Genomic DNA, 57,671 nt, shown 5'->3' with positions numbered 1-57,671 from the left:
GTACGTGGTGTCGATGTTGTCCGAGCTGCCGCCGGTGCCGTACGACTTGAGCGTGTAGGCGCTGCCGTCGGGGGCGATCAGCTGGATCTGGAGGTCGCCGATGTAGGTGTGCACGATGTGCACCTCGACGGCCAGCGAGGCGGGCGCGTTGCCGGAGACCCCGGAGACGGTGATCGGCGACTCGACGGTGGAGTGGTCGCTGATCGTGTAGTCACCGGTGTTCTCGAAGCGCGGCCCGGGCGGCGTGGTGGTGCCGCCGCCGACGTGGAGGAGCCGGTTCGGTGAGCCGCTGCCGGGGCCGGAGACCACGTTCGGGGTCGCGGCGTTCACCAGGGCGGTGCTCACCTGCGAGGGCGTCGACGAGGGGTTGTCGGCGAGGTACAGGGCCGCCGCTCCGGCGACGTGCGGGGTCGCCATCGACGTACCGGAGATCGTGTTGGTGGCGCTGTCGCTGCTGTTCCACGCCGAGGTGATCGACGAGCCCGGCGCGAACAGGTCCAGCGACGAGCCGTAGTTGGAGTAGCTGGCCCGGGAGTCGGAGCTGGTGGTGGCGCCGACGGTGATGGCCTCGGACACCCGTGCGGGCGAGCGGGTCGAGGCGTTGGTCGACTCGTTTCCGGCCGCGACGGCGAACGTGACGCCCGAGGCGATGGCGTTGCGCACGGCGTTGTCCAGCACGGTGTCGGCGCCGCCGCCGAGCGACATGTTGGCGACGGCCGGCTTCACGGCGTTCTGGGCGACCCAGTCGATGCCCGCGACGACCTGGGCGGTGGTGCCCGAACCGGAGTTGTTCAGCACGCGCACACCGACGATCTTGGCCTTCTTGGCGACGCCGTAGGAGCTGCCGGCGACCGTGCCGGCCACATGGGTGCCGTGTCCGTGGCCGTCCTGCGCGGTGTTGTCGTCGTCGATGGCGTCGTAGCCGTAGGAGGCGCGGCCGCCGAAGTCGTTGTGGGTGATGCGGACACCGGTGTCGATGATGTACGCGGTCACGCCCTGCCCGGCGGAGTCCGGGTAGGTGTACGAGTTGTTCAGCGGGAGGTTCCGCTGGTCGATGCGGTCCAGGCCCCAGGAGGGCGGGCTGGGCTGGGTCCCGTCGATGTGGAGGGTGCGGTTCTGCACCACGGAGGCGACGGCCGGGTCGGCCGCGAGCCGCTTCGCCTCGGCGGCGCTGGCCTCGACCTCGTACCCGTTGAGCGCCTTCTGGTACGTCCGCTCGATCGTGGCCCCGTACTTGGCGGCCACGGCGCGCCCCGTGGCGGTGCCGGAGCGGGCCCGGTCGGCCTTGAGCGTCACGATGTAGCTGTCGGCGACGGCGTTCGCCGCGCCCTCGTACTGGATACGGCCTTCGGACGCGGCGGGTGCCGCCCCGGCGGGCAGGGCGGAGACGAGGCCTGCGGCGAGCGCGGCTGTGGCCGCCATGCCGATCGCGGCCACTCTTCGCCGCGGGGACCGCCTGGGGATTCCGCCGGAGTTACGCATCGCTGCCATCTGAGGGGTCCTCCTCAATCGGTGGTGCGCTGCTGGTGGGGGATGGTGCGTCGAGCAGACACCGCAGAGCACGACAGGGGCATGACAATCCGCTGTGCGCTCCCATGCGTCAGCCGAAAGATTGAGGGTTCAGGAGGAATTGCACAAGGGGTCCCGCAGCGACGTAACAAGCCCGCCACACAACTGACATGACACTCCGTCACATCTGGAGCTCGTCCGGGCCGGGCGCGGGCACCTCCTCCGGCGACGACGCCCCCGCCGTCCCGGGCCCCTGTGACCGGCCCCGGGAGGCCTGCCGGCGCACCCGGGCCCCCGGAGCGGCCGGACTCCCGCGCCCCGCCCCGCCCGTCGTCCGGCGGCCTGGTCGGACGCCGCGGCGAAGACACCCCGGGCGCCGGGTCCCCCGGCGGCCTCCGGCGGGTCCGGACGAACCCTGCGGCGCCCGCACCCGCGCGGCCCCGGACCGGGGCGGCGGGCGGAGCGGGTCGGCCGGCGGGCCGTGGACCGCCGCCGCCGCGCCCCGTCAGTCCGCCGGCTGACGCACGGCCTCGGCCGCCACGCCCAGGCGGGCCTGCTCCTCCTCCACGATCCGCCGGGCCAGCTCCGTGTCCGACACGTCGACCGCGTCCGGCGTGGCCTCCGCCACGGCGCTGCGCCGGGCATAGGCGTCGAACAGGCGGGCCTTCCGCTCCAGCATCCCGACCATGCGCTCGTCCACCCCTCCCGTCGCGAGCAGCCGGTGCACCCGGACCGGCCTGACCTGCCCCATGCGGTGGGCCCGCGCCACCGCCTGGTGCTCGGCGGTCGGCTTGACCTGCGGTTCGCAGAGGACCACGACGGACGCGGCCTGCAGGTTGAGCCCGACACCCGCCGCCTGGATCTGCGCCAGCAGCACCGCCGGTCCCGCGACGGCCGCGAACTCGTCGGCGATCCGCTGCCGCCGCACGGGCGGGACACCGCCGTCGAGCGGACCGAACACCGGGGCACCGGCCAGCGCCCCGCCCACCACACCCAGCACGTCCCGGAAGGAGGAGAAGACCACCGTCTTCAGTCCGTTCTCCCCCGCCTCGCCCACGATCTCGCGGAGCCGGAGCAGTTTGGCCGATCTCTCCGGGTGCGCGTAGGCGGCTCTGCGCATCGCCATGAAGTTCCCGGCCCGTACGGCGTCCCGGTACGCCTCCTCGTCCGACGCGCTCGGCTCCTCCCACTCGTCGGTGCGCTGGAGACTGGGCAGCTCGGTGAGCACGTCCTCCTGGTTGCGGCGCAGATAGACCGGGGCGACGGCCCTGCGGAACGCGGCCGGGCCAGCCGGCGCCTCCCACGCCCCCAGCCCTTCGGCGACACCGCGGTCGAGCATCCCGACCAGGGTGCGGAACTCCCCGACCCGGTTCTCCATCGGGGTGCCGGTCATGAACAGAGCGCGCTCACAGCGCTCCACCCAGGCCGCCACCGCCTGCGACCGTTTGGTCTGCGGGTTCTTCACCGCGTGCGCCTCGTCGACCACGAGCAGGGCGACCTCGCCGCCGTCCGGCGCGGCAAACCCGCGCAGCGCGTCGAACGTGGTCACCCCGACCCCGCCCCGCTCCCTCCAGCGGGCGAACGCGTCGTGCCGCTCGGGGCCGTGCAGCACCGTCACCCGCAGCGTGCTGCGCGCCTCGATCTCCCGCGTCCAGTTCACCAGAACGCTCGCCGGGCAGACGACCAGGAACCGGACCTCCCCCGCCGCGGCCAGGTGCGCGAGGACGGCGACGGCCTGGACGGTCTTGCCGAGGCCCATCTCGTCGCCGAGGATCACCCTGCGCTGCGCGAGGGCGAACCGGGCACCGAACGCCTGGTAGCCGCGCAGCGAGACCCGCAGGTGCGCGTCGTCCAGGGGCTGCGCCCGGACCTGCTCGGCGATGCCCTCGGGCACGTGCCCCTCGGCGGCGGCGGTGTCGGGCGGCCGCCCGGAGACCTCCGCGAGCAGGCTGTAGTACTCCGCGGAACGGAGCTCGAAGTCCACCCAGGCCGCGACGTCGCCGGACGGACCGCGCAGCAGGTCCACCGAGGCCTGGGCGAGCAGCCCGGGCACACCGGTCCGCTCCGCCTCCTCCACCACCGAGCGGATCTCCGCCACCGCGGCCAGCGCGCGGGTCCTCCTCTCACCGGCCGTCAGCAGCATCCGCAGCCGGCCGGCGGCGGGCGCGGCATCCGAGAGCAGCGGGCCGAGCCGCTCCGACAGAGCGGTCGCCCGGTCCACCGCGCGCCGGGCGTCCGGGCCCGCCTCCACCAGCACGTGCAGGGCCCGGACCAGCTCGGTCGTCCCCGGGTCCGGCCGGTCGACGTCGATGTGGACGGCCACCGTCTCGTGCAGCGCCTCGGCGAGCCGGTGAGCCGCGGCCAGCAGCTGATCGACCGTGCGCCGCCCGACCCCGGCGATCTGCCGCAGCCGGTACGGCCCGGCCTCCAGCACGCCGCCCACCGTGGCCGGTCCGCCCGCCTCCACGTTCCCCAGCCGCAGCCGCCCCTCGGTGACGTCCTGCAGCCGGGCCACGGGCATCGCGTCGAGCTCCTGCTTCACCGCCGCGTCGTGCAGCGGCTTCAGTGCCGCCCGTACCGCCTCGACCGCCCGTCCGTGGTCATCCACCACGGCCCGCGCCGCCTCGTACAGTCGCGCTCCCCCCGCGACCGCGTCCCGCTCCGCACGCCCCACGCCCGCCCGCCCCTCTCTCGCCGTCCCCGCATCCTCCCAAGTCGCGGTCCGTCGCTGCAGGGCGTTGCCCTTTCACCGTGCCGCCAAAGGGAGACCACGCCGTCACGCAGCGAGCGCGCTCGCCGCGGAGTCCGGTCCTGTCGCCGGCACCACCGGTCCGGCACGGTGTGGAGTCGCCCGGCGCCCACCGCGGCGGCAGGGCAGCCGACCGCCGCGGTGTCCGCACGGGACACTCGGTACGCACGCTCGGGCGCATGACGCGGCCACGGTCCACAGAGCCGGTGCGCGAGGTGCGCACCCGTCTCGCGGGCATGCGGGGGCCCGGGACCGCCGACGCCGCGCACCGAGCGCGAGGTCGCATTTCCGCCGGTGCCGTCGGTCCCGCCCACGAGAGGGTCGGCGCAGGCTCGCGTTCCCGATCGCGGGCCCGTCCGTCCGGCACCTCGCGAAAGGCACAGCGCATGCACGTCGTCCCCGGGCTCAAGGTCCTGTACTTCGGAACTCCGGTGGTGCTGATCAGCTCACGCAACGAGGACGGCACGGCGAACCTCGCGCCGATGTCCTCGGCGTGGTGGCTGGGCCAGTCCTGCATGCTCGGTCTCGGCAACAGCGCCCAGACCACCGCGAACCTGCTGCGGGAGGGCGAGTGCGTGCTCAACCTGCCCTCGTCGGCGATGGTCGACTCCGTCGACCGGATCGCGCTCACCACCGGGAAGCCGGCCGTGCCGGACCACAAGAAGAGGCAGGGCTACCGGTACGAGCCGGACAAGTTCTCGGCGGCCCACCTGACCGAGCAGGCATCGGATCTGGTCCGGGCCCCCCGGGCCGCGGAATGTCCGGTCCAGCTGGAGTGCCGGGTCGTCTCGGCCCATCCCTTCGGCGGCCCTCAGTCGCACGCCACCGCCTTCGAGGTCGAGGTGCTGCGCGCCCATGTCGCGGAAGACCTGGTCATCCCGGGGACGCACCACGTGGACCCGCTCGGCTGGGACCCGCTGATCATGAAGTTCTGCGAGTTCTTCGGCGGCGGCCGCAACGTTCACCCGTCGAGGCTCGCCGAGGGCTGGAACATGCCGCACCAGCTCCGGCCGACGGCCGCCTGAGCAGGCCTCCGGCGGCGACCCGCCCCGTCCGGGGGACGAAGCCCGGGCAGGGTCGGCGAGGTCCGCATGCTGACCAAGCCCGCCCGGCCCCCGGACCCCCGGCCCCGGGCCGACGGGTCCCGGCGGACCGGGCTGACTGGGCCGACTGGGCTGACTGGGCTGACTGGGCCGACCGGGCCGACTGGGCCGACCGGGCTGGAGACCGATCTGCTGGGACACGATCGACAACGACGAGCTGGTACTGGGGGTGGCGCACGACGGGCATCGCTCCACCGTCTGCGACACCTGAACGCCGATGACGCCGGGTCAGAACATCCGGCACCGATCCGGCACGGGATCGACGAAGGGGCCGGGCTCTCCAGTCCGGCCCCTCCCGGCCTGCATGCTGACCACCTCAGCGACGTGATGTCGCTCCATCTTCCGCCCCGAGGCGCAGGCCGAGCTCCGGAAGATCCCCCGCGACATGGCGCTGCGCATCCTGGCCAAACTGACCGAGCTGACCAAGCTGGAAAGCGATCCGCTCGGCTTCAACACCACCGCACTCGTGTCCCAGCCAGATCGCCGACGCCTACGGGTCGGCGACTACCGCGTCGTCTACACGATCGACAACGGGGAACTGCTGGTCCGGGTCGTACACGTGGGGCACCGGTCCACCGTTTACGACACCTGACCACCGCTGACCATGCGTCAGAACATCCAGCACCCATCCAGCACGGTGACGACGAAGAGGTCGGACTCGACAGAGCCCGACCCCTTCTGACCTGCGCGTCCGACTCGACGACTTAAAGTAGGTCATCGTCCCAGTACACCGGACACTGAGGTTTTCTCAGCGAAATGATCTCCGCGAAGAGGGGTGAACCGCTTGGCGTGGAATGGATCGGGCAGACAGGTCCCTGGCCGCAGACAGGCGTGAAGCCCCTGGTAGGACAGGTCTCTCTCACAAGATCGTCCGTTGAACCAGAGGCTTCACGTTGGTCACCTATGTTGCCACGCTCGACGTCCCGCGCCGCGTCGTCGAGTTCCTCGCCCGGCTGCTGGCCGCCCACCGGCGGCAGATCGGCACGCCGAAGGGCTCGCGTGCGCTCGGACCGTTCCGGCAGGCGGTGCTGGTGCTGCGCTGGTTCCGTGAGCGCGGCTGCGTGCACTGCCTGGCCCGCGATGCAGGGGTCTCGCAGGCCACCGGCTACCGCTACCTGCACGAGGGCATCGACGTCCTCGCCTACCAGGCCCCCGACCTGCACGAAGTCCTCGCCCGCTGCCGGCGCGAGGGCATGACGCACGTGGTCCTGGACGGCACGCTGATCGAATCGGACCGCCTCGCCGGCGTCCGGGACAACGGGAATGACCTGTGGTTCAGCCAGAAGCACAAGGCGTTCGGCGGCAACATCCAGTTCCTGTCGGCCCCGGACGGCACCCCGCTGTGGGCCTCCGACGTCGAGCCGGGCTCCACCCCGGACATCGCCGCCGCCCGTATTCACGCCCTGCCCGCCCTGTACAAGGCGGCGGCCGAGGGCCTGCCGACCCTGGCGGACAAGGGCTACATCGGCGCGGGCATCGGCATTCGCATCCCGGTCCGCCGCCCAAGAGGCAAGTCCGAACAGGCGCTTCACACCGATACCCGCATGCTCAACATGTGGCTGCGGCATGTCCGGGCCCTGGGCGAGCGGACCGCCGCCGAGCTCAAGCAGCGATGGCGCACCTTGCAACGTGTCACGCTCAGCCCCAGCCGGATCGGCGACATCGCCCGCGCCGCCCTCGTCCTCAACGGAATCTGGAAGTGATCACCGCTGAGAAAACCTCAGTGCCAGGAGAAAGGCGTAACCGGTAGAGAGGATGCGGCTCATCGGCATCACCTCGCGGAGCGGATCGCACTCACTTCAGTGTGCGCCGCCCGATTCAGCGGCGCCTGCGATCCCTGGTGACTCCTCCACCCCCTGAAGGGGGTGGCTTCTCGCTGAGCCGGTTGGGCTTCGCCACGGACCAGCCCGGCCCGTAGAACGTTGATCGCGCCTCCCCGCTGACTCCCTGCGGCCGGTCCGCCCATGGGACCTTTCACCCCGCGAAGGCTTACGACCACCGGTAGGATCGGCACCATGAGTAGTAGCAGGAAGTATTCGATCAGCCTGCCCGAGGACCTCGCCGAGGCCGTACGCGCTCACGTCGGACCCGGCGGTTTCTCCGCCTACGTCGCCGAGGCCCTCGAACAGCGGGTCGCCATGGACAAGCTCCGGGAGATCGTCGCCGACTTCGAGACCGACAACGACGAGCTCACCCACGAGGAGGTCGAGGCCGCCCGCGCGCTACTGCGCCACGACCACCGCCAGACCGGCGGTGCCGCCGCCTGATGCCCGGCACCCTCCTGCTCGACAGCGAAGGACTCTCCAAGCTCTACCGCAAGGACCGCACCGTCACGGCTCTGATCCAGGCGGCATCAGAGGAGGGCATCCGTGTTGCCACCAGCGCCATGACCACCCTTGAGGCCGACTACGAGCGGATCCACCCGGCCCGCATCAAGTGGGTCCTCTCCCGCGTCGACGTTCACGACGTCACCAAGGAGATCACCGACCAGGCCGCCGCGCTTCTGCGCGCCCATCACCTCCACGGCCACAAGTACGCCATCGATGCCGCCTTCGCCGTCATCGCCCGCAACGCACCCCGGCCGGTGACCGTCCTCACGTCCGACCCCGAGGACCTGACACTCCTGTGCGGCCCTTCCGTGGAGGTCGTCAAGGTCTGAGGCAGTCTCACGCCGACCAGACCTGCCGCTACCCCAGGGGCACAGGACTCCCTGCGGACAGAACTGTGCCCGACCCACCAACAAGCTTGCCGGGCACAGTTATTGACGATTCGTCAGACGTTGAAGCGGAACTCCACCACGTCGCCGTCCTGCATGATGTAGTCCTTGCCCTCCATGCGGGCCTTGCCCTTGGCCCGGGCCTCGGCGACGGAGCCGGTTTCGACGAGGTCGGGGAAGGAGATGACCTCGGCCTTGATGAAGCCCTTCTGGAAGTCGGTGTGGATGACACCGGCCGCCTCGGGGGCCGTGGCGCCCTTCTTGATGGTCCAGGCGCGGGACTCCTTGGGGCCGGCCGTGAGGTAGGTCTGCAGGCCGAGGGTGTTGAAGCCGACCCGGGCGAGGGTGGCGAGGCCCGGCTCGTGCTGGCCGACGGACTCCAGGAGCTCCAGGGCCTCCTCCTCGTCCAGCTCGGCCAGGTCGGCCTCCAGCTTGGCGTTGAGGAAGATCGCCTCGGCGGGGGCGACCAGGGCGCGCTGCTCGTCCTTGAACGCGTCGTCGGTCAGCTCGTCCTCGTCGACGTTGAAGACGTACAGGAACGGCTTCGTCGTGAGCAGGTGCAGGTCGTGCAGGAGCTCGGCCCGCTCGCTGCCCTGGACGATGCCCCGGGAGAAGAGGGTGTCGCCCGTCTCCAGGATCTCCTTCGCCTCCTCGACGGCCTTCACCTTCGGGGCCACGTCCTTCTTGATCCGCGACTCCTTCTGCAGGCGCGGCAGGACCTTCTCGATGGTCTGGAGGTCGGCGAGGATCAGCTCGGTGTTGATCGTCTCGATGTCGTCCTTCGGCGAGACCTTGCCGTCGACGTGCACGACGTTCTCGTCCTTGAAGGCGCGGATGACCTGGCAGATCGCGTCGGACTCGCGGATGTTCGCGAGGAACTTGTTGCCCAGGCCCTCGCCCTCGGAGGCGCCGCGGACGATGCCCGCGATGTCCACGAAGTCCACGGTCGCCGGCAGGATCCGCTCCGAGCCGAAGATCTCCGCCAGCTTCGCCAGACGGGTGTCGGGTACGCCCACCACGCCGACGTTCGGCTCGATCGTGGCGAACGGGTAGTTGGCCGCCAGCACGTCGTTCTTGGTCAGGGCGTTGAACAGGGTCGACTTGCCGACATTCGGCAGGCCGACGATTCCGATCGTGAGCGACACGTTGCGTCTTCCCGTACGTGAGAGGGGCCAGGGGGCGCCGTCGGGGCCTGGGGCCTTCGGGCCGGGGCCAGTCGCGAGAGCCTGGCCGATCCCCCAGTCTACGGGGTGCCCGGAACGGCTCCCCGCGTTCGGTCGAACCCTCGGGCGGGCTCGCCGCCCCGGCGTGTCTGAAGGGTCGTTCGACACATAAGCGGACCTAAGTTGGTTCAGTGGAGCAACACAGGACTCGCCCCGACCGGTCCGGTCCGCGCCGCGGCACGCCCGCGCTGCCGCCCCAGGCCGGCTCCGGCGGTCCGGGTGACCGCCCGGACCGCCTCTCCGTCCCCCCGTCGGCGCCCCGCCGGACCCGCCGGGCGTCCGCCGGGCCCCGCGCTCCGCAGGACGGCCCGGCCCCCGTGGGCGACGACTCCCCCCGAAGTGAGCGCTCTCGCCGGAGCGACGACTCCCCGCGCGACGGAGTACGGCCGCCCCGCGGCCGTCCCGGCCCCTCGGGTGGCGGTGCCGCCGGGCGGAGCGGGCGGGCGGGCGCGGCCGCCGGCCGCCCGCCCCGGTCCGCCGCCCCGCCCGGCCGGCTCCGGCGCCGGCCGCCCGGGCCGCGGCTCACCGGGCTGGGCGGCGGACTGTTCTGCTCGACCGCGACCGTCGCCGCCGGCTCCCTCGACCGGCTGCTGACCGGTGCCTCGCTCACCGTGTACGGCGTGCTGTTCCTGCTGGTGTGCGTGCCGACCGCGTGCTGGGTCCGGCGGGGCGACCTGGTGGCCGCCCCCGTCGTCGTGCCCATCGCCTTCGCGGCGGGGCTGGTGCCCCTCGCCGGCGGGGAGGGACTCACCGGGCGGCTGGTGGGCCTGTTCACGGCCCTCGCCACGCAGGCCGGATGGCTCTACGGCGGGACACTGGTGGCCGGTCTGATCGTGACCGTACGCGCACTGCGCCCCGCGCCCCGGCGCCCGGCGGTCCCCCGGGACCGTGCGGCCGGTTCCGGGAGGGACGGCGTCGGAGGCGCTCGCGCCGCAGGAGGGCGCGCCCCGGGGGGTGCCTGAGCCCCGGAAAGGCACCCTCCCGGGCCTCCCGCGGCCTCCGGGCCGCACGGAGGCCCCGGAGGGGGCCCGGCGGCGCGGCCCGGAACGGCTACGCCCCCGACTCCTCCGCCGCGCGCATCGCCGCGCCCACGATGCCCGCGTTGTTCTGCAGCTGTGCCGGGACGATCTCCGCTCTGATGCCCTCGATGTAGTGCAGGAACTTGTGGGACTTGCGGCTGACGCCGCCGCCGACGATGAAGAGCTCCGGGGAGAACAGCATCTCCACGTGGGCGAGGTACTTCCTGACCCGGTGCGCCCAGTGCTCCCAGGACAGGTCGTGGTCCTCCTTGGCCTTGCTGGAGGCCCGCTTCTCCGCGTCGTGACCGTGCAGTTCCAGGTGGCCCAGCTCGGAGTTGGGCACCAGCACGCCGTCGGTGAACACGGCGCTGCCGATGCCGGTGCCGAAGGTGAGGAGGATGACCGTGCCCTTGCGGCCGCGGCCGGCCCCGAAGTGCATCTCGGCGACGCCCGCCGCGTCCGCGTCGTTGACCACCGTCACGTGCGGGCCGCCCAGCCGCTCGCCGAGCAGGGCGCGCGCGTCGGTGTCGATCCAGCCCTTGTCGACGTTGGCCGCGGTGCGGATCGTGGAGTGGCCGGTGACGACTCCCGGGAAGGTGACGCCGACCGGACCCGTCCAGCCGAAGTGGTCCACGACCTCCTTCACCCCGTCGGCCACCGCGTCCGGGGTGGCCGGGTGCGGGGTGAGCACCTTGTGCCGCTCCTCGGCGAGGTCGCCCAGGTCGAGGTCCACTGGGGCACCCTTGATGCCCGATCCGCCGATGTCCACGCCGAAGATCTGCATGGCTCCACGTTACGACGGAGGACTGACGGTCACTTCCCGGAAGCGGAGGCGTCGGCGGCGGCCGCGGTGTCCGCTGCCGCCGGGGCGTCCCCGGCACCCGTGCCGTCGCTCTCCGCGTCGCCCTCCGCGGCCTCTTCGGGGCCGCCCGCCCCGCTGCCGCCCCGCTCGGCGACCAGGGCGGCCGCCTGGGCGCGCAGGTCCCGGCGGAGCTCCTTCGGCAGGGAGAAGGTGATGGACTCCTCGGCGGCCTTGACCAGCTCGACGTCCTCGTAGCCGCGCCGGGCGAGCCACTCCAGGACCTCCTCGACGAGCACCTCCGGCACGGACGCGCCCGAGGTGACGCCGACCGTGGTCACGCCCTCCAGCCAGGCCTCGTCGATCTCCTGCGCGAAGTCCACCAGGTGGGCGGCACGGGCCCCGGCCAGCTTGGCGACCTCGACCAGGCGCTTGGAGTTGGAGGAGTTGCGGGAGCCGACGACGACGACCAGGTCGGCGTCGGCGCCCATCTGCTTCACGGCCAGCTGCCGGTTCTGCGTGGCGTAGCAGATGTCGTCGCTCGGCGGGGACAGCAGCTGGGGGAACTTCTGCTTGAGCGCGTCCACCGTCTCCATGGTCTCGTCGACGGACAGCGTGGTCTGGGACAGCCAGACCACCTTCGACGGGTCGCGGACCTCGACCCCGGCGGCGTCGTCGGGGCCGTCGACCAGCTGGATGTGGTCGGGGGCCTCCCCGGAGGTGCCGATGACCTCCTCGTGGCCCTCGTGCCCGATCAGGAGGATGTCGTAGTCCTCGTCGGCGAAGCGGACGGCTTCCTTGTGGACCTTGGTGACCAGGGGGCAGGTGGCGTCGATGGTGGCGAGCCGGCCGCGCTCGGCCTCCTCGTGGACGACGGGGGCGACACCGTGCGCGGAGAACATCACGATGTTGCCCGGCGGCACCTCCTGCGTCTGCTCGACGAAGATCGCGCCCTTCTTCTCCAGGGTCTGCACGACGTACTTGTTGTGGACGATCTCGTGCCGGACGTACACCGGGGCCCCGTACTGCTCCAGGGCCTTCTCGACGGCGATCACGGCGCGGTCCACACCCGCGCAGTAGCCACGGGGGGCGGCGAGCAGGACACGGCGGCCAGGCGAAGCAGTCATGACACCCATCGTAAGGCCGCGTTCGGCGGCTCCGGGATCGCGTGCCCGCCCCGCCGCCCGTGAGACTGGCACGGGAAAGCCGGTCGGCGGTCAGGGAGCGACGTGCGGAGGAACCGATGTCCGACATGGGCACACAGGTTCCCGCGGCGGACGCGCGGCACCGGCTCCGGCGGAGCCTGGGGCTGCGGGACCTGGTCGTGTACGGGCTGCTGTTCATCGCCCCGATGGCGCCGGTCGGCGTGTTCGGTGCCCTGGACGCCCGCTCGCACGGCGCGGTGGCGCTGGTGTACGTGGCCGCCACGGTCGCCATGGCGTTCACCGCGGCCAGCTACGCGCAGATGGTGCGGGTCGTGCCGCAGGCGGGTTCCGTGTTCGCCTACGCGCACGTGGCGCTCGGGCCGCAGGCGGGCTTCGTCGCCGGGTGGATGGCGCTGCTCGACTATCTGCTGATCCCGGCGGTCGCCTACCTGTTCTCCGGGATCGCGATGGAGGCTCTGGTCCCCGAGGTGTCGCGCTGGGTGTGGACGGCGCTCGCGGTCCTGGTGACGACGCTGCTGAACCTGTGGGGCGTACGGGCCGCGGCGCGCGTGGGCTTCCTGGTGCTGGCGATGGAGGTGGCCGTCCTGCTGGTGTTCGTGGGGTCGGCGGCGGTGGTGCTCGGGCGGGACGGTGCCGAGCGGGGCTGGCTGTCCCCGCTGACGGGGGACGGCGGCCAGGGCGCGTTCTCGGTGGCCGCGGTCGTCGGGGCGGTGTCGGTGGCGGTGCTGTCGTATCTGGGCTTCGACGCGGTCGCCTCCTTCGCCGAGGAGGTCACCGGAGGATCCGCGAAGGTGGCCCGGGCGGTGCTGTTCTGCCTCGCCCTGGCGGGCGTGCTGTTCGTGGCCCAGACGTATCTGGTGGCGCTGCTGGAGCCGGTGTCCTCGGCCGCGCTGGCCGCGGACCCCGAGCGGCAGGGGACCGCCTTCTACGACGCCGTGGACGCGTCGGTGGGCACCTGGCTGCACGACCTGGTGGCCGTCAGCAAGGCGGTCGGCGCCGCCTTCGCCGCGCTCGCCGGGCAGGCCGCGGCGGGGCGGCTGCTGTTCGCGATGGGCCGGGACGGGCGCCTGCCGCGGGCCCTGGCGCGGACGGACGGCGGGGTGCCGCGCCGCGCGGTCGCCTGCGCCGCCGTGGTCACGCTGGTCGCGGCCGTGTGGGCGGCCCGCCGCGGCGACGGCGTGGATCAGCTGGTGTCGGTCGTCGACATCGGCGCGCTCTCGGCGTTCACCCTGCTGCACGCGAGCGTGGTGGCCTGGTTCGCGGTGCGCCGCCGGGGCGGCCCGGTCCGCTGGTGGCGGCATGTGCTGCTGCCGGTGGCCGGGGCGGTGATCACGGTCGCGGTGATCGTGGCGGCGTCCGGAGCGGCCCAGGCGGCCGGCGCCGTCTGGCTGGCCGTCGGGCTGGCCGTGCTCGTGGCGCAACGCGGCCGCACGGCGGCGGACGCGGCACGGCGGCAGCGGCAGCGGCAGCGGCAGCGGCAGCGGCAGCGGCAGCGGCAGCGGCAGCGGCAGCGGCAGCGGCAGCGGCAGGGCAACGAGTCGGCGGGCGGGGACGCGCGGCGGGGCGGGGACCCGTAGACGGGTGCTGCCGGCGGACCGGTCCCGGTGAGGCCGGTCCCGGTGAAGCCGGTCCCAGTGAGGCTCGTCCGGTGAGGATGGTCCCGGTGAGGCAGGTCGGGGCCGGTCCCGGCGGCCGGGCCGCGAGGAGGGCGGGCCGGCCGGGGCGGGGAGGCCGGCGGGCGGGGTGCCGGGGCGTCGTGCGCGCCGGGACTGTCGGTGCCGGGGCGTCGTGCGCGCCGGGACTGTCGGTGCCGGCCGCTACGCTCGCGGCATGGCTGTGCACACGAGTCCCGAGTCCCCGCTGCCCGTCGGCGAGGTGTCGCGGCTCATCGGGGGATGGATCGACCGGCTGGGGGCCGTGTGGGTCGAGGGGCAGATCACCCAGTTGTCGCGGCGGCCGGGCGCCGGGGTGGTGTTCCTGACCCTGCGCGACGCGTCGTACGACATCTCGGTCGCGGTGACCTGCTACCGGCAGGTGTTCGACGCGGTCGCGGACGTGGTCAGCGAGGGTGCCCGGGTGGTGGTGCTGGCCAAGCCCGAGTGGTACGCGCCGCGCGGCCAGCTCTCACTGCGGGCCTCCGAGATACGGCCCGTGGGGGTCGGGGAGCTGCTGGCACGGCTGGAGCAGCTGAAGAGGACGCTGGCCGCCGAGGGGTTGTTCGCCCCCGGGCGCAAGCGGCCGCTGCCCTTTCTGCCGCAGCTGGTCGGTCTGGTCTGCGGGCGGGCCTCGGCGGCGGAGCGGGACGTGCTGGAGAACGCCCGGCACCGGTGGCCGGCCGTCCGCTTCGAGGTGCGGAACGTGCCCGTGCAGGGGGTGCACGCGGTGCCGCAGGTGGTGCAGGCGGTCAAGGAGCTCGACGCGCTCGACGAGGTGGACGTGATCGTCGTCGCGCGGGGCGGCGGCAGTGTGGAGGACCTGCTGCCGTTCTCCGACGAGCAGCTGGTGCGGGCCGTGGCCGCCTGCCGTACCCCGGTGGTGTCCGCGATCGGGCACGAGCCCGACCAGCCGCTGCTGGACCTGGTCGCGGACCTGCGCGCCTCCACGCCCACGGACGCGGCGAAGAAGGTGGTGCCGGACGTCGGGGAGGAGCTGGAGCGGGTGCGGCAGCTGCGCGACCGGGCGCGGCGCAGCGTGGAGTCCTTCCTGGCCCGCGAGGAGCGCGGACTGGCGTACGCGCTGGCCCGGCCGTCGATGGAGGATCCGCACCGGATGGTCGGCGAGCGGGACGCGCAGGTGGCGTCCCTGGTGGAGCGGTCCCGGCGCTGTCTGGGGCATCTGCTGGACCGGGCCGAGTCCGAGCTGACGCACACCCGTGCGCGGGTGGTGGCGCTCTCCCCGGCGGCCACTCTGAGGCGTGGCTACGCGGTGCTCCAGCGCGGAGACGGGCACGCGGTGCGCGCACCGGACGAGGTCGCGGCGGGTGAGGCGCTGCGCGCGCGGGTGGCGGAGGGCGAGTTCGCCGTACGGGTCGAGCCGGGCGACGGGGCCTGAGGCCGGAAGGACACGAGGGTCGAAGAGCCCGGGGCCTGCGAGGCGCGGGCCGGGAGGCGCAGGCCCGGGAGACGCGGGGCCCGGGAGACGCAGGGCCCGGGAGACGCGGGGCGGATGCGGACGGGACGAGCCGGAGTGAACCTCCGGAGAGGACTCCGGAGTGAACCTCCGGAGAGAACTTAGGGTGGGCGGATGACCGGCAAGGTGGATGAGGCGCTCGGGTACGAGCAGGCGCGCGACGAGCTGATCGAGGTCGTGCGGCGGCTGGAGGCGGGCGGTACGACGCTGGAGGAGTCCCTGGCGCTCTGGGAGCGCGGCGAGGAACTCGCCCGGGTGTGCCGGCGCTGGCTGGAGGGCGCCCGCGCCCGCCTCGACGCGGCTCTGGCAGCGGAGACCGGGTCCGGCGGGTCCGGCGGGTCCGGCCCGGCCGGGGAGACGGGCGGCGACGCCGAGGACGGCGGGGCGTAGGGCCCTGGGGCGGCCGGGCGCAGGGCGGTGCCGTGAGGGCGGCGCCGTCCGCCCGCAGCCCGGGGCTCGTGGTGCCGCCCGGCGGCGCGGCCGGGGGCTCGCCGGAGGTCGCGGTGTGCCGTCGGCCGGCCGCGGCGCCGTCGTGGCCGGTCTCGCGTGTTCCCCGCGCCCCTTCGGGGCGCCGCCGGACCGCGGTGGGCCTCGCCCGGCCTGCTCGGGGCTTCGGCCGGAAGGGTCCGGCGGGCGCGGCTCGCGGCGTCCGGTGCGGTGCGTCGCCGGGCGGGGCACCACCCGCGTACGGGACCGGGTGGTCCGGTGGCGCGGCGCGGTGTCGTGTCGGACGTCGCGAGCCACAGGGGTGCGGCACACCCCGGTGATCGCCGCGGTGCCCCGTCCGTCGCGCGGGGCCCGTGCGGGAGGCCCGCGGGCCGTCGCAGCGTGCCGGCCGCCGTCGTGTCCGCCGGTCGCGGCCGTCCCCTCAGGCCGGCTTCAGGCCAGCTTCAGGGCCTCGGCCATTTCCGTCAGGCGGGCGAAGGAGGCGGTGCCGGTGACGAGGGTGGTGGCTCCGTCGTCACCCTTCAGGACGAGGGCGTCGTAGCGGCCGCCGGTGCAGCGGGTCCAGGTGCGGCCGTCGATCTCCGCGGTGGTGCCGGTCTCCCGGGAGCCGAGGCTGGCGCGGTCGATGAACGCGGCCGGCCGGTCCGTGGACTGCTCGATCGCCACGTACTCGCCGTCGGGGGCCTGGAAGCCGAGGTGCCAGGCGTCGAACTGGTCGCCCTTGAAGCGCACCGAGGTCGCCTTCCAGGTGTCGGGCAGGCCCTCGGGGGCCGCGACGGCGTAGGGTGCCGCGCGGCGGGCCGTGAGGAGTTCGACCCGGTAGTCGACGCGCTTGACGTCGGGTTCGCTGTCGCCGTGCGGGATGAACGCGTAGACGACCAGTGCCGCCAGGACGATGAGGCCCAGGGAGAGGATCATGTCCCGGGCCGACTTCTGCTTGCCGTCGGTGCCTGCCACGCCCCCATGGTCGCAGGTGACCCCCTCCGCTCATCCGTGGGGCCCCCTGCTCAGTTTGTCGCCCTGACGATAGAGTCGTCGTCCAGAACCCTCATCCGGCCGTCGTCGTATCAGAAAGGTGCGCTCCGATGACCGAGCATCATCATTTGCCGTCCGAGCTGGACGTCCCCTCCGAGGCCCCCGACCGCAACCTCGCCCTGGAACTGGTCCGGGTGACCGAGGCCGCCGCGATGGCCGCGGGCCGTTGGGTGGGGCGCGGCGACAAGAACGGCGCCGACGGTGCCGCGGTGCGCGCCATGCGGACCCTGGTGTCGACCGTGTCGATGAACGGCGTGGTCGTCATCGGCGAGGGCGAGAAGGACGAGGCGCCGATGCTCTTCAACGGGGAGCGGGTCGGTGACGGCACGGGCCCCGAGTGCGACATCGCGGTCGACCCCATCGACGGGACGACGCTGACCGCGAAGGGCATGCCGAACGCGATCGCGGTGCTGGCGGCCACCGAGCGCGGCTCCATGTTCGACCCGTCCGCCGTGTTCTACATGGACAAGCTGGTCACCGGGCCGGAGGCCGCGGACTTCGTCGACATCGACGCGCCGGTGTCGGTGAACATCCGCCGGGTCGCGAAGGCGAAGCGGGCCACGCCGGAGGACGTCACCGTCGTCATCCTGGACCGCCCCCGGCACGAGGGCGTCATCAAGGAGATCCGGGACACCGGCGCCCGGATCAAGCTGATCTCCGACGGCGACGTGGCCGGTTCGATCCTGGCGCTGCGCGAGGGCACCGGCGTGGACCTGCTGCTCGGCATCGGCGGTACGCCGGAGGGCATCATCTCGGCGTGCGCGGTGAAGTGCCTGGGCGGCACCATCCAGGGCAAGCTGTGGCCCAAGGACGACGAGGAGCGGCAGCGGGCGATCGACGCGGGACACGACCTCGACCGCGTGCTGACCACGGAGGACCTGGTCACCGGGGAGAACGTGTTCTTCGTCGCGACCGGCATCACCGACGGCGAGCTGCTGCGCGGGGTGCGCTACCAGTCGGAGTCGGCCACCACGGACTCGATCGTGATGCGGTCGAAGTCGGGGACGGTGCGCCGGATCGACTCCGAGCACCGGCTGAGCAAGCTCCGGGCCTACAGCGCGATCGACTTCGACCGGGCCAAGTGACGCCGGACGGCGCCGGCGACCGGGCGTAGCGGACACCGTCGAACCACGCCGTCGAACCACGCCGTCAAGCCACGGCACCGGAACACGCCGTCGAAGCACGGCATCGAAAAGGGGCGCCCCCTGTGCGGAGGGGGCGCCCCCTGCCGTCCGTCCTGCTCAGCCCGCCTGCGCTATGCGGGCCGCCGCGCTGGTCGTCTTCTTGAGCTCCATCTCGCGACGGCGCCGCCGGGCCAGCACCACACGGCGTTCGGCGGCGGTGAGGCCGCCCCAGACGCCGTAGGGCTCGGGCTGGAGCAGGGCGTGCTCACGGCACTCGATCATGACGGGGCAGCGGGCGCAGACCCGCTTGGCGGCCTCCTCGCGGGACAGCCGGGCGGCGGTGGGCTCCTTGGAGGGGGCGAAGAACAGGCCGGCCTCGTCGCGCCGGCACACCGCCTCGGTGTGCCAGGGTGCGTCTTGGTCCCTGTCCCGCGCTGGCACCCGCTGGTCCGGAACGGCAGCTACCTGTCGGAACGAATGCGGCGTTTGCAGCACGGTCTACTCCTGACGACGGCTTCGCGAGCGAGAGACGATGCAGCAAGGTCTACCCGCTGTACGCGTGCCTATGCAGGGAGTTGGCAACCGCGGAGGGCGGGCGGCTCACGCCGTCAGCGGCCGAGATGCTTGCGCAAACTCTTTTCGACTTTGTACTGGACGCGATCGAGGATGTCCGCGACTGTCCTTCCCCGACGGGGCCAGGCCTCCACACTGCCGAGCACGGCCCGGCCCTCCACGAACACCACGGGCGCCTCGGGGTCGGCCGAGTCCAGTGGGGCCACCTCGAAACTTCCCAGCACGCCGCCGCCGCTGCCGCGCAGGGACACGTTCTCCGGGACGCGGATCTCGACGCTGCCGAAGAGCGAGAACGCCTTGATCGCGACCTGCTGGTACTCGAACAGCGCCTCGCTGAGGTCGATCTCGACGCTGCCGAAGACCGCGTAGGCGTGGATGCGGCGGCCCGCGCGCCAGCGGCCCTTGCGGACGGCGCTGGCGAACACCGCCACCACGTTCTCGTCGGGGTCGACGGGGATCGCGCCGGCCGTCGGGTGGCTCGGGGCGCTGTACGGCGCCGCGCCGGGTCGGGGCGCCTGGGCGGCGGGCAGATCCCGGATGAAGACCTCCAGCTCGCCCACCGTGCGGGCGGTCAGCACGCCCTCGACACGCTCGGCGTGCTCGTCGGCGGTGAGCCGGCCCTCGGCGAGCGCCTCGCGCAGAAGGTCGGCGATCCGGTCGCGGTCGGCGTCGGAGGCCCGCAGGTCACCCGCGGCGGCGGGCCGCGAGACGGACGGCGAGGCCGGCCGGGATGCGGGCCGGGCTGCAGGCCGGGGGCCCGGCCCGGATGCGGCTTCGGTCTGCTGGTGAAGGTCCACGGGAGCAGCGTACCCACTCACGATAGATCGCGACACCCTTTCGCCGGCCCCCACTGAGTCCTACCTCACCGGTACGCCGCCGGAGGCAGGTTCTACGCTGGTGTGCGCCCGCCCATGGAGGCCGGCCGCCGTCTGTCGAGTGAGGAATGGGCGACATGCCACACAGTTCCCCCCCAGCCCGCCCCGCGTTCGCGTACACCGATCTGCTCCCCGTGGGAGAGGACACCACCCCGTACCGGCTGGTGACCGCCGAGGGCGTCTCCACCTTCGAGGCGGACGGACGGACGTTCCTCAGGGTGGAGCCCGAGGCACTGCGCAAGCTGGCCGAGGAGGCCGTGCACGACATCCAGCACTACCTGCGCCCGGCGCACCTCGCGCAGCTGCGCCGGATCATCGACGACCCCGAGGCGTCGGGCAACGACAAGTTCGTCGCGCTGGACCTGCTGAAGAACGCGAACATCGCGGCGGCCGGCGTGCTGCCGATGTGCCAGGACACCGGCACCGCGATCGTGATGGGCAAGCGCGGGCAGAACGTGCTCACCGAGGGCGGTGACGAGGAGGCCCTGTCCCGGGGCATCTTCGACGCCTACACCCGGCTGAACCTCCGCTACTCGCAGATGGCCCCGCTCACCATGTGGGAGGAGCGGAACACCGGCTCCAACCTGCCCGCGCAGATCGAGCTGTACGCCACCGACGGCGGCGCCTACAAGTTCCTGTTCATGGCGAAGGGCGGCGGCTCGGCCAACAAGTCCTTCCTGTACCAGGAGACGAAGGCCGTCCTGAACGAGGCCTCCATGATGAAGTTCCTGGAGGAGAAGATCCGTTCGCTCGGTACGGCCGCCTGCCCGCCGTACCACCTGGCGATCGTGGTCGGCGGCACGTCCGCCGAGTACGCGCTGAAGACCGCCAAGTACGCCTCCGCGCACTACCTGGACGAGATCCCCGCGGAGGGTTCGGAGCTGGGACACGGCTTCCGGGACAAGGAGCTGGAGGAGAAGGTCTTCGAGCTGACCCAGAAGATCGGCATCGGCGCGCAGTTCGGCGGCAAGTACTTCTGCCACGACGTGCGGGTGGTCCGGCTGCCGCGGCACGGCGCGTCCTGCCCGGTCGCCATCGCGGTGTCCTGCTCCGCCGACCGGCAGGCCGTCGCGAAGATCACCGCCGAGGGCGTCTTCCTGGAGCAGCTGGAGACCGACCCGGCGCGCTTCCTGCCCGACACCACGGACGAGCATCTGCAGGAGGGCGACGCCGTCCGCATCGACCTCAACCAGCCGATGGACGACATCCTCGCCGAACTGACCAAGTACCCGGTCAAGACGCGGCTGTCGCTCACCGGGCCGCTGGTGGTGGCCCGCGACATCGCGCACGCCAAGATCAAGGAGCGGCTGGACGCGGGCGAGGACATGCCGCAGTACCTGAAGGACCACCCGGTGTACTACGCCGGCCCCGCGAAGACGCCCGAGGGATACGCGTCGGGGTCCTTCGGTCCGACCACCGCCGGACGCATGGACTCCTACGTGGAGCAGTTCCAGGCGGCCGGCGGCTCCCGGGTGATGCTCGCCAAGGGCAACCGCAGCAGGCAGGTCACCGACGCCTGCGCCGCGCACGGCGGCTTCTACCTCGGCTCGATCGGCGGCCCGGCCGCGCGGCTCGCGCAGGACTGCATCAAGAAGGTCGAGGTCGTCGAGTACGAGGAGCTCGGCATGGAGGCCGTCTGGAAGATCGAGGTCGAGGACTTCCCGGCGTTCATCGTGGTGGACGACAAGGGCAGCGACTTCTTCCAGGACCCCGCCCCGGCGCCGACGTTCACGTCCATCCCGGTGCGGGGCCCGGGGCTCGCCTAGGGCGTGTTTCGAAAGTCCCGCCTGCCTGGCGGCGTCTGGCACGCACGCTCGCCGCGTTGTCGGGCTCGCCCCGATACATCCAGTATCGGGGCGACCCTCCGCCTTGCGATCGCACGCACCAGACGCCGCCAGACCTGCCCTTCGGGCAGACGACGCTACTTTCGAAACACGCCCTAGCACCGCCCCGGCGGGGAGGGCGGCGGCCGGTGACCGCCGCCCTCCCCGCACCCCCTCCCCTTCCTCCCCCCACCCCCTCTCCTCCCCCTCACCCCCCTCACTCCCCTCTCCTCACCCTCCGCCTGCCCCGGCTCCCCCCGCCTGCCCTCCCGCCCCGCCCCGGTCCGCACGGCGGACTCCTGGCCCGCGCCCCGGCGTGCCCGCCGGGAACAGCCGTCGCGTCCCGGATGCTGTGACGGACGGAGGTGATCGGCAGTGGCCGACGAAGAGCAGAGCTATCGCATCGAGCACGACTCCATGGGCGAGGTGCGGGTTCCCGCGCACGCGAAGTGGCGGGCCCAGACCCAGCGCGCGATCGAGAACTTCCCGGTCTCCGGGCAACGCATCGAGCGGGCCCACATCGAGGCGCTCGCCCGGATCAAGGGCGCCGCCGCGAAGGTCAACGCCCGGCTGGGCGTGCTCGATCCGGACATCGCGCGGGCCGTGCAGGAGGCCGCCGCGGAGGTCGCCGAGGGCCGCTGGGACGAGCACTTCCCGGTGGACGTCTTCCAGACGGGCTCGGGCACCTCGTCCAACATGAACACCAACGAGGTCGTCGCGACGCTGGCCACCGAGCGGCTGGGCCGGGACGTCCACCCCAACGACCACGTCAACGCCTCGCAGTCCTCCAACGACGTGTTCCCCTCGTCCCTGCACATCGCCGCCACCGCCGCCGTCACCCGCGACCTGATCCCCGCGCTGGAGCACCTCGCGGCCGCGCTGGAGCGCAAGTCCGCGGAGTTCGCCGACGTGGTGAAGTCCGGCCGTACGCATCTGATGGACGCCACGCCCGTGACGCTGGGCCAGGAGTTCGGCGGGTACGCGGCCCAGGTGCGCTACGGCGTCGAGCGGCTGCGTTCCTCGCTGCCGCGGCTGGCCGAACTGCCGCTGGGCGGGACGGCCGTCGGCACCGGGATCAACACGCCGCCCGGCTTCTCCGCGGCCGTCATCGAGGAGGTCGCCCGCACCACGGGCCTGCCGCTCACCGAGGCCCGCGACCACTTCGAGGCCCAGGGCGCCCGGGACGGGATCGTCGAGACCAGCGGACAGCTGCGGACGATCGCGGTCGGCCTGACGAAGATCGCCAACGATCTGCGCTGGATGGCCTCCGGTCCGCGCACCGGGCTCGCCGAGATCTCCCTGCCCGACCTCCAGCCCGGCTCCTCGATCATGCCCGGCAAGGTCAACCCGGTCGTCCCGGAGGCCGTGCTCATGGTCGCCGCACAGGTCACCGGGAACGACGCCACCGTCGCCGCGGCCGGCGCGGCGGGGAACTTCGAGCTGAACGTGATGCTCCCGGTGATCGCGAGGAACGTGCTGGAGTCGGTGCGGCTGCTCGCCAACGTCGCGCGGCTGCTGGCCGACCGGACCGTCGACGGGATCGTCGCCCACCGCGAGCGGGCCCGCGAGTACGCGGAGTCCTCGCCGTCCGTCATCACCCCGCTGAACCGGTACATCGGCTACGAGGAGGCGGCGAAGGTCGCCAAACGTGCGCTCGCCGAACGCAAGACGATCCGTACGGCCGTGCTGGAGGGCGGCTACGTCGAGCGCGGCGACCTCACCCTGGAGCAGCTCGACGAGGCACTGGACGTGCTGCGCATGACGCGCCCCTGAGGCACCCGGGCGGGCCGGCGCCGCGCCCTCCCGGCGCCGCGCCCTCCGGGACCGCGCCGGACCGCACCGAGGCCTCCGGCCGGAGTCCGGGGCGTCCCGTCCCGGAGCACCCGTACGGGACGCACCCGTACGGGACGCACCCGGGCTTTCGGACGGTGCGGCGCGTGAGGCCCCGCCCGCGCCCTCAAGGCAGTGGGGAGAGCGTGCCGGGCGTCGCGACGGGGCGAGCGTCGCCCGCCGCGGTGCTAGGGCGTGTTTCGAAAGTAGCGTGGTCTGCCCGAAGGGCAGGTCTGGCGGCGTCTGGTGCGTGCGATCGCAAGGCGGAGGGTCGCCCCGATACTGGATGTATCGGGGCGAGCCCGACAACGCGGCGAGCGTGCGTGCCAGACGCCGCCAGGCAGGCGGGACTTTCGAAACACGCCCTAGTATCTGCGCATGGCGGACGGTACGGCGATGAGACACGGGACGGCGGACGGTTCGGCTGCCCGCTGGGAGCCCGGCAGTCAGATCCTGTGGCGCTACCGGGAGAACGGCGGCAGCCGCTTCCACATCGCACGGCCCGTCACCGTCGTGCGCGACGACGCCGAACTGCTCGCCGTCTGGCTGGCCCCCGGCACCGAGTGCGTGAAACCGGTGCTCGCGGACGGCACTCCGGTGCACCTGGAGCCGCTCCCGACCCGCTACACCAGGCCGCGCGCGGTGCAGCGCGACCGCTGGTCCGGCACCGGCGTGCTGAAGCTGGCCCGGCCCGGCCGGCCCTGGTCGGTGTGGCTGTTCTGGGACCCGGGCTGGAAGTTCAAGAACTGGTACGTCAACCTGGAGGAGCCGCTGGTCCGTTGGGTGGGCGGTGTTGACTCGGAGGACCATTTCCTGGACATCTCGGTCCATCCGGACGGCAGTTGGCACTGGCGCGACGAGGACGAGTTCGCGCAGGCACAGCACGACGGCCTGGTGGACTCCGGGCTGGCCGGACGGGTGCGGGCGGCCGGCCGGGCCGCGGTGGAGGACATCCGGTCCTGGGGGACGCCGTACGCGGACCGGTGGCAGGACTGGCGCCCGAACGCGTCCTGGACGGTACCGTCTCTGCCGGACGACTGGGACCGTACGCCCGCGCACGTGTCCTCATGAGACCCTTGATGCGCCCCCGGGCGTGAAACGTAGGATCGTCCTCCGCAAGGGCGCGTGGAGGCAACGCCCGGAGCGCACAGCGAGTCTGACCGGATGTCACCGAGGGGCGGCAGGGCGTGAGCGAGGGGTACCAGGGCAACACCCGTGCGGGCCGACCCCGGTCCGCCGGTGACACAGGAGAAGTCTCTGACCACGCGGGAAACCTGTTCCGGGGGCATGTATTCCGGGTATCGGGTTCTCTGCGGGACGAAGTGCACGCACGGCGCGCAGCCCCGGACGGACGGATTTCACAGGCGTGACGGAGCACCCCACCTCCTACGAACGCCCGCAGGCGGGCGTCGACCCCGCGGATCCCCGCGGGGCGCTCCTGCGTGCCCAGCCACCGGCCCGGACACCGGGTTCCGCCTTACCGGCACAGGCCCGCGCGGGTGAGTCCCCGGCGGGCGGCACCTCGGTGACGCCGGCCGGCTCCGGCGGCTCCGAGCACTCCCAGCCGGCCGGTGCGGAGCCCGACACCCACCGCCCGCGCCCGGCCCCCGAGTCCATCCCGGCCCAGCCCGGCCAGGAGGGCCCCGGGCGGGGTCCGGGCGGGCAGGAGCGTCGCAGCGGCCAGGGCGTGCCGGGCGGGCGGCCGACGCCGATGCGGCGGGACGGGGACCGGCTGCGCTTCGTGGGCGCGGCGACCCGGCGGATCGCCCGCGGCATCGACCTCGACGAGATCGTCATGGGGCTGTGCCGGGCGACGGTGCCGACCTTCGCGGACGCCATCCTCGTCCACCTGCGCGACCCGCTGCCGGTGGGTGACGAGCGGCCGACCGGTCCGGTGGTGCTGCGGCTGCGGCGCACCGACCGGATACCGGAGGAACGCGACGCCGACGGCGGCCTCCTCGCGGCCCGGACACCGGAGCAGGCCGAGCTGCCGGCGGTCACGGCCGACGTGTGCGAGGTGCGGCCCGGCGGGGCGCTCGCGGAGGTGCTGCGCGGGGTGCGGCCGGTGTTCGCCGACGCGCCCGCGGCGCGCGCCGCGCTGCCCGAACTGCTCGGCGAGGCGGCGGAGTCGGTGGTGCCCGGCGGGCGCCGGGCGATCCTGGCCCCGCTGCGGGGCCGGCGACGGGTGATCGGCGCGGCCGTGTTCCTGCGCCGGCCGGAGCGGATCCCGTTCGAGACGGACGACCTGCTGGTGGCGGCGCAGCTGGCCACGCACAGCGCGCTGGGCATCGACAAGGCGGTGCTGTACGGGCGGGAGGCGTACATCGCCGACGAGCTGCAGCGCACCATGCTGCCGGAGACGCTGCCGCGGCCCACCGGGGTGCGGCTGGCGTCGCGCTACCTGCCGGCGGCGGAGACGGCGCGGGTGGGAGGCGACTGGTACGACGCGATCCCGCTGCCGGGTTCCCGGGTGGCGCTGGTGGTCGGTGACGTGATGGGGCACTCCATGACGTCGGCGGCGATCATGGGGCAGTTGCGGACGACGGCGCAGACGCTGGCCGGGCTGGACCTGCCGCCGCAGGAGGTGCTGCACCATCTCGACGAGCAGGCGCAGCGGCTGGGGACGGACCGGATGGCGACGTGTCTGTACGCCGTCTACGACCCGGTGACGCACCGGATCACGGTGGCCAACGCGGGGCATCCGCCGCCGGTGCTGCTGCATCTGGGCGGCCGGGCCGAGGTGCTGCGGGTGCCGCCGGGCGCGCCGATCGGGGTGGGCGGGGTCGACTTCGAGGCGGTGGAGCTGGACGCTCCGGCCGGGGCGACGCTGCTGCTGTACACGGACGGGCTGGTGGAGTCGCGGCTGCGGGACGTGTGGACGGGGATAGAGCAGCTGCGGGAGCGGCTGGCCGCCACGGCTCAGCTGACCGGGCCGGACCATCCGCCGCCGCTGGAGGCGTTGTGCGACGAGGTCCTGGACATGCTGGGCCCCGGGGACCGGGACGACGACATCGCGCTGCTCGCGGCGCGGTTCGACGGGATCCCGCCCAGTGATGTGGCGTCCTGGCTGCTGGACCCGGAGGACTCGGCGCCCGGCCGGGCGCGGCGGCAGGCGCGGGCCGCGCTGGCCCGGTGGGGGCTCCAGGAGCTCAGTGACTCCGTGGAGCTGCTGGTGAGCGAGGTCGTGACGAACGCGGTGCGCTATGCGTCGCGGCCGGTCACCCTGCGGCTGCTGCGTACGGACGTGCTGCGGTGCGAGGTCGTGGACGATGTGCCGCAGCTGCCCCGGCTGCGGCAGGCGCGGGCGACGGACGAGGGCGGCCGGGGGCTGTATCTGGTCAACCGGCTGGCACGGCGGTGGGGCGCGACCCGGCTGAGCACGGGGAAAGTGGTGTGGTTCGAGCTGAACCGGACCTGAGGCGGCGCGCTCTCCCGCGGTCGGTCGCCCCGAGCAGGACCGGGTCCTAGGCGACGCGCTCCCGAGGCCGGACCGGGTCCTAGAAGGCTGCTGAAAATCTTGTTGGGGGCTGTCCGGCCTGAGGCCGGATGGCCCCTTTCCCTATGCGGTGGCGGGGGTGAGGTGCCAGGTAGTGCTGGTCCGGGTGAGTCCGAGGTTGATCAGTCGGCGGAGGTTGAGGGCGGCGGCGCGGTGGTGGAGCCAGATGTTGTTGGCGATCACGCCGCGGTGGGGGACTCTGCGGTTGCCTTTGCCGACGAGCCAGGCGATGGCGCGTTCGACGGGGGGCCGCCATCGGCGGTATTCGTCCTGCCAGGCGGGGTCGGTGGCGGCCTGGTGGCGGGCGGCGGCCAGCAGTTCGTGCTGGGGGTGGACGTTCACGGTGCGTCCGGTCTTGGAGGTGGTGCAGCGTTCCCGCAGGGGGCAGTCGGCGCAGAGGCGTTTGAACTGGGCGGTGCGGGCGCCGTCTTCTAGGCGACGCGCTCCCGAGGCCGGACGGGGCGGAGCCGGGCCGGCCCTGGGGCGACGGCGGCCGGGTCCGCGGGGGCTTGCGTCGCGGCCGCCGTGCGCGTCACGGCGGCCGCGCCCGCCTCACCGGCCGGCCGGGGCGCCCCAAGAGCCGGGCACGCGCACCTCACCGGCCGGCCGCGGCCGTGGCAGCGGCTGAGCCCGCGGCAGGAGTCGGGCTCGTGGCAGCGGCTGTGCCCGCGGCAGGAGTCGGGCTCGTGGCAGCGGCTGAGCCCGCGGCAGGAGTCGGGCTCGTGGTCCGGGCCGGCGGCCCGGGCACCGGGGCCCGGCATGCGTCCGCGTGTGCCGGGCCCCGTCCGTCCGCCGCGGGGCCGCTCACTGCACGGGGTCTGCGGGGTCGGCCGGCTCCTCGGTGGTGGGTTCGTCCGTCACCGGCGGCGTGGTCGGTGGCGTGGTGGGCGGCTCGGTGGTCGGGGCCTCGGTGGTCGGGGCCTCGGTGGTCGGCTCCTGGGTCGGCGGCTCGGTGGTGGGGGCCTCGGTGGTCGGGGCCTCGGTGGTCGGCTCCTCGGACGGCGTCGTGCTCTCGGACTCCGTCTCGGTGGGGGTCCAGGTCGGTTCGACGGCCGCGCCCTGGTCGGTCTCCAGGTCGAACTCGGTGACCTCGGTCTGGACGCCGAAGGTGTAGGCGGCCCAGATCAGGGCGGGGAAGCCGCCGCCGTTGACCCGGTCCTCGCCGCCCGCCTCGTACATGGGGACCTGCGGGTGCGGGGCCTTGTCGTCCTCGCCGAACAGACCGACGGAGGTGACCAGGTTCGGGGTGAAGCCGGTGAACCAGGCCGACTTGTTGTTGTCGGAGGTGCCGGTCTTGCCCGCGACCTGCTGGCCGTCGCGCAGCGGGTTGTCGCGCACCGCGCGGCGGGCGGTGCCGTCGTCGACGACGCCGGTCAGCACGGAGGTGACGCCGTCGGCGGCCTCGCGGCTGATGACCCGGTCGCCGACCGGGTCGGGGATGTCGAGGGTGCGGTCGCGCCTCTCGGCGGACTTGACGATGCTCGGGGTGACCTTCTCGCCGTGGTGGGCGAAGGTGGCGTAGATGCCGGCCATCTCCAGGGGGCTGGCGCCCATGGAGCCCAGGGTCTGGGCGGGCACGGCCTGCATGCCCTCGGTGTCCATGCCGAGCCGCTCGGCGGTCTTCATCACCGTGTCCATGCCGACGTCGATGCCCATCTGGGCGAACACCGAGTTGACGGACTTGTTCATGGCGGTCTGGACGGTGATGTCGCCGTAGTCGACGTCGTCCTCGTTGGGCGGGGCGAAGCCGACCTTGCGGCCGTGGTCCACGGCCGGGCGGCGGCTGTCGCCGTCGTAGACCGTGCCCGCGGTGATCGGGTCGCCGTCCTGGGTCTCGGCGCCCTCCTGGAAGGCGGCGGCGAGGATGACCGGCTTGAAGGTGGAGGCGGGCTGGAAGTCGCGGCGGGTGGCGTTGCTGATGTAGTGCTTGAAGTAGTCCTGGCCGCCGTACAGGGCGACGATCTTCCCGGTCCTCGGGTCGACGGAGACGGCGCCCGCCTGGACGTCGGCGTCGACATCGCGCTTGTCGGGGTCCAGCCTGCTGGTGAGCTGGGTCTTGACGGCCTTCTCCAGCGCGGCCTGCTTCCTGGGGTCGATGTTCAGGGTGATGGTCCAGCCCTGCCCCTCGACCTGGGCGGCGGCCTCCGAGCGGGTGATGCCCTCCTCGGCGATGAGCCGGTCCTCCAGCTGCCGGTTGGCGAGCGCCACGAGGTAGCCCTTCTGGCCCTCCATGCCGGGGGCGCCCTTGGGGTCCTTCGGCACGGGGAACTCCATCCCGGTGCGTTCGGCGGAGTCGAGCCACTTCTCCTCGACCATGTTGTCCAGGACGTAGTTCCAGCGGTTCTTCACCAGGGTCTTGCCGGCTTCGGAGGCGACGGCCCAGTCGTACTGGCTGGGTGCCTGGAGCAGCGCGGCGAGGTAGGCGCCCTGCTCGACGGTGAGGTCCTCGGCGTCGACGCGGTAGTAGGCCTGGGCGGCGGCCTGGATGCCGTAGGCGCCGCGGCCGTAGTAGCTGGTGTTGATGTAGCCCGCGAGGATGGCGTCCTTGGTCATGCGCCGGTCCACCTTGAGGGCGATCACCAGTTCCTTGAACTTGCGGGTGAGGGTCTGCTCCTGGCTGAGGTAGTAGTTCTTGACGTACTGCTGGGTGATGGTGGAGCCGCCCTGGCGGCCCTTGCCGAGGGCGGTGTTGACCAGGCCGCGGGCGGTGCCCTTGAAGTCGACGCCGCCGTCGTCGTAGAACGATTTGTTCTCGGCGGCGACGAAGGTCTTCTGCACGGAGGCCGGCACCTTGGCGAGGTCGACGATCTCGCGGTTGACCTCGCCGTCGCGGGCCAGCATGGTGCCGTCGCTGAACTTGTAGACGTTGCTCTGCCGCTGGGCCGCGACGTTGCCCTCGGGGACGTCCACGGCGAAGTAGAGCGCGACGAGGGCGCCGATGCCGAGCAGGCACACGCCCAGGAACGTGCCGAGGATCTTCTTCCAGGTGAAGAAGCGGCGTATGCCGCTGCGGCGGCCGGCCGCGCCGGACGGGCTGCGGCCCGGCGCCGCGCGGCGGCGGCCGCCGCGCTGTCGCGCTCGTCTCTCTTCCGCTCGTCCCATCTGTGCGTCCGCTCCGCTTCGTCCTCAGGGGGCTCGGGGGGCCCGTACGTGTCTCGGCTCAGGTCAGCTCAGAAAGCTAACACCGGTTTATGTGACCAAGTCCGGCCGGTCCGGGGCTTTCCGGACGTGACATAGAGCACCTGTCTCTCGGGAACCGACGTACGGGAGGGGCGGAAGGTTGCCACAGCCAGGAAAAGTGATATCACTTAGATAGTTCACACCGGCTCCACGGAGCACCGCACGAGAACGGGGGGACCCTCCATGTCCGCACCTTCCACCGACCTTCCCGGCATGCCCGAGGCCGGGGTGAGAGAGGTCGCCGCTCGCAGCATCGGCGGCGGACTCGCCCTGCTGCTGGGCCTGGCGGGCCTGCTCAGCGGGGTGGGCCTGATCGTCCTGGGCACCACGACGGCGTCCGCCGCCGCCCAGACCGCGCTGTCCGTCACCGGGGCCGTGGTCATCGCCGCCTCGGCGCTCGCGCTGGGCGGGCTCAACATGGTGGCGCCGGGCGAGGCCCGGGTCGTACAGCTCTTCGGCCGCTACCGGGGCACCATCCGGCAGGACGGCCTGCGCTGGGTGAATCCGCTCACATCACGCACGAAGATCTCCACCCGGGTCCGCAACCACGAGACCGCGGTGCTGAAGGTCAACGACGCCTACGGCAACCCGATCGAGCTCGCCGCGGTCGTGGTGTGGCGGGTCGAGGACACCGCGCAGGCCGTCTTCGAGGTGGACGACTACCTGGAGTTCGTCTCCACCCAGACCGAGGCCGCCGTGCGCCACATCGCCATCGAGTACCCCTACGACGCCCACGACGAGGAGGGGCTGTCGCTGCGCGGCAACGCCGAGGAGATCACCGAGAAGCTCGCCGTGGAGCTGCGCGCCCGGGTGGAGGCGGCCGGGGTCCAGATCATCGAGTCCCGCTTCACCCACCTCGCCTACGCCCCCGAGATCGCCTCCGCGATGCTCCAGCGGCAGCAGGCCGGGGCGGTCGTCGCGGCCCGGCGGCAGATCGTGGACGGCGCCGTCGGCATGGTCGAGGCCGCGCTGGCCCGGATCGAGGCGCAGGACATCGTGGAGCTCGACGGGGAGCGGAAGGCGGCGATGGTGTCCAACCTGATGGTGGTGCTGTGCGGGGACCGCGCGGCCCAGCCGGTGCTCAACACCGGGACGCTCTACCAGTGAGCGAAGCCGAGGGGATGCCTCCCGAGCGCCGGCCGCAGCAGCGCAAGCAGGTGCTGCTGCGGCTGGACCCCGCGGTGTACGAGGCGCTCGCCCGCTGGGCCTCGGACGAACTGCGGTCGGCCAACGCGCAGATCGAGTTCCTGCTCCGGCGCGCCCTCGCCGAGAGCGGCCGACTGCCCCGGGACACCGGCCCGCTCCCCCGCCGGGGCCGCCCGCCGAAGCCGCCCGGACCGCCGTAGCAGAACCGTGACGAACGGCCCCGACCTGGGCGGGCACCACCGCCACCGGCACCGCGGAGTCTTCCCGGGCGCCTGTATGCCAGGTGTGTATACATCGCAGGTATACATGCTGTGTAGAGTCGAGCCATGTCCATCGGTCACACCCTTCTGGGACTCCTGGAGTCCGGCCCGCGCCACGGCTACGACCTCAAGCGGGCGTTCGACGCGAAGTTCGGCCACGACCGGCCGCTGCACTACGGCCAGGTCTACTCGACGATGTCCCGCCTGCTGAAGAACGGGCTCGTCGAGGTCGACGGCATAGAGGCCGGCGACGGCCCCGAGCGCAAGCGGTACGCGATCACCGAGGCCGGCGTCACCGACGTGGAGCGCTGGCTGGCGACCCCGGAGAAGCCGGAGCCGTACCTGCAGTCCACGCTCTACACCAAGGTCGTGCTCGCGCTGCTCACCCACCGCGACGCCGCCGACCTCCTCGACACCCAGCGCACCGAGCACCTGCGGCTGATGCGCACGCTGACCGAACGCAAGCGCCGGGGCGATCTCGCCGACCAGCTGATCTGCGACCACGCCCTGTTCCACCTGGAGGCCGACCTGCGCTGGCTGGAGCTGACCGCCGCGCGACTCGGCCGGCTCGCCGAGGCGGTGACCGCGTGAAGGCCCCCGCCGGATCCCTGCTCGTCGCCGAGGGGCTGCACAAGGCCTACGGCCGGACCCCCGCCCTGGACGGCGCGTCCTTCTCCATCCACCCCGGCGAGGTCGTCGCCGTGATGGGCCCCTCGGGCTCCGGCAAGTCGACCTTGCTGCACTGCCTCGCCGGCATCGTCACCCCCGACGCCGGGTCGATCCGCTACGACGGCCGCGAGATGGCGTCCATGGGCGACGCCGAGCGCAGCCGGCTGCGCCGCACCGAGTTCGGCTTCGTCTTCCAGTTCGGCCAGCTCGTACCGGAGCTGACCTGCGTGGAGAACGTGGCCCTGCCGCTGCGGCTGAACGGCGTCCCCGGCCGGCAGGCCCGTCGCACGGCGCTGGAGTGGATGCAGCGGCTGGAGGTCGACGACCTGGCCGGCCAGCGGCCCGGCGAGGTCTCCGGCGGCCAGGGCCAGCGCGTCGCCGTGGCGCGGTCCCTGGTGACGGGCCCACGGCTGCTGTTCGCCGACGAGCCGACCGGCGCCCTCGACTCCCTCAACGGCGAGCGCGTGATGGAACTGCTGACCGACGCCGCCCGGTCCGCCAACACCGCCGTGGTCCTGGTCACCCACGAGGCCCGGGTCGCCGCCTACTCCGACCGCGAGACCGTCGTCCGCGACGGGCGCACCCGGGACATGGAGCGCGCCGTATGAACTCCCGCCAGTGGGCCCGCGACCTCGCCCTCGGCGCCCGGTTCGCCTTCACCGGACGCGGCGGCCTGGGGCGGGCGGTGCTCACCGCCGTCGGGGTCGGGCTGGGCGTGGCCCTGCTGCTCCTCACCACCGCCGTACCGAACGTGCTCGCGGAGCGCGACGCGCGCGGGGCGGCCCGCGGGGACAACCTGTACATGCCGGTGAAGGTCGCCCGGTCGGACGCGACCGTCGTCGTCGCCGACGTGTCCACGACCTTCCGCGGCCAGGACGTCCGCGGCCGCGCCCTGGAGCCGGAGGGCCCGCGGGCGCCGCTGCCGCCGGGCCTGGCAGCCTTCCCCCGGACCGGCGACCTGGCGGTCTCCCCCGCGCTGAAGCGGCTGCTCGCCTCGGACGAGGGCCGGCTGCTGCGTGAGCGGCTGCCCGGCCGGATCACCGGCACCATCGCGGAGGAGGGCCTGGTCGGCCCCGCCGAGCTGGCCTTCTACCGGGGCGGCGAGCACCTGGCCGCGGGCCTGCGCACCGGCTGGGTGAACCGGGTCGAGCGGTTCGGCGACCTCAACCCGTACCGCGAGCCGATGGACCCCGTCCTGCTGCTGCTGGTGCTGGTGATGTTCGTGGTGCTGCTGATGCCGGTCGCGGTGTTCATCGCGGCGGCCGTACGGTTCGGCGGTGAGCGGCGCGACCAGCGGCTCGCGGCGCTCCGGCTGGTCGGCTCGGACCGCGCGATGACCAAGCGGGTCGCGGCGGGCGAGGCGCTCGCTGGGGCCTCGCTGGGGCTGGTGTTCGGCGCCGGCTTCTTCCTGGCCGGACGTCAGCTGGTGGGCACCTTCGAGGTGTTCGACATCAGTGTGTTCCCCAGCTATGTGGACCCCTCCCCCTGGCTGGCCGCACTGGTCGCGGTGACGGTGCCGGCCGCGGCCGTCCTGGTGACGCTGCTCGCGCTGCGGGGCGTGGTGATCGAGCCGCTCGGCGTGGTGCGGACCGGCAGGCCCGCCCGGCGGCGGCTGTGGTGGCGGCTGCTGCTGCCGCTGGCCGGTCTGGGCATGCTGGTCCCGATGGCGGGCAAGGGCCGCGACGACGGCGACTTCAACCAGTACCTGGTGACCGGCGGCGTCGTCTGCCTGCTCGTCGGGATCACCGCGCTGCTGCCGTGGGTGGTGGAGAGGGTCGTCGCCCGGCTGGGCGCCGGACCGGTGTCCTGGCAGCTGGCGGTGCGCCGGCTCCAGCTGAGCAGCGGCACCGCGGCCCGCACGGTCAACGGCATCGCGGTGGCGGTGGCCGGGGCGATCGCGCTGCAGATGCTGTTCGCCGGGGTGGAGGGCGACTACTCCCGGGACACCGGACGCGACGTGGAGCGCGTGCAGATGCAGGTCGACCTCACCGGTGACCTCGAACCGGGGCCGCTGGCCGAGCGGTTCCGGGACACCAGGGGGGTACGGACGGCGTACGCCGTGTCCGAGGGCGACCTCGGCGACCGCCCGGCGGACCCGGTGGACAGCACCGCGGTGACCGTCGGCGACTGCGCGGCCCTGCGGACGCTGGCGAAGCTGCCGTCCTGCCGCGAGGGCGACGTGTTCGCGGTGCACGGCGCGAAGTGGGACACCGCCACGGCGAAGCTGGCGCGTCCCGGGCGCACGCTGTACATCGACCCGGACTACGACGACGGCGGCGAGGCGGCGCCGGGGGCCGCGGTGCCCTGGACCCTGCCCGGGAAGCTGAAACGGGCCGAGCCCGCGACCGGCCCGTCCGGCGGCGAACGGGGCGGCTTCCTCGTCACACCGGGCGGGCTGCCCGACGCGGCCTCCCCCGTCGTGCGCGAGCGGCTGTACCTCGCCGTGGACCGGGCGGTGCCGGACGCGGAGGAGCTGGTGCGCAACACCGCGGTGGCGGTCGACCCGCTGTCCATCACGTACACCTGGCACGCCGTGGAGCGCTCGCGCCGCTTCGACTCGATCCGCACCGGCCTGTTCGTGGGCGCCGCCTGCGTACTGGCGCTGATCGGGGCGAGCCTGCTGGTGTCCCAGCTGGAGCAGTTGCGCGAGCGGCGCAGGCTGCTGTCCACGCTGGTCGCATTCGGCACCCGGCGGCGCACGCTGAGCCTGTCGGTGCTGTGGCAGACGGCCCTGCCGGTCGGCCTCGGACTGCTGCTGGCCGGCGCGGTCGGGGTGGCGCTGGGTGCGGTGCTGCTGCGGATGACCGACACGGCCGTGCACGTGGACTGGGGCAGCGTGCTGGCGATGACCGGCATCGCCGCGGCCGTGGTCGCCGCGGTGACCCTGCTCAGCCTGCCCCCGCTGGTGCGGCTGATGCGTCCGGAGGGGCTGCGCACGGAGTAGGCCCCGCGGTGCGCCGGGCCGCTCCGGCGGCCCGGCGCCGCTGAGCGCCCCGCTGGGAGTGCCCCTGTGTGGTGCCGTGCGGCCCCGGCGCCGTCGTGGCCGGTCGCGCAGTTCCCCGCGCCCCCCGTCGTGCGGCCCCGGCGCCGTCGTGGCTAGTCGCGCAGTTCCCCGCGCCCCCCGTCGTGCGACCCCGGCGCCGTCGTGGCTAGTCGCGCAGTTCCCCGCGCCCCCACAGGGCACCCGGGGAACGCCCCCTCCGATACCCGGGGAACCTCCGCACCCGCGCCGGACCGAGGGGCGCCGGGACGCTGAGCGCCCCGCTCGAAGTGCCCCCGTGTGACGTCCTCCGACCCCGGCGCCGTCGTGGCTAGTCGCGCAGTTCCCCGCGCCCTCTCAGGGTCGCTCCTCCTGGTCCAAAACGCGTACGGGCAGCGGGCGGAGGGCCGCGCGGAGGGCGGATGCCAGTTCCTGGTACTCGGCGCCGCGCGCCGCCCCGGTCCGCATGGCCAGCGCGATCCGGCGGGTCGGCGCGGGCTCGGCGAAGGCGCCGGTGAGCAGTTGGCTGCTGCGGCTGGTCTCCAGCCGCAGCGCGGTGCGCGGCAGCAGGGTGCACCCCAGGCCGCCGGCCACCAGCTGGACCAGGGTGGACAGCCCGGCGGCGGTGGTGGTGACGTCGGCGTCCTCGCGGCCGGCCTCCCGGCAGATGTCGAGGGCCTGGTCGCGCAGGCAGTGGCCTTCGTCCAGGAGCAGCAGGTTCAGCTCCCTGAGCGCCTCGCGGGGGATGCCCTCGCGGCCGCCGAGCTCGTGGTCCAGCGGGGTGACGAGCACGAAGTCCTCGTCGAACAGGGGGAGTTCGGTCACACCCGGGACGCCGAGGGGTACCGCGAGCAGCAGCAGGTCGAGCCGGCCGGTGGTGAGGCCGTCGACGAGGCTCGCGGTCTGCTCCTCGTGCACCTGGAGGTCGAGGTGCGGATAGCGGTCGTGGGCCAGCCGCAGCACGGTGGGCAGCAGGTACGGCGCGACGGTGGGGATGACGCCGAGGCGCAGCGCGCCGGTGAACGGCGCGCGGACCGCCTCGGCCTCCTCCAGGAGCGCGCCGAGCGCGGAGAGGACGGCCTGGGCGCGCACCGCGAGGCGCTCCCCGGCGGGGGTGAGGAGCACCTTGCGCGTCGTCCGTTCGACGAGGGTGACGCCGAGGGCCTCCTCCAGTGCGGAGACGGCGCCGGACAGGGCGGGCTGGCTCATGCCGATCGCGGCGGCCGCGTCCCGGAAGTGCAGGTGCTCCGCCACGGCGGCGAAGGCCCGCAGCTGGGACAGGCTGGGCTGGCGCCGCCTGGGTCCCGTGGTACTCACCGTCACTGATAGCCACCTCCGATCAACGTGCCCGAGTATAGCTATTTCCGTAATCAATGCTCCCTGTGCCACGATCGGCGACGTCCAACCCATGGGAGACACCCCTGAGAATCGGGTGGCTCCTCGCTGCAAGGAGAGCTAGTGCTCACTGTCGGTGACAAGTTCCCGGAGTTCGAACTGACCGCCTGCGTCTCGCTGGAGACGGGCAAGGAGTTCGAGCAGATCAACCACAAGACCTACGAGGGCAAGTGGAAGATCGTCTTCGCGTGGCCCAAGGACTTCACCTTCGTGTGCCCGACCGAGATCGCGGCCTTCGGCAAGCTGAACGACGAGTTCGCCGACCGCGACGCCCAGGTCCTCGGCTTCTCCGGTGACTCCGAGTTCGTCCACCACGCCTGGCGCAAGGACCACGACGACCTGCGCGACCTGCCCTTCCCGATGCTGGCCGACTCCCGGCACGAGCTGATGCGCGACCTCGGCATCGAGGGCGAGGACGGCTTCGCCCAGCGCGCCGTCTTCATCGTCGACCCGAACAACGAGATCCAGTTCACCATGGTGACCGCCGGTTCCGTGGGCCGTAACCCCAAGGAGGTCCTGCGGGTCCTCGACGCCCTGCAGACCGACGAGCTGTGCCCGTGCAACTGGAGCAAGGGCGAGGACACCCTCGACCCGGTCAAGCTGCTGGCCGGTGAGTGAGGCATGTCCCTCGACTCCCTGAAGTCCCGCGTCCCGGACTACGCCAAGGACCTGAAGCTCAACCTGGGTTCGGTCATCGGCAACTCGGACCTGCCCGAGCAGCAGCTGTGGGGCACGGTGCTGGCCACCGCCGTCGCCTCCCGCTCCGCGATCGTGCTGCGCGAGCTGGAGCCGGAGGCCCGGGAGAACCTCAAGCCCGAGGCGTACCAGGCCGCCAAGGCCGCCGCCGCGATCATGGCGATGAACAACGTGTTCTACCGCACCCGCCACCTGCTCTCGGACCACGAGTACGGGAACCTGCGCGCGGGCCTGCGGATGAACGTCATCGGCAACCCCGGCGTCGACAAGGCCGACTTCGAGCTGTGGTCCTTCGCGGTGTCCGCGATCAACGGCTGCGGCATGTGCCTGGACTCGCACGAGCAGGTGCTGCGCAAGGCGGGCGTGGAGCGGGAGACCGTCCAGGAGGCCTTCAAGATCGCTGCGGTGGTCCAGGCCGTCGCCGCCACGCTCGACGCGGAAGCGGTCCTGGCCGAGTAGCCGGCCCCGGCTTCAGTGGCGCACGGCCCCGCTCACTCCTCCGGGTGGGCGGGGCCGTGCGCCGTCGTGGTGTGGGGCGCCTCCACCGGCGCCGCGTCCAGCACGGTGGCGCCCCGGGGCACGGGGGCCGTGCGCAGGGCGGGCTCCCGGCTGTACGCCCGCAGGTAGCCGACGACCGTGTTCGTCACCGCCACCAGCGGCACCGCGACCACCGCGCCGCCGATCCCGGCCACCATCCCGCCCGCGGCCACCGACAGCACGACGGCCAGCGGATGCACCCGCACCGCGCGGCCCAGGATGAACGGCTGCAGGACGTGGCCCTCGATCTGCTGCACGGCCAGCACCACCACCAGCACCATCACGGCCGTGAACACGCCCTGGGTGACCAGGGCGACCACGACCGCCAGCGCTCCGGAGACGACCGCACCGACCAGCGGGATGAAGGCGAACAGGAAGATGAACACGGCCAGCGGGACGGCCATCGGCACGTCCAGGAAGTAGATGCCGAGGCCGATGAAGACGGCGTCGATGAGCGCGACGACCACGGTGCCGCGGACGTACGCCGTGAGCGTCCGCCAGGCCCGCGGACCGGCTCCGGCCACACCCGGCCGGGCCGCCGCCGGGACCAGTTTCAGGGACCACTCCCAGATCCGCCGGCCGTCGTAGAGCAGGAACAGGGTCGAGAACACCGCCAGCAGGATGCCGGTCAGGGCCTCCACGACGACCGTGACGCCCTCCAGGCCGGCCGAGGTGATCTGGTCGGTGTTGGCGCCGATCGCCTCGCGGAGGTTCTTCGCGATCTCGTTGATCTGCTTGTCGGTGACGTGGAACGGGCTGGTGAGCAGCCAGCGGCGCAGTTCGTCGATGCCGTCCTGGACCTGGTCGGAGACGTCGTCGATGTTCTCCATGACCTGCCAGGTCACGAACCATCCGATCAGTCCCATGACGACGAAGCCGAGGATCGCGGTGAGCGCGGTGGCCGGCCCGCGCGGTACGCCGCGCCGCCGCAGCCAGGCCACGGTGGGCTGGAGCAGCGCGGTCATCAGCAGGGAGGCGACGAAGGCGAGGACGACCAGCTGTACGGCGCTGATGACCCGCATCAGCACCCAGACGGTGCCGGCCAGCACCAGCAGCCGCCAGCCGGCCTCGGCGGCGACCCGTACGCCCCAGGGGACGGCGTGCGCCGGGTCGGGCCGGTCCGGGGCGGCGGGGGGCGCCGCGGCCGTCTCCAGGGCCGGTGCGGGCCCGTGTTCGGGCACCGGGTCCGGTCCGGCGTGCTCCAGTTCCACCTCGGCGCGCCGTTCCTCCAGGCGGGCTCCCACCTCGGACAGCCCAGCACCGATCCACCCGAACCAGCCAGGCACCCGCGCCATGATCCCCCCTCCACGGAAGTCGTCGCGTCCGACCGTACACGCCGCCGGCCCCCCACCGTGAGGACGGTGAGGGGCTGCGGAGGAGCTGTGAAGAGCCTGGCGGCGGGGCCGTCGGCCGGCCGCGGGTGGCTCAGTACCAGTGGTTGGCCTGCCAGAAGGACCAGGCTCCGCACGGGCTGCCGTAGCGCCCGTTCATGTAGCTCAGGCCCCACTTGATCTGGGTGGCCGGGTTCGTCTGCCAGTCGGCGCCCGCGGAGATCATCTTGGAGCCGGGCAGCGCCTGGAAGAGCCCGTAGGCGCCGGAGGACGGGTTGACCGCCCGGTAGTTCCAGCTGGACTCGTGGTCGACGATGTTGCTGAAGCAGGCGAACTGGTCGCCGGGGACCATCTGGCGGGCCATCGCCTGGATCTGCGCGATGCTGTAGGAGCTCTGCACGGTGAAGGTGGAGGCGTCCCGGGCGGCGCTGCGGCTGGCGGCCTTCTGGGCCTCCTCGCGCTCCTTGGCCTTCTCGGCCGCCTCGACGGCGGCCTCCTTCTTGGCGATCGCGGTCTCGGCCGCGGCCTTGCGGGCCGCCTCCTCCGCGTCCTTCTTCGCGCTGAAGTCCGCGGCGATGGCCTGGGTGTCGGCCTGCTGCGTCAGAGACGCGGTCTGTACCTGGGCGTGCTGTCCCGCGGGGATGTCCGCGAGGAGCGTGGCATCGGCCGCCGAGGCCTCGGCGGCGTCGTTGTCCTGCGCGGTGCTGCCCGAGGCAACACCGACGACGCTTCCGACAGCGGTGACCGCGGTGGCGGAGGCCACTGCGAATCCCCGGACCGAGATCCGGCTCACACGGTTTCCTTCCAGCATCGCCCGCTTCGGTGACCCTCGCGGACGCGATCGTGCCCCTGACGCTGGCCTCCCCACTTCGGGTCACGGGAGGCACGGACCCGGTGGGCGACTCCCCGCCGGGGAGTGCCGCGTGGTGCTCGGGCGGCATACGACGGCGCTGTGGAGTTGGCGGTGGTGCTCAAGTCACTCCGCACCGCTGGGGGTACGGATGTGTCGCATGCGGGGCCTGACAGGAACGAGACTCTGCCGTAACCCGACGGCGCAAGGCAATTCCGCGTTGCGTGTGAAAGCTCACACCCCTTCCGTCCCTGGGGTTTTCGCCGAACGCCCCCACGCGAAGGCGCCGCCCCGCTAGGCTCTCGGCCTTTCGGGACGGCGCCAACTGGCCCGGTTCGCCTCAGATGTGACCGTCTTCCAGCATTTCCGTCACCAGTGCCGCGATCTGGGACCTTTCGGACCGGTTGAGGGTGACATGCGCGAAGAGCGGGTGCCCCTTCAGCTTCTCCACGACCGCCACCACACCGTCGTAGCGGCCGACCCGCAGATTGTCCCGTTGTGCCACGTCATGGGTGAGAACGACCCGCGAGTTGGCCCCGATCCGGGAGAGGACCGTCAGCAGGACGTTGCGCTCCAGGGACTGGGCCTCGTCGACGATGACGAACGCGTCGTGCAGTGAGCGGCCGCGGATGTGGGTGAGGGGCAGCACCTCCAGCATGCCGCGGGCGGTGACCTCCTCGATGACCTCGCGGCCGGCGACCGCGGACAGCGTGTCGAAGACGGCCTGCGCCCAGGGGCTCATCTTCTCGGCCTCGGTGCCCGGCAGATAGCCGAGTTCCTGCCCGCCGACCGCGTACAGCGGACGGAAGACCATCACCTTCTGGTGCTGCCGCCGCTCCAGCACGGCCTCCAGCCCCGCGCACAGCGCCAGCGCGGACTTGCCGGTGCCGGCCCGGCCGCCCATCGACACGATGCCGACGTCCGGGTCGAGCAGCAGGTCCAGGGCGACGCGCTGCTCGGCACTGCGCCCCTTGATGCCGAACGCCTCGCGGTCGCCGCGCACCAGGCGGACGTTGCCCTCGGCGGTGACCCGGCCGAGCGCGTTGCCCCGCTCGGACTGGATGGTCAGGCCGGTGTGCACCGGCAGGTCCGCGGCCTGGGGGACGTACACGTGCCCTTCCTCGAACAGGATGTCCACCTGTTCGCCGGGCAGGGTCAGTTCGCTCATCCCGGTCCAGCCGGAGTTCTCCGTGATGGCGAGCTCGGCCCGGTACTCCTCGGCCAGGAGGCCCACGGACGACGCCTTGATCCTGAGCGGCAGGTCCTTCGACACGACGGTGACGTCGAACCCCTCGGCCTGCAGGTTGCGGGCCACCGCGAGGATGCGGGAGTCGTTGTCCCCCAGGCGGTAGCCGCTGGGCAGCACGCCGGGGTCCGAGTGGTTGAGCTCGACACGGATCGTGCCGCCGAGGTCCCCGATCGGGATGGGGGCGTCGAGACGGCCGTGCCGGACCCGGTAGTCGTCCAGCAGGCGCAGCGCCTGCCGGGCGAAGTAGCCGAGTTCGGGATGGTGCCGCTTGGCCTCCAGCTCCGTGACCACCACGACGGGGAGCACGACCTCGTGCTCGTCGAAGCGGGCCGGGGCGTTCGGGTCGGCCAGCAGGACGCTGGTGTCGAGAACGTAGGTGCGCCGGTCTGACTTGTGGCGCTTTGCGCTGGTCACCACGGAAGGACGTACCCCCTCGGATGAGGTCGGGGAGCGACGAAGCGGAATCCGGGCCGGGAGGGCGGGAGGCCCGCCCTGGCGGGCGGGCGGAATCCGGCCGGTTGACGGCCCTCGCGCGCCGCGGGCCGAGAACCGGTCCTCCGCGGCTGCTTCCGTACGGTGCACGCACGGTGGGGCTGGTGCAAAGGGCCTCCCGGGCGGACGGCTCGGTACCGTCCGCTGAGATACGACACCCGTGGGTTCGGGTGTCGACCTGCTTGGCTTATGCCCTCGAACACCCGCGGCCATGCCAGGGGCCGGGGCGGCGGACCGGTGAACTCCGTGTGACGCGTGAGGCCGCGGCGTCCGCCGTGCCGCCCGTGCGGGCGCCTCCCCGGCCGTCGCGACCCTACGTCCGTCGGCCACCCGGCACTCGGTCCGGCGCCCGCCGCCGGCGCTCGAACAGACCCTGCCGGGCGGCCGTCCGGCACCCTGCCCGGCGACCGGCGCCCTGCCGACCCGCCGGCGCCCTGCCGGACGGCCGTCCGCGATGCCGCCGCCGTGCGGGCGGCCGTACGGGGACGGTGGCCCGGGGGCCGGCACCCGCGACGGCCGTACGCCCGGGGCCGTCCGAGGGCGGTGCCGCGAGGACGGCGGCGCCCCGGTCGCGGCGGCCGACGCCGCCCGTGCGTCAGGGCCCGAGCGGGTACGGCCGTCCGCACCGGTGCGCGGGGCGGGGGACGAGGGCGTCCCGTGACGGCGGGGAGGGCTCCGGTCGCCGGGGCGGCGGGCGGACGGCGTCGGGCGCGGGCGCCGCGACGACGCGCGAAGGGTCCGCTCAGCCGCCGTAGCGGCGGTGGCGGGCGGCGTAGTCGCGCATCGCGCGGAGGAAGTCGACCTTGCGGAAGGCCGGCCAGAAGACCTCGCAGAAGTAGTACTCCGAATGGGCCGTCTGCCACAGCATGAACCCGGACAGCCGCTGTTCCCCGCTGGTGCGGATGACGAGGTCGGGGTCGGGCTGGGCGCCGGTGTAGAGGTGGCGGCCGATCAGGTCGACGGTGACGGTGTCGGCGAGTTCCTCCAGGGAGGTGCCCTTGTCGCGCGCGTCGAGCAGCATCGAGCGGACCGCGTCGGCGATCTCCTGGCGGCCGCCGTAGCCGATGGCGACGTTGACCACTATCCCGTCGACGTCGCGGGTGGCCTCCTGCGCCTCCTTGAGGGTGTGCTGCATGGCGGGCGGCAGCAGGTCGAGCGTGCCGACATGGTGCACGCGCCAGCGGCCGTCGGCGCCGAGGGTGCGCACGACGTCCTCGATGATGCCCAGGAGGGGGACCAGTTCGTCCTTGGGGCGGTCGAAGTTGTCGGTCGACAGCAGCCACAGGGTGACGACCTCGACGTCCGTCTCGGTGCACCAGCCGAGGAACTCCTCGATCTTCTCCGCGCCCGCGCGGTGACCGTGCACGGTGGTGGAGCCGGAGGCCTTCGCCCAGCGACGGTTGCCGTCCATGATCACGCCGATGTGCTTGGGCACCTGAGCGTGGTCCAGGTGGCCCTCCACCCGGCGTGCGTACAGCCTGACGAGCAGGCCGCGCAGCTTGTCGCGCAGGTTCACGTGATGTTCAGCCCCTCCTGTGCGGATGCGGTCCCCGCGGCCGCAGCCTACCGCCGCTCGAGGATCGCTGGAGCCGCCGGGGCCGGGGCGGCCGCAGGGCAGCGGGGGGGCGGCGGCGGGCACGCCGCGAGCGGGCGCGCCCGGGGCGGCGGGAGGAGGAACAGAAAAACGGGCCGGTCCGTGGGGGGGAGACGGACCGGCCCGAGGGGGGGTTTCCACCATAACCCTTTGTAAGTGATGCTGCGTGCATCGGCGTGCCGTCATTACTCTCCGGAGCCGGACGACAACGGGGCTACGGGCGTGGAATGCCTGGTTCAGGGCGTTTTCGTGGCCGGATCACACCGAACGTGCGGAATCGGGCCGGGTCCTCCCGACGGGCTAACCGGGGACGAACGCCCACTTGACGGGCGGAGGGAGGCACGGCACCGCGCAGCCCCCTCCACTGCGCGGTGCCGCCGCGCAGCTTTGCCAACGCGAATTGCCTTGGTCTGAACTTACGCGAGATCGGTGATCCTTAGCGACCCGATCGGGGTAACGATGTGGAAAAGCTGTGAACACTGAGGCGGAAGAGATGCAGGGGGTCGGTCGACGGGTGCCGGGCCGCGCCCGGCGGGGTCCCGGACCGGCGCCACGGGCTTTCACCCGCCCTCCGGGGCCGGGCGGGCGCACGGCGCGCCGACCGTCGGTTCCCGGCCAATCCTGCGCGGCGGGCCCTTCCCCGGCCGCCGGGGCCGTTCGCGCGCGCCTCCGCCGGCGCCGTGCCCGGCCCGCGAGAGGGCCGCACCGAACCCAAGAGGGTCGTACGAGCGGCTTGCGTACGCCGCGGACAACTCCTCTACGGTCGAGGCGAGTCCGGCGTGACCGCGTACCGGACCGGAGCCGGACGGGAGGTGCCGCGGATGGCGGCGGGGCGACGCTGGAGGGACGGCCGGGGAAGGCTGACGGTGGAGAGCGGAGGCCGGGGCGGCGACGCGGGCGGAAGCGACTACGAGGACGGGGGCGGGGACGGGGGCGGGGGCGGGGAGGCGGTGACCGTCCCGCTGGAGCTCGCGACGTCCTACCGGGCCCGCACCCGGGGCCTGCTGGGCCGGGACCGCGTCACGGGCGTGCTGCTGCTCTCCCCGGCGAGCGGCGTCCACACCTTCGGCATGCGCGTGCCCATCGACGTGGCCTACCTGGACCGCCGCCTGCGGGTGCTCGCGGTCCGGACGATGCGCCCGGGACGGCTGGGCCTGCCCCGGCCGCGTGCGCGGCACGTGCTGGAGGCGGCGGCGGGCGCGATGGCGGGCTGGGGGCTGCGCCCGGGGGCGGTGGTCCGGGTGGAGACCGGCGGGCCGGAGGCGGACGGCCCGCCGCGCCGGGCGTCCTGACCTCAGGCCCGGCGCGGCGGTCCCGGACGGACCTTCGGAACACGCCCCAGGGGGCATGCCGTCATGATCCGACGGAGGCCGTGCCGGGCGCCGCGCCGTCCACGGGACGGGCGGCCTCGGAGCGGGGCCCGGGGGCGGGTGCGCGGTCGGGAGCGGGCCCGGGGTGGCGCGCGGGAGCGGGCCCCGGGCGGCGCGCGGCCGCCGGCAGCAGGCGGCGGCCGGGAGCCAGGGAGGCCAGCCCGACCCCGCCGACCAGCAGGGCGGCGGCGACCCAGCGCAGGCCGCCGACGGGCTCACCGAGGAACAGCGCGGCCGAGGACATCCCGAAGACGGGGACGAGGAGGGAGAAGGGGGCCACGGTGGAGGCCGGGTGGCGGCGCAGCAGCCAGCCCCAGGCGCCGAAGCCGAACACGGTGGTCACCCAGGCGACGTAGACGACGGTGCCCGCGCCCTGCCAGTCGAGGGTGCGCAGCGCCGCCGTGTCCCGGTCCCAGCCCTCGGTGAGCAGGGACAGCCCGAGCAGCGGCAGCACTGGGACGGTGCTGACCCACACCATGAAGTTGAGGGCGTCGGGCGGTGCCGCCCGGCGGGTCAGGACGTTGGAGGCGCCCCAGCAGGCGGCGGCCGCCACGCAGAGCGCGAAGGCGGCGAGCGGGCCGGAGGTGCCCTCGTCGACGGCCGCCACGGCGATCCCGGCCAGGGCGACGGCCATGCCGGCCGCGGCGCGCCCGGAGGGCCGCTCGCCGAGGACGGCGAAGGCGATGAGGGCGGTGAACACCGCCTGTATCTGGAGGACGAGGGAGGACAGTCCGGCGGGCATGCCGTTGTCCATCGCCACGAACAGCAGCCCGAACTTGGCCACGCCCAGCACCAGTCCGACCGCGACGATCCACTTCCACGCCACCTTGGGCCGGCCGACGAGGAACACCGCGGGCAGCGCGGCCGCGAGGAAGCGCAGGGCGGAGAAGAGCAGTGGCGGGAAGTGGCCGAGGCCGATCTCGATGACGGTGAAGTTGACGCCCCAGACGGCGGCGACGAGGACGGCGAGGGCGAGGTGAGCGGGTCGCATGCGTCGAGGATCACCTCGACGGACCGTTCAGCACCAGCGATGATTGCTGCATGCTCCGATGAAGCAGCACTTAACGGAACACGTTCGGGAGGCCCGCCGTGCTCGATCTCCAACGCCTCCGGGCCCTGCACGCCGTCGCCACGCACGGCAGCGTCGGCGCGGCGGCGGCCGCGCTCGGCTACACGCCGTCCGCCGTCTCCCAGCAGATCGCCAAGCTGGAGCGGGAGACGCGGACGGTGCTGCTGGAACGCGAGGGCCGCGGGGTCCGGTTGACCGCCGAGGCACACCAACTGGTCGGTGTCGCACAGGAGTTGCTGGCACTTGTGGAGCGGGCGGAGACGGAACTGGAGGAGCGTCGCGGGGTGCCGGCCGGGCGGCTGACGCTGGCCGCGTTCGCGTCGGCCGCGCGCGGGCTGCTGCCGCAGGTGCTGGCCGACCTGGCGCGGCGGCATCCCGCGCTGGACACCCGGCTCAGCGAGGTCGATCCGCATCTGTCGGTCGACATGGTCGCCAAGGGCGCGGTGGACGTGGTCGTGGCGCACGACTGGGACATCGCGCCGATGCGGGTGCCGCCGGGTGTGGAGCGGGCGGTGATCGGGGACGACCGGTGCACCCTGCTGGTGCCGGCCGGGCATCCGTTCGCGGGGCGGCAGGCCGTGCGGCGCGAGGAGCTGGGCGGGGAGCGGTGGGTGTGCCAGCCGGCCGGGCGGGTGTGCCACGACTGGCTGATGCGGACGCTGCGAGCGGCCGGACACGAGCCGGAGATCGTGCACCAGGCGGACGAGAACCCGACGCTGGTGGCGCTGGTCGCGGCGGGGCTCGGCGTGTCGCTCATCCCCCGGCTGGGCCGCGGCCCGCTGCCCGCCGGAGTGGCGGAGGTGGCGCTGGACCCGGTGCCGGTGCGGCGGCTGTACGTGCTGTGGCGGGCGGGGGCGGGGCGCCGGCCGGCGATCGCGGAGACGGTGCGCACGCTGCGGGCGCACTGGCCCGCGCAGCCCCCGCCCGCGTCCACCGCCGGCACCCGCACCACGGCCCCCACGGGCAGCGCCACCACCGGCACGGCGGTCCCGGCCACCACCGGCACGCCCTCCTCCGCCACGGCCACCGCCGGAGCCACCGCCACCGCCACCACCGCCACGGTCACCGCCGGAGCCACCGCCACGACAGCCACCGCCACCGCCCCGTAGCCGCCGTCCGCCGGAGCCACCGCCACCGCCACCGCCACCACCGGAGCCCGCCACCGGCACGGTCACCACCGGAGCCACCGCCACCGGCACGCCCTCCTCCGCCACGGCCACCGGCACGGTCACCGCCGGAGCCGCCGCCACGACAGCCACGGCCACCGCCCCGTAGCCGCCGTCCGCCCGCCGGAGCGGGGGCGCGGCCCGGCACGGCCGTGGGGGCCGGACGCCGGGACGCGGCCCGCGCCCTTCGCCGCGCCTTCCCCCGGCCGGCGGAGACCTCCCGGATATTGGTGTCCCTCGGAAGGTTCCTCCAGCGGACCGTCGCAGCCCTCCGGAAGGAGCGCACGTGCAGCACGGCACGGCAAGCACCGCGAAACCCTCCCGCCGTACGGTTCTCGCCGCGGGCGCGGGCCTGTCCGCCGCGCTCGCGGGCGGCACACCGGCGCAGGCGCACGAGGCCGGACACGACCGCCGCCTGCGGGCACTGATCTCCGGCATGACGCTGGAGGACAAGGTCGGCCAGCTCTTCGTCTCCCGGGTGTACGGCCACTGCGCCACCGCCCCCGACCAGGCCGACGCCGACGCCAACCTGAGGGAGTTCGGCGTGCGCACGGCCGCCGAGCTGATCGCCCGCTACCGGCTGGGCGGGGTCGTCTACTTCACATGGGCGCACAACACCCGCGACCCCCGGCAGATCGCCGGGCTGTCCAACGGCATCCAGCGGGCCTCCCTGGACCTGCCGGGCGGGCTGCCGCTGCTGATCTCCACCGACCAGGAACACGGCGCCGTCTGCCGGATCGGCGCGCCCGCCACGCTGTTCCCCGGCGCGATGGCGATCGGCGCGGGCGGCTCCCGCGCCGACGCGCGCACGCTGGGCCGGATCGCGGGGCGCGAACTGCGCGCGACGGGTGTCCGGCAGGACTACGCGCCGGTCGCCGACGTGAACGTCGACCCGGCCAACCCGGTGATCGGGGTACGGTCCTTCGGCTCCGACCCGGCCGCCGTGTCCCGGCTGGTGGCGGCCGAGACCGACGGCTACCGGAGCGCCCGGGTCGCGGCCACGGCCAAGCACTTCCCCGGGCACGGCGACACCGCGGTCGACAGCCACCACGGCTTCCCGGTCATCACGCACACCCGGGCACAGTGGGAGGAACTGGACGCGCCGCCGTTCCGGGCGGCGATCGAGGCCGGCGTCGACGCGATCATGACCGCGCACATCCTCGTGCCCGCGCTCGACGGCTCCGGGGACCCGGCCACCCTCTCCCGCCCCGTCGTCACCGGCATCCTGCGCGAGGAGCTCGGCTACGACGGCGTCGTGGTCACCGACGCCCTCGACATGGCGGGCGTCCGGCAGAAGTACGGGGACGACCGGGTGCCGGTGCTCGCCCTGCTGGCGGGCGTCGACCAGCTCCTCAACCCGCCCCGGCTGGACGTGGCGTGGCGCGCGGTGCTCGACGCCGTGCGGGACGGCGAGCTGACCGAGCGGCGGCTGGACCGTTCGGTGCTGCGGGTGCTGCGGCTGAAGGCGCGGCTCGGGCTGCTGGACGCACCGTACGTGCGGCTGCCGGAGGTGGACCGCACCGTGGGCGCCCGGGCGCACCGGGCGGCCGCCGACCGGATCGCGGAGCGCACCACGACCCTCCTGGTCAACGAGGGCGGACTGCTGCCGCTGTCGCCCACCGCGCACGGCCGGCTGCTGGTGGCCGGCGCCGACCCGGCGTCGCCGTCCGGCACCACCGGCCCGCCCACCGCGGTGCTCGCCGCCGCGCTCACCGCGCTGGGCTTCACGGCCACGGCCCTGCCCACGGGCACGGCGCCCTCCCCGGAGGCGGCCGACCGCGCGGTGGCGGCTGCGGCGGAGGCGGACGCGGTGGTGGTGGCCACGTACAACGTCACCGCGGGCAGCGCCCAGCAGGCACTGGTGCGGCGCCTGCTGGCGACGGGCGTGCCCGTGGTGGCCGTGGCCGTGCGCAATCCCTACGACGTGGCGCACCTGCCCGGCGTCCCGGCCGCTCTGGCGGCGTACTCGTGGACCGACGTCGAACTGCGCGCGGCCGCCCGGGTGATCGCCGGGGAGGTGGCACCGCGCGGGAGGCTGCCGGTGCCGGTGCGGCGGGCCGACGACCCGGCGCGGGTGCTGTATCCGCCGGGCCACGGCCTGACGTACTGAGCGGCGTCACCGCGCCCGCCCGCCGGAGCCGTGCGGGGTGTCCGCAGCGGGACACCGCCGGGCGGGGGCGGGCCGGACCGTGCGGAGGCCCGGACGCCGGGCCGCCGGACCGCACCGGGGCGTCGCCGCGCCGGGCGGCCCGGACGGCGGGCGGGACCGGGCCGCCGGACGCGCCGCGCCGGCCCCCGCCCGCCGCCCGGACGGCGGTGCGGCGGGGGCCGGCGGTGCCGGGCCCGGACGGGCCGGACGGCCCTGCGGGGGTCAGCGGCGCGGGCCGCGGTCCGGCATCCGCCGGTCCAGCTTGGCGTCGTACGCGGCGAGCGGCCGGGCCGACGACGGATCCGCCCGGACCGCGGCGGGGGCGACGCCCGCCCACTGGAGGATCCGGGCCGTGGCGAGGTCCCTCTGGTCCTCGGCCAGGCCGGCGACGCGGGCGCCGTGGTTGGCGCCGGGCGCGGTGAAGACGTAGGAGTCACGGGCGTGCCGGCCGAGGCGGAAGCGCTCCGCGCCCCACGGGTCGTTCTCGCCGTAGACGAACATCATGTGGTGGGCGTGGTGCCGCACCCAGGAGTCCACGTCCCGCATGGCGCGCGGCTGGAAGGTCATCGGGATGTCCCGGGGCACGAAGTTCCGCGGCGGCTGGTAGCCGTAGCGCAGGTACTTCCGCTCGATGTGCGGGAAGCCGATGGTGGGCGCGCCCAGCTGGGTGCCCGCCTGGTAGTAGTACGGCGTGTACGGCTCCAGGCCCTGGTCGGTGTAGAAGGAGAACCCGGAGATCGCGTCGACCGAGTCCCAGATCTCGTCGTCGGTGGCGTGTGCGGCGTCCCCGGGGATGGTGTCGCAGTCGGAGAGCAGGCTGTACTGCCAGAAGCCCCACACGTAGTCGAGCACCACGGCCTCGTAGGCGCGGTCGAGGCTGCCGACGGTGGTGAAGGTGTAGCCGTGGTCGGCGGCGTAGGCCGCGTACCTCGCCTCCAGCGGCTCGCGGCGCACGAGCGCCTCGCGCTGGACGGCGTTCAGCCGGTCGCGGCACTCCTCGGTGCCGACGGAGGCGAAGAAGCGGTCGTAGGCGGAGTCCTCCTTGTCGACCACGTCGTTGGGGGCGACGTAGGCGACGACGCCGTCCATGTCGCGCGGGTAGAAGCGCTCGTAGTAGGTCGCGGTCATGCCGCCCTTGGAGCCGCCGGTGGAGATCCAGTTCTTGCGGTACAGGGGCTTGAGCGCCCTGAAGATGCGGTGCTGGTCGCTGGCGGCCTGCCAGATGTCCAGCTTGCTCCAGTCGGCCGGGGACGGCCGGGACGGGGTGAAGTAGCGGTACTCCATGGAGATCTGGTTGCCGTCCACGATCTGGGTCGGCTCGCGGCGGCTGGGCGTGGTGGAGACGAAGTAGCCGCCGGTGTAGAAGACGGTGGGGCGGTCGACGTCCTTGTGCAGGACGGTGATCCGCTGCTGGAACGTGCCCTTCCACGGCCGCCGGTGGTCCACCGGCTGGGTGTACTCCAGGACGAAGAACCGGTAGCCGGTGTAGGGCTTCTCCTCGACCAGGCTCATGCCCGGTACGGAGAGCAGGCGGTCCTTGATGTCGGTGGTGACCGTGGCCTTAGGCTGGGCCGCGGTGGCGGCTCCGGCCGTGCTCAGCGTGCCGATGAGCACGGCGAGCGCGAGCAGCCATCTGAGCGCCTTGCGCATGCACCCTCCCTGTGAAACAGATGTGCGCCGGAAGCTATCGGAGCAACTCCGTTCACACCAGGGGCTGTTGCGCACACCTGCGGCCGGAAGACGTCATCGGGGCGGGCGGGGCGCGCTCAGCACAGGATCCAGCCGGAGCTGACCGAGCCGCTGCCGCGGGAGCCCTTGACGCGGACGCAGCGCTGCCCGGCGTAGGTGTCCACCGGTCCGATGCGGCTGGTGCGCGCGCCCTCCCGGTGCGCGGCACGCAGGCCGCGCGCCTGCACGCTCACACTCATCCAGCGGCGCGGGCCGGGATGCCTGGCGCGGGTGACGGCGCACACCAGGCCGCCGCTCTTGTAGAGGTGCACGGCGCCCGTGGAGAAGGACAGCGTGCGGACCTTGCGGCCGTGGCAGGTGCCGGCCGCGGCCGCGTGGGCGGCGCCCGGTGCGCCGACCGCCAGCAGTCCGGACGCGGCCAGCACGGCTGTGCCCACGGCGAGCCGCCTGCGTATCGCGCTCCTGTCCACCGTCGTCGTCCCTTCCGCCCCGCCAGACCCGCGCCGTCCTGAGGTACGGACGCGGGGCGGGGGCCGGACGGTTGCGTGGCCGGTCGCGCCGGCCGCCCCGGGCCGCAGGCCGCCCCCAGGCCCGGCCCCACCGGACCGCCCGGCCCCGGACCGCCCGGAGCCCGGCCGCCGTGGCGGCCGGGCGGCCCCGTCAGCCCGCCGTGGTGACCGGCTCGCCGACGAAGGTCGCCCACAGCCGGGCGTAGCGTCCGCCGCGGGCCAGCAGTTCCTCGTGGGTGCCGTCCTCGGCGACCTGCCCGTGGTCCATGACGACCACCCGGTCCGCGCGGGCGGCGGTGGTCAGCCGGTGCGCGACGACGAGGGTGGTGCGCCGCCCGGTGAGCCGGTCGGTGGCCTGGTTGACCTGCGCCTCGGTGGCCAGGTCGAGCGCGGCGGTCGCCTCGTCGAGCAGCAGGACGTCGGGGTCGACCAGTTCGGCGCGGGCGAGCGCGATCAGCTGGCGCTGCCCGGCGGAGAGGTTGCGGCCGCGCTCGGCGACCTGGTGCAGGTAGCCGCCCTCCAGCGTGGCGATCATCTCGTGGGCACCGACCGCACGGGCGGCCGCCTCCACCTCGGCGTCGCTCGCGTCCGGGCGGCCGTAGGCGATGGCGTCGCGGACGGTGCCGGGGAAGAGGTAGGCCTCCTGCGGCACGACGCCCAGCCGGTGCCGGTAGGCGGTGAGGTCCAGGTCGCGCAGGTCGGTGCCGTCGACGGTGACGCGTCCGCGGGTCGGGTCGTAGAACCGGGCGACCAGCTTGACCAGCGTCGACTTCCCGGCGCCGGTCTCGCCGACGAAGGCGACGGTCTGCCCGGCCGGGATGCGCAGGTCGACGCCGTGGAGGGCGGCCTCCGGACCGTCTGCGGTGCGGTAGGCGAAGTCCACGCCCTCGAAGGCGATGTCACCGCGCAGGGAGCGCACCGGACGGGGCTCGTCGGCGGGCCGGGTGGAGGCCGGTTCGCGGAGCAGCTCCTGGATGCGGCCCAGGGAGACGGACGCCTGCTGGTAGCCGTCGAAGACCTGGGACAGCTGCTGGACGGGTGCGAAGAACAGGTCGATGTACAGCAGGTAGGCGACCAGGGCGCCGGTGGTCAGGGTGGCCGCGGCGACCCGGCCGGAGCCGGTGACGAGGACGGCGGCGGCCGCTCCGGCGGCCAGGAGCTGCACGAACGGGAAGTACACGGAGATCAGCCACTGGCCGTGCACGCGCGCCCGCCGGTAGTCGTCGCTGCGCTCGGCGAAGTGCCGCACTCCGGCCGGCTCACGCCTGAAGGCCTGCACGATGCGCAGCCCGGCCACGGTCTCCTGCAGCTCCGCGTTGACCACCGACACGCGCTCGCGGGCGAGTTCGTACGCCTTCACGCTCGCGCGGCGGAAGTAGTACGTGGCGACGGCCAGCAGCGGCAGGGTCGCGAACACGACGAGGGCGAGCTGGAGGTCGATCACCAGCAGGGCGACCATGATGCCGAAGAAGGTGACGACCGAGACGAACGCGGTGACCAGGCCGGTCTGGAGGAACGTGGACAGGGCGTCGACGTCGGTGGTCATCCGGGTCATGATGCGGCCGGTCAGCTCGCGCTCGTAGTAGTCGAGGCCGAGCCGCTGGAGCTGGGCGAAGATCTTCAGCCGCAGCGCGTACAGCACGCGTTCGCCGGTCCGGCCGGTCATCCGGGTCTCGGCGGTCTGCGCGGCCCACTGGGCGAGTACGGCGAGCAGGGCGACCAGGGAGGCGGCCCAGACGGCGCCCAGCGCGGCCCGGCTGACGCCGCTGTCGATGCCGTGCCGGATCAGCACGGGCAGCAGCAGGCCCATGCCCGCGTCCATGGCGACCAGGCCGAGGCTGATCAGCAGCGGGAGCCCGAAGCCGTGCAGCAGCCTGCGCAGGCCGTACCGCACCTCGGGGCGGGTGGCGTGCGCCTCGTCGACCTCGGGGGTGTCGGCGGCGGGGGGCAGCGCCGCGACCCGGGCGAGCAGCTCGGGTGTGGCCGGGGTGCCGGCGAACGCGGCGTCGCGGGGCTCGCGGTCCCCGGCCCACAGGCGGGGGGTGATGCCGCGCTCGGTGTCGAACTCACCGTCGTACCGGGGGTCGAGGTCGCCACCGAACCGGGCGGCCGGTCCGGCGCCCTGCCAGTCGCGGGCGTAGCCGTCGGGCGTGAGACCGGCGGGTACGGCGGCCGGACCGGTGTCCCCGGTGGAGCCGCCGGCCGGGGTGTGGCCCGGGGAGACGCCGCCGAGCTCCTCGGCGTCGGTGAGCAGGCGGCGGTAGAGCGCGGAGCGCCGCTGGAGCTCCTCGTGGGTGCCGAGGTCGGCGAGCCGGCCGGCGTCGAGGACGGCGATGCGGTCGGCGAGGTTCAGGGTGGAGCGGCGGTGGGCGATCAGCAGGGTGGTGCGGCCCCGCATGACGGCCTTGAGCGCCTCGTGGATCTCGTGCTCGACGCGGGCGTCGACGGCGGAGGTGGCGTCGTCGAGGACGAGCAGCCGGGGGTCGGTGAGCAGGGCGCGGGCGAGGGCGATGCGCTGGCGCTGTCCGCCGGACAGGGTCAGACCGTGCTCGCCGACCCTGGTGGCGTAGCCGTCGGGCAGCTCGGTGATGAAGCCGTCGGCCTGGGCGGTGCGGGCGGCCTGCTCGATCTGCTCGTCGGTGGCGTCGGGGCGGCCGTAGGCGATGTTGGCGCGGACGGTGTCGGAGAAGAGGAAGGAGTCCTCGGGCACCAGGCCGATCGCGGCCCGCAGCGAGTCCTGGGTCAGCTCGCGCACGTCGTGCCCGCCGATCAGGACGGCGCCGTGCGTGACGTCGTAGAAGCGCGGCAGCAGCAGGGAGACGGTGGACTTGCCGGAGCCTGAGGAGCCGACGACGGCGAGGGTCTCGCCGGGGCGGATCTCGAAGGACAGCCCGCGCAGCACGGGCCGCTCCTCGTCGTAGCCGAAGGAGACGTCGTCGAACTCGACGGTGGCGGGTGCGTCGGCGGGCAGCTTTCTGGTGCCGTCCCGCAGGACCGGCTCGGTGTCGATCAGCTCCAGGACCCGCTCGGTGCCGGCGCGGGCCTGCTGGGCGACGGTGAGGACCATGGCCAGCATGCGGACCGGGCCGACGAGCTGGGCGAGGTAGGTGGAGAAGGCGACGAAGGTGCCGAGGGTGATGTCGCCGCGGACCGCCAGCCAGCCGCCGAGGGCGAGCATGGCGACCTGGCCGAGGGCCGGGACGGCCTGGAGGGCCGGGGTGTAGCGGCTGTTGAGGCGGATGGTCCGCAGCCGCCCGGCGAACAGCTTCCGCCCGACCTCGCGCAGCTTGCCGGTCTCCTGCTCCTCCTGCCCGAATCCCTTCACCACGCGGACGCCGCTCACGGCGCCGTCGACCACCCCGGCCACGGCTGCGGCCTGGGCCTGGGCGTACCAGGTGGCGGGGTGCAGCCGGGTGCGGCTGCGGCGGGCGATCCACCACAGCGCGGGCGCGACGGCGACCGCGACCAGCGTGAGCGGGAGGGAGAGCCAGGCCATCACGACCAGGGAGATGGCGAAGAGGGCGAAGTTGCCGATGGTCATCGGCAGCATGAACAGCAGGCTCTGGATCAGCTGGAGGTCGCTGGTGGCGCGGCCGACGACCTGGCCGGTGGACAGCTCGTCCTGGCGGCGCCCGTCGAGGCGGGTGATCGTCTCGAACATCTCGGTGCGCAGGTCGTGCTGGACGTCGAGGGCGAGCCGGCCGCCGTAGTAGCGGCGCACGTAGGTCAGGGCGTACACGACGAGAGCCGCGGCCACGAGGCCGGCCGCCCAGGGGGCCATGTCCCGGGTGCGGGCGCCGATGACGTCGTCGATGATCACCTTGGTGATCAGGGGGACCACGGCCATCACGGCCATGCCGAGCAGCGAGGAGGCCAGGGCCAGGACGACGTCCCCCGGGTAGCGCCAGGCGTGGCCCGCCAGTCTCCGTGCCCATCCCCGTTGCGGTTCCACGCGGTGCCTTCCCCTCGGCCTGATCTTCCGCAAGGCTCCAACGCCGTCGGCGGCCGATTTCATCCCGCCGCGGGGGTGACGTTCCTGCGTCGGGCGAGGTCGGGGCGCCGGCTGGGGCGGTGGCGACGGGCCCGGAAGGGCGACGGCGGGGCGACGGGGCCCGGAGGGGCGACGGCGGGGCGACGGGGCCCGGAGGGACGACGGCGGGGCGACGGGGCCCGGAGGGACGACGGCGGGGCGACGGCGGCCGGGCTCTGCCGGGTCGGTGGCCCCGGCCGCGTGTGGAGCTGTCATGCACCGGACATCATTCGTTCACCCCATCGTGCACATGTGCGTGCCACTCTCCCGTTGCCGCACTCATCAACCCGCGTAGATCGGACCCCACATGCCGACATCACGTGTACGCCGCTGGAAGCCGGCGGCTCTCGCCGCCGCGCTCCTGGCCGGCCTGACGGCCCCCACCCTGAGCGCGACCCCGGCCGCCGCCACCACGACGGCGTACGACTCCACCTACTACAAGAACGCGGCCGGCAAGACCGGCACCAGCCTCAAGGCGTCCCTGCACACCATCATCAGCAGCCAGACGGCGCTCTCCTACTCCGCCGTGTGGGACGCGCTGAAGGTCACCGACCAGGACCCGGACGACAGCGGCCACGTGATTCTGCTGTACTCGGGCATATCCCGCAGCAAGTCCCTCAACGGCGGCAGCGTCGGCGACTGGAACCGCGAGCACGTGTGGGCCAAGTCGCACGGGGACTTCGGCACCTCCACCGGCCCCGGCACCGACCTGCACCACCTGCGCCCCGCCGACGTCCAGGTCAACTCCCGCCGCGGCAACCTGGACTTCGACGACGGCGGCAGCACCTTCACCAACAGCGGCGGCAGCCGCGTCGACTCCGACTCCTTCGAGCCGCGCGACGCGGTCAAGGGCGACGTGGCCCGCATGATCCTCTACATGGCCGTGCGCTACGAGGGCGACGACGGCCGGCCCGACCTGGAGCCCAACAACTACGTGAACAACGGCAGCGCCCCCTGCATGGGCCGGCTGTCCGTGCTCAAGCAGTGGAACGAGCAGGACCCGCCGGACGCCTTCGAGGAGCGCCGCAACCAGCTGATCTACGACTCCTACCAGCACAACCGCAACCCGTTCGTCGACCACCCGGAATGGGTCGAGGCGATCTGGTAGCAGCGCGCCGGGGCCACCGCCCCACCGCGCGCCGGCCCGGACCGCGCGCGCCCGGCCGGACCGCGGGGGCGCCCGGCCCGGGGCGCCCGGTCCGGGCGGGCGGCTCCGCCCGGACCGGGGTCCGCCCGGACCCCGGCGGCCTGAGCGGAGCGACCCGGGCGACCCGGGCACGGCGACCGGGGCGGGCAGCGGACCCGAGGTCCGGTCGCCCGCCCGCCCGCCCGCGCCCCGGCCGCCGGGCCGGTGGACCGGTGGGCCGGTGGGCCGGTGGACCGGCCCGGCCCGCGGATCCGGTGGCCGCGCCCGGCCGGGGAGGACCTGCCCGGCCGCCGCTCCGGACCCGCGCTCAGCCCAGATGGGTGGGCGCGAACATCCGCAGCACCGCCGGCAGCACCACCACCGAGGGCCCCGGCTCGGCCAGGGCCCGCGCCAGGTCGGCCTCCAGGGACCCGGGGCCGCTGCGGACACCCGGCACCCCGAAGGACTCGGCGAGGGCCACGAAGTCCGGCCGGGCCAGCTCCGTGCCCGTCACCCGGCCGAACGCGTCCGTCATGTACTCGCGCAGGATGCCGTAGCCGCCGTCGTCGACGATCAGCCAGGTGACGTCGAGACCGTACTGACGGGCGGTGGCCAGCTCGGCGACCGAGTAGAGCGCACCGCCGTCACCGGACACCGCGAGGACCGGGCGGGTGGGGTCGGCCACGGCGGCGCCCAGCGCCGCGGGCAGCCCGTAGCCGAGGCCGCCGGAACCCTGCGCGGAGTGCATGTGGTTGGGACCCATCGGGTCGAACGCCGACCACGCCCAGTAGGCCAGGATCGTCATGTCCCAGAAGGACGGGGAGCCGGCCGGCAGCGCCCTGCGGACGGACGCCAGCACCTGCCGCTCCAGGGTCAGTTCCTGCGCGTCGATACGCCCGCGCACCCGGGCCAGGACCTCGCGCACCCGCTCCTCGGCCGTGTCGTCGGCCCGCTCCGGAACGGTCTCCAGCAGGGCCTGGAGCGCGAGGCGGGCATCGGCGTGGATGCCGAGGGCCGGGTGGTTGGACTCCAGCTTGCCGAGGTCGGCCTCGATCTGCACGACGCGGCCGCGCGGACGGAAGGTGTGGTAGTTGGAGGACAGTTCGCCCAGCCCCGAGCCGACCACCAGCAGGACGTCGGCGTCCTCCAGGAAGTCCGTCATGTGGCGGTCCTCCAGCCAGGACTGGAGGGACAGCGGGTGCTCCCAGGGGAAGGCGCCCTTGCCGCCGAAGGTGGTCACCACCGGGGCCCGCAGCCGCTCCGCCAGCTTCCTCAGCTTGCCGGAGGCGTCCGCGCGGACGACACCGCCGCCCGCCACGACCGCCGGCCGGGACGCGGAGGCCAGCAGATGCGCCGCCAGCGCCGTCAGCTCCACCCGCGGCACCAGCTCCTCCGGGGTGGCGTCCACGCCGGTCACCACCGGCAGCGCGGCCGGCGCCAGCAGCACGTCCTGCGGGATCTCCACCCACACCGGGCCGTGCGGCGCGCTCAGCGCCGACTTCCACGCCGCGGCCACGGCGGAGGGGATCTGGGACTGGGTGCGGACCTGGTGCACGGACTTGACCACG

The 57,671-nt window shown here is 73.6% G+C and carries 43 protein-coding genes and 2 pseudogenes (2 of these 45 cut by a window edge); 25 read left to right on the top strand and 20 right to left on the bottom strand.

Annotated features, from left to right (window positions below; translation table 11 throughout):
* A protein-coding gene (locus AC5K6T_RS25490) for a S8 family peptidase (protein WP_493212575.1) crosses the window boundary here: on the bottom strand, nucleotides 1-1,491 show its 5' portion. Its footprint begins 108 nt before the window's first position; the window shows 1,491 of its 1,599 coding nt (coding positions 1-1,491); the start codon lies at nucleotides 1,489-1,491; its stop codon lies beyond the left edge, outside the window.
* A gap of 523 nt (nucleotides 1,492-2,014) precedes the next feature.
* The gene (locus AC5K6T_RS25485) at nucleotides 2,015-4,183 is read right to left on the bottom strand and encodes a DEAD/DEAH box helicase (RefSeq protein WP_493212574.1); all 2,169 of its coding nucleotides are present in this window, start codon (nucleotides 4,181-4,183) and stop codon (nucleotides 2,015-2,017) included.
* A gap of 461 nt (nucleotides 4,184-4,644) precedes the next feature.
* Between AC5K6T_RS25485 and AC5K6T_RS25480 the strand changes: the two genes are divergently transcribed.
* The 5 genes from AC5K6T_RS25480 (at nucleotide 4,645) to AC5K6T_RS25460 (ending at nucleotide 8,020) form a co-directional block, all read left to right on the top strand.
* Nucleotides 4,645-5,283: a flavin reductase family protein gene (locus AC5K6T_RS25480; RefSeq protein ID WP_493212572.1), complete on the top strand. Its 639-nt coding sequence runs from the start codon at nucleotides 4,645-4,647 to the stop codon at nucleotides 5,281-5,283.
* A gap of 415 nt (nucleotides 5,284-5,698) precedes the next feature.
* Nucleotides 5,699-5,953, top strand: a complete 255-nt coding sequence (locus AC5K6T_RS25475) for a type II toxin-antitoxin system RelE family toxin (protein ID WP_493213463.1) — start codon at nucleotides 5,699-5,701, stop codon at nucleotides 5,951-5,953.
* 301 nt (nucleotides 5,954-6,254) lie between these two features.
* Nucleotides 6,255-7,064 (top strand): transposase family protein, encoded by an 810-nt coding sequence (locus tag AC5K6T_RS25470; protein ID WP_493212570.1) that lies wholly within the window; start codon nucleotides 6,255-6,257, stop codon nucleotides 7,062-7,064.
* Nucleotides 7,065-7,376: 312 nt separating this feature from the next.
* On the top strand, nucleotides 7,377-7,628 hold the full coding sequence (locus AC5K6T_RS25465; protein WP_493212568.1) for a hypothetical protein: 252 nt from the start codon (nucleotides 7,377-7,379) through the stop codon (nucleotides 7,626-7,628).
* Nucleotides 7,628-8,020, top strand: a complete 393-nt coding sequence (locus AC5K6T_RS25460; RefSeq protein WP_384872919.1) for a DNA-binding protein — start codon at nucleotides 7,628-7,630, stop codon at nucleotides 8,018-8,020. The genes AC5K6T_RS25465 and AC5K6T_RS25460 overlap by 1 nt, the downstream gene beginning before the upstream one ends.
* A 113-nt stretch (nucleotides 8,021-8,133) precedes the next feature.
* Here the strand turns inward: AC5K6T_RS25460 and ychF are convergent, their stop codons facing one another.
* Nucleotides 8,134-9,222, bottom strand: coding sequence for a redox-regulated ATPase YchF (ychF, locus tag AC5K6T_RS25455; protein ID WP_493212566.1), 1,089 nt, complete (start codon nucleotides 9,220-9,222; stop codon nucleotides 8,134-8,136).
* Between the two features lie 395 nt (nucleotides 9,223-9,617).
* On the opposite strand from ychF, the gene AC5K6T_RS25450 reads away from it, so the two are divergent.
* Nucleotides 9,618-10,262, top strand: a complete 645-nt coding sequence (locus AC5K6T_RS25450) for a DUF6542 domain-containing protein (RefSeq protein ID WP_493212565.1) — start codon at nucleotides 9,618-9,620, stop codon at nucleotides 10,260-10,262.
* A gap of 88 nt (nucleotides 10,263-10,350) precedes the next feature.
* Here the strand turns inward: AC5K6T_RS25450 and ppgK are convergent, their stop codons facing one another.
* Nucleotides 10,351-11,103 carry a polyphosphate--glucose phosphotransferase gene (gene ppgK, locus AC5K6T_RS25445; RefSeq protein ID WP_493212563.1) on the bottom strand — a complete coding sequence of 251 codons (753 nt, stop codon included), beginning with the start codon at nucleotides 11,101-11,103 and terminating at the stop codon, nucleotides 10,351-10,353.
* Nucleotides 11,104-11,132: 29 nt separating this feature from the next.
* Nucleotides 11,133-12,254, bottom strand: coding sequence for a 4-hydroxy-3-methylbut-2-enyl diphosphate reductase (locus tag AC5K6T_RS25440; RefSeq protein WP_493212562.1), 1,122 nt, complete (start codon nucleotides 12,252-12,254; stop codon nucleotides 11,133-11,135).
* Nucleotides 12,255-12,361: 107 nt separating this feature from the next.
* On the opposite strand from AC5K6T_RS25440, the gene AC5K6T_RS25435 reads away from it, so the two are divergent.
* From AC5K6T_RS25435 to AC5K6T_RS25425, 3 genes are all read left to right on the top strand, one after another.
* Entirely contained in the window at nucleotides 12,362-13,861 is a 1,500-nt protein-coding gene (locus tag AC5K6T_RS25435) for an APC family permease (RefSeq protein ID WP_493212561.1), read from the top strand.
* Between the two features lie 253 nt (nucleotides 13,862-14,114).
* Nucleotides 14,115-15,335, top strand: coding sequence for an exodeoxyribonuclease VII large subunit (xseA, locus tag AC5K6T_RS25430; protein WP_493212560.1), 1,221 nt, complete (start codon nucleotides 14,115-14,117; stop codon nucleotides 15,333-15,335).
* Between the two features lie 192 nt (nucleotides 15,336-15,527).
* Nucleotides 15,528-15,803 (top strand): exodeoxyribonuclease VII small subunit, encoded by a 276-nt coding sequence (locus tag AC5K6T_RS25425; protein WP_493212558.1) that lies wholly within the window; start codon nucleotides 15,528-15,530, stop codon nucleotides 15,801-15,803.
* Nucleotides 15,804-16,292: 489 nt separating this feature from the next.
* Here the strand turns inward: AC5K6T_RS25425 and AC5K6T_RS25420 are convergent, their stop codons facing one another.
* Complete coding sequence (locus AC5K6T_RS25420; RefSeq protein WP_493212557.1) at nucleotides 16,293-16,817, bottom strand: DUF4245 domain-containing protein; 525 nt, start codon at nucleotides 16,815-16,817, stop codon at nucleotides 16,293-16,295.
* 128 nt (nucleotides 16,818-16,945) lie between these two features.
* Between AC5K6T_RS25420 and glpX the strand changes: the two genes are divergently transcribed.
* Complete coding sequence (gene glpX / locus AC5K6T_RS25415) at nucleotides 16,946-17,980, top strand: class II fructose-bisphosphatase (RefSeq protein WP_493212555.1); 1,035 nt, start codon at nucleotides 16,946-16,948, stop codon at nucleotides 17,978-17,980.
* Between the two features lie 156 nt (nucleotides 17,981-18,136).
* On the opposite strand, the gene AC5K6T_RS25410 is transcribed toward glpX, so the two are convergent.
* Together AC5K6T_RS25410 and AC5K6T_RS25405 are read right to left on the bottom strand one after the other, a co-directional pair.
* A complete protein-coding gene (locus AC5K6T_RS25410; protein WP_493212553.1) occupies nucleotides 18,137-18,514 on the bottom strand; it encodes a WhiB family transcriptional regulator in 378 nt (125 codons plus the stop codon).
* Nucleotides 18,515-18,627: 113 nt separating this feature from the next.
* Complete coding sequence (locus tag AC5K6T_RS25405) at nucleotides 18,628-19,389, bottom strand: DUF1707 SHOCT-like domain-containing protein (RefSeq protein WP_493212551.1); 762 nt, start codon at nucleotides 19,387-19,389, stop codon at nucleotides 18,628-18,630.
* A 155-nt stretch (nucleotides 19,390-19,544) separates the two neighbouring features.
* On the opposite strand from AC5K6T_RS25405, the gene AC5K6T_RS25400 reads away from it, so the two are divergent.
* From AC5K6T_RS25400 to AC5K6T_RS25385, 4 genes are all read left to right on the top strand, one after another.
* Nucleotides 19,545-21,233, top strand: coding sequence for a fumarate hydratase (locus AC5K6T_RS25400; RefSeq protein WP_493212550.1), 1,689 nt, complete (start codon nucleotides 19,545-19,547; stop codon nucleotides 21,231-21,233).
* 432 nt (nucleotides 21,234-21,665) lie between these two features.
* The gene (locus tag AC5K6T_RS25395) at nucleotides 21,666-23,063 is read left to right on the top strand and encodes a class II fumarate hydratase (protein ID WP_493212548.1); all 1,398 of its coding nucleotides are present in this window, start codon (nucleotides 21,666-21,668) and stop codon (nucleotides 23,061-23,063) included.
* A gap of 435 nt (nucleotides 23,064-23,498) precedes the next feature.
* Nucleotides 23,499-24,191 carry a cytidylyl-2-hydroxypropylphosphonate hydrolase gene (gene fomD, locus AC5K6T_RS25390; protein ID WP_493212546.1) on the top strand — a complete coding sequence of 231 codons (693 nt, stop codon included), beginning with the start codon at nucleotides 23,499-23,501 and terminating at the stop codon, nucleotides 24,189-24,191.
* A gap of 295 nt (nucleotides 24,192-24,486) precedes the next feature.
* Nucleotides 24,487-26,538, top strand: coding sequence for a SpoIIE family protein phosphatase (locus AC5K6T_RS25385; RefSeq protein ID WP_493212545.1), 2,052 nt, complete (start codon nucleotides 24,487-24,489; stop codon nucleotides 26,536-26,538).
* 141 nt (nucleotides 26,539-26,679) lie between these two features.
* On the opposite strand, the pseudogene AC5K6T_RS25380 reads toward AC5K6T_RS25385, so the two are convergent.
* Both AC5K6T_RS25380 and AC5K6T_RS25375 read right to left on the bottom strand, forming a co-directional pair.
* Nucleotides 26,680-27,012: pseudogene (locus tag AC5K6T_RS25380) on the bottom strand (transposase); the annotation flags it as partial.
* A gap of 408 nt (nucleotides 27,013-27,420) precedes the next feature.
* Entirely contained in the window at nucleotides 27,421-29,718 is a 2,298-nt protein-coding gene (locus AC5K6T_RS25375; RefSeq protein ID WP_493212544.1) for a transglycosylase domain-containing protein, read from the bottom strand.
* Nucleotides 29,719-29,979: 261 nt separating this feature from the next.
* Here AC5K6T_RS25375 and AC5K6T_RS25370 point away from each other — a divergent pair, with 261 nt between their 5' ends.
* The 5 genes from AC5K6T_RS25370 to AC5K6T_RS25350 all read left to right on the top strand — a co-directional run bounded on the left by AC5K6T_RS25370 (nucleotide 29,980) and on the right by AC5K6T_RS25350 (nucleotide 34,815).
* Nucleotides 29,980-30,903: an SPFH domain-containing protein gene (locus tag AC5K6T_RS25370; RefSeq protein ID WP_493212542.1), complete on the top strand. Its 924-nt coding sequence runs from the start codon at nucleotides 29,980-29,982 to the stop codon at nucleotides 30,901-30,903.
* The gene (locus AC5K6T_RS25365; RefSeq protein ID WP_493212540.1) at nucleotides 30,849-31,142 is read left to right on the top strand and encodes a type II toxin-antitoxin system antitoxin; all 294 of its coding nucleotides are present in this window, start codon (nucleotides 30,849-30,851) and stop codon (nucleotides 31,140-31,142) included. The genes AC5K6T_RS25370 and AC5K6T_RS25365 overlap by 55 nt, the downstream gene beginning before the upstream one ends.
* A gap of 126 nt (nucleotides 31,143-31,268) precedes the next feature.
* A complete protein-coding gene (locus AC5K6T_RS25360) occupies nucleotides 31,269-31,793 on the top strand; it encodes a PadR family transcriptional regulator (protein ID WP_493212539.1) in 525 nt (174 codons plus the stop codon).
* Complete coding sequence (locus tag AC5K6T_RS25355) at nucleotides 31,790-32,479, top strand: ABC transporter ATP-binding protein (RefSeq protein WP_493212537.1); 690 nt, start codon at nucleotides 31,790-31,792, stop codon at nucleotides 32,477-32,479. The genes AC5K6T_RS25360 and AC5K6T_RS25355 overlap by 4 nt, the downstream gene beginning before the upstream one ends.
* Nucleotides 32,476-34,815 (top strand): ABC transporter permease, encoded by a 2,340-nt coding sequence (locus AC5K6T_RS25350; RefSeq protein WP_493212535.1) that lies wholly within the window; start codon nucleotides 32,476-32,478, stop codon nucleotides 34,813-34,815. Before AC5K6T_RS25355 ends, AC5K6T_RS25350 begins: the two co-directional genes overlap by 4 nt.
* 393 nt (nucleotides 34,816-35,208) lie before the next feature.
* Here AC5K6T_RS25350 and AC5K6T_RS25345 read toward each other — a convergent pair whose 3' ends face one another.
* Nucleotides 35,209-36,168, bottom strand: a complete 960-nt coding sequence (locus AC5K6T_RS25345) for a LysR substrate-binding domain-containing protein (protein ID WP_493212533.1) — start codon at nucleotides 36,166-36,168, stop codon at nucleotides 35,209-35,211.
* 141 nt (nucleotides 36,169-36,309) lie between these two features.
* Here AC5K6T_RS25345 and AC5K6T_RS25340 point away from each other — a divergent pair, with 141 nt between their 5' ends.
* Both AC5K6T_RS25340 and AC5K6T_RS25335 read left to right on the top strand, forming a co-directional pair.
* Nucleotides 36,310-36,864 carry a peroxiredoxin gene (locus AC5K6T_RS25340; RefSeq protein ID WP_493212531.1) on the top strand — a complete coding sequence of 185 codons (555 nt, stop codon included), beginning with the start codon at nucleotides 36,310-36,312 and terminating at the stop codon, nucleotides 36,862-36,864.
* A 3-nt stretch (nucleotides 36,865-36,867) separates the two neighbouring features.
* Complete coding sequence (locus tag AC5K6T_RS25335) at nucleotides 36,868-37,401, top strand: alkyl hydroperoxide reductase (RefSeq protein ID WP_493212530.1); 534 nt, start codon at nucleotides 36,868-36,870, stop codon at nucleotides 37,399-37,401.
* A 32-nt stretch (nucleotides 37,402-37,433) separates the two neighbouring features.
* Here the strand turns inward: AC5K6T_RS25335 and AC5K6T_RS25330 are convergent, their stop codons facing one another.
* From AC5K6T_RS25330 to AC5K6T_RS25315, 4 genes are all read right to left on the bottom strand, one after another.
* On the bottom strand, nucleotides 37,434-38,774 hold the full coding sequence (locus AC5K6T_RS25330) for an AI-2E family transporter (protein ID WP_493212528.1): 1,341 nt from the start codon (nucleotides 38,772-38,774) through the stop codon (nucleotides 37,434-37,436).
* 130 nt (nucleotides 38,775-38,904) lie between these two features.
* Nucleotides 38,905-39,603: an aggregation-promoting factor C-terminal-like domain-containing protein gene (locus AC5K6T_RS25325; protein WP_493212526.1), complete on the bottom strand. Its 699-nt coding sequence runs from the start codon at nucleotides 39,601-39,603 to the stop codon at nucleotides 38,905-38,907.
* Between the two features lie 397 nt (nucleotides 39,604-40,000).
* Entirely contained in the window at nucleotides 40,001-41,326 is a 1,326-nt protein-coding gene (gene phoH2 / locus AC5K6T_RS25320) for an RNA 5'-3' helicase PhoH2 (RefSeq protein WP_493212524.1), read from the bottom strand.
* Between the two features lie 817 nt (nucleotides 41,327-42,143).
* Nucleotides 42,144-42,917, bottom strand: coding sequence for an isoprenyl transferase (locus AC5K6T_RS25315; RefSeq protein ID WP_493212523.1), 774 nt, complete (start codon nucleotides 42,915-42,917; stop codon nucleotides 42,144-42,146).
* Between the two features lie 899 nt (nucleotides 42,918-43,816).
* On the opposite strand from AC5K6T_RS25315, the gene AC5K6T_RS25310 reads away from it, so the two are divergent.
* Nucleotides 43,817-44,287, top strand: coding sequence for a DUF192 domain-containing protein (locus tag AC5K6T_RS25310; protein ID WP_493212522.1), 471 nt, complete (start codon nucleotides 43,817-43,819; stop codon nucleotides 44,285-44,287).
* A 61-nt stretch (nucleotides 44,288-44,348) separates the two neighbouring features.
* Here the strand turns inward: AC5K6T_RS25310 and AC5K6T_RS25305 are convergent, their stop codons facing one another.
* Nucleotides 44,349-45,356 carry an EamA family transporter gene (locus AC5K6T_RS25305; RefSeq protein ID WP_493212520.1) on the bottom strand — a complete coding sequence of 336 codons (1,008 nt, stop codon included), beginning with the start codon at nucleotides 45,354-45,356 and terminating at the stop codon, nucleotides 44,349-44,351.
* 98 nt (nucleotides 45,357-45,454) lie between these two features.
* On the opposite strand from AC5K6T_RS25305, the pseudogene AC5K6T_RS25300 reads away from it, so the two are divergent.
* Together AC5K6T_RS25300 and AC5K6T_RS25295 are read left to right on the top strand one after the other, a co-directional pair.
* Nucleotides 45,455-46,363, top strand: a pseudogene (locus AC5K6T_RS25300) (LysR family transcriptional regulator); the annotation flags it as partial.
* 523 nt (nucleotides 46,364-46,886) lie between these two features.
* Nucleotides 46,887-48,710 (top strand): glycoside hydrolase family 3 protein, encoded by a 1,824-nt coding sequence (locus AC5K6T_RS25295; RefSeq protein ID WP_493212519.1) that lies wholly within the window; start codon nucleotides 46,887-46,889, stop codon nucleotides 48,708-48,710.
* A gap of 261 nt (nucleotides 48,711-48,971) precedes the next feature.
* Here the strand turns inward: AC5K6T_RS25295 and AC5K6T_RS25290 are convergent, their stop codons facing one another.
* From AC5K6T_RS25290 to AC5K6T_RS25280, 3 genes are all read right to left on the bottom strand, one after another.
* Nucleotides 48,972-50,399 (bottom strand): S28 family serine protease, encoded by a 1,428-nt coding sequence (locus AC5K6T_RS25290; RefSeq protein WP_493212517.1) that lies wholly within the window; start codon nucleotides 50,397-50,399, stop codon nucleotides 48,972-48,974.
* 116 nt (nucleotides 50,400-50,515) lie between these two features.
* Nucleotides 50,516-50,908, bottom strand: coding sequence for a hypothetical protein (locus AC5K6T_RS25285; RefSeq protein WP_493212516.1), 393 nt, complete (start codon nucleotides 50,906-50,908; stop codon nucleotides 50,516-50,518).
* A gap of 190 nt (nucleotides 50,909-51,098) precedes the next feature.
* A complete protein-coding gene (locus tag AC5K6T_RS25280) occupies nucleotides 51,099-54,899 on the bottom strand; it encodes an ABC transporter ATP-binding protein (protein WP_493212514.1) in 3,801 nt (1,266 codons plus the stop codon).
* 385 nt (nucleotides 54,900-55,284) lie between these two features.
* Here AC5K6T_RS25280 and AC5K6T_RS25275 point away from each other — a divergent pair, with 385 nt between their 5' ends.
* On the top strand, nucleotides 55,285-56,085 hold the full coding sequence (locus AC5K6T_RS25275) for an endonuclease I family protein (RefSeq protein ID WP_493212512.1): 801 nt from the start codon (nucleotides 55,285-55,287) through the stop codon (nucleotides 56,083-56,085).
* A gap of 346 nt (nucleotides 56,086-56,431) precedes the next feature.
* Here the strand turns inward: AC5K6T_RS25275 and AC5K6T_RS25270 are convergent, their stop codons facing one another.
* Nucleotides 56,432-57,671: the 3' portion of a thiamine pyrophosphate-binding protein gene (locus AC5K6T_RS25270; protein WP_493212511.1), read on the bottom strand. It continues 446 nt past the right edge of the window; the window shows 1,240 of its 1,686 coding nt (coding positions 447-1,686); its start codon lies off the right edge, out of view; it ends in the stop codon at nucleotides 56,432-56,434.

The sequence above is a fragment of the Streptomyces sp. B8-7 genome, from assembly GCF_058833805.1.
Note: the sequence above shows the minus strand (reverse complement) of the source record. Positions and strands in the feature narration are given on the sequence as shown.

Coding starts and splice junctions, on each gene's coding strand:
- AC5K6T_RS25350 (WP_493212535.1), top strand. CDS start 32,476: ATGAACTCCCGCCAGTGGGCCCGCGACCTCGCCCTCGGCGCCCGGTTC.
- AC5K6T_RS25425 (WP_493212558.1), top strand. CDS start 15,528: ATGACCGGCAAGGTGGATGAGGCGCTCGGGTACGAGCAGGCGCGCGAC.
- AC5K6T_RS25310 (WP_493212522.1), top strand. CDS start 43,817: ATGGCGGCGGGGCGACGCTGGAGGGACGGCCGGGGAAGGCTGACGGTG.
- AC5K6T_RS25465 (WP_493212568.1), top strand. CDS start 7,377: ATGAGTAGTAGCAGGAAGTATTCGATCAGCCTGCCCGAGGACCTCGCC.
- AC5K6T_RS25375 (WP_493212544.1), bottom strand. CDS start 29,718: ATGGGACGAGCGGAAGAGAGACGAGCGCGACAGCGCGGCGGCCGCCGC.
- AC5K6T_RS25360 (WP_493212539.1), top strand. CDS start 31,269: ATGTCCATCGGTCACACCCTTCTGGGACTCCTGGAGTCCGGCCCGCGC.
- AC5K6T_RS25480 (WP_493212572.1), top strand. CDS start 4,645: ATGCACGTCGTCCCCGGGCTCAAGGTCCTGTACTTCGGAACTCCGGTG.
- xseA (WP_493212560.1), top strand. CDS start 14,115: ATGGCTGTGCACACGAGTCCCGAGTCCCCGCTGCCCGTCGGCGAGGTG.
- AC5K6T_RS25370 (WP_493212542.1), top strand. CDS start 29,980: ATGTCCGCACCTTCCACCGACCTTCCCGGCATGCCCGAGGCCGGGGTG.
- AC5K6T_RS25435 (WP_493212561.1), top strand. CDS start 12,362: ATGTCCGACATGGGCACACAGGTTCCCGCGGCGGACGCGCGGCACCGG.
- AC5K6T_RS25335 (WP_493212530.1), top strand. CDS start 36,868: ATGTCCCTCGACTCCCTGAAGTCCCGCGTCCCGGACTACGCCAAGGAC.
- AC5K6T_RS25275 (WP_493212512.1), top strand. CDS start 55,285: ATGCCGACATCACGTGTACGCCGCTGGAAGCCGGCGGCTCTCGCCGCC.
- AC5K6T_RS25460 (WP_384872919.1), top strand. CDS start 7,628: ATGCCCGGCACCCTCCTGCTCGACAGCGAAGGACTCTCCAAGCTCTAC.
- fomD (WP_493212546.1), top strand. CDS start 23,499: ATGGCGGACGGTACGGCGATGAGACACGGGACGGCGGACGGTTCGGCT.
- AC5K6T_RS25305 (WP_493212520.1), bottom strand. CDS start 45,356: ATGCGACCCGCTCACCTCGCCCTCGCCGTCCTCGTCGCCGCCGTCTGG.
- AC5K6T_RS25290 (WP_493212517.1), bottom strand. CDS start 50,399: ATGCGCAAGGCGCTCAGATGGCTGCTCGCGCTCGCCGTGCTCATCGGC.
- ppgK (WP_493212563.1), bottom strand. CDS start 11,103: ATGCAGATCTTCGGCGTGGACATCGGCGGATCGGGCATCAAGGGTGCC.
- AC5K6T_RS25440 (WP_493212562.1), bottom strand. CDS start 12,254: ATGGGTGTCATGACTGCTTCGCCTGGCCGCCGTGTCCTGCTCGCCGCC.
- glpX (WP_493212555.1), top strand. CDS start 16,946: ATGACCGAGCATCATCATTTGCCGTCCGAGCTGGACGTCCCCTCCGAG.
- AC5K6T_RS25330 (WP_493212528.1), bottom strand. CDS start 38,774: ATGGCGCGGGTGCCTGGCTGGTTCGGGTGGATCGGTGCTGGGCTGTCC.
- AC5K6T_RS25400 (WP_493212550.1), top strand. CDS start 19,545: ATGCCACACAGTTCCCCCCCAGCCCGCCCCGCGTTCGCGTACACCGAT.